Origin of the sequence: Pseudomonas sp. 31 R 17, assembly GCF_900004915.1 — a bacterium.
GTDB lineage: Bacteria > Pseudomonadota > Gammaproteobacteria > Pseudomonadales > Pseudomonadaceae > Aquipseudomonas > Aquipseudomonas orientalis_A.
Genome location: NZ_CVTN01000062.1, coordinates 88,870 through 146,262 on the forward strand (window position 1 = coordinate 88,870; position 57,393 = coordinate 146,262).

Annotated in this window: 50 protein-coding genes (1 of these 50 only partly in view); 21 read left to right on the forward strand and 29 right to left on the reverse strand. The window is 61.4% G+C overall.

Annotated elements, in window-relative coordinates; translation table 11 throughout:
* Positions 1-220: 220 nt before the first annotated feature.
* A complete protein-coding gene (locus tag BFP89_RS10395; RefSeq protein ID WP_065885396.1) occupies positions 221-1,414 on the reverse strand; it encodes a murein transglycosylase A in 1,194 nt (397 codons plus the stop codon).
* A gap of 127 nt (positions 1,415-1,541) precedes the next feature.
* Between BFP89_RS10395 and BFP89_RS10400 the strand changes: the two genes are divergently transcribed.
* Complete coding sequence (locus BFP89_RS10400) at positions 1,542-1,991, forward strand: c-type cytochrome (RefSeq protein ID WP_065885397.1); 450 nt, start codon at positions 1,542-1,544, stop codon at positions 1,989-1,991.
* 6 nt (positions 1,992-1,997) lie between these two features.
* Here BFP89_RS10400 and BFP89_RS10405 read toward each other — a convergent pair whose 3' ends face one another.
* From BFP89_RS10405 to BFP89_RS10420, 4 genes are all read right to left on the reverse strand, one after another.
* On the reverse strand, positions 1,998-2,393 hold the full coding sequence (locus tag BFP89_RS10405) for a DUF1090 domain-containing protein (RefSeq protein ID WP_065885398.1): 396 nt from the start codon (positions 2,391-2,393) through the stop codon (positions 1,998-2,000).
* A gap of 40 nt (positions 2,394-2,433) precedes the next feature.
* Entirely contained in the window at positions 2,434-4,095 is a 1,662-nt protein-coding gene (gene ligB / locus BFP89_RS10410) for an NAD-dependent DNA ligase LigB (protein WP_065885399.1), read from the reverse strand.
* A gap of 273 nt (positions 4,096-4,368) precedes the next feature.
* On the reverse strand, positions 4,369-5,559 hold the full coding sequence (gene metK, locus BFP89_RS10415) for a methionine adenosyltransferase (protein WP_065885400.1): 1,191 nt from the start codon (positions 5,557-5,559) through the stop codon (positions 4,369-4,371).
* 19 nt (positions 5,560-5,578) lie between these two features.
* Complete coding sequence (locus BFP89_RS10420) at positions 5,579-6,574, reverse strand: ArsR/SmtB family transcription factor (RefSeq protein ID WP_065885401.1); 996 nt, start codon at positions 6,572-6,574, stop codon at positions 5,579-5,581.
* Between the two features lie 259 nt (positions 6,575-6,833).
* Between BFP89_RS10420 and tkt the strand changes: the two genes are divergently transcribed.
* From tkt to fba, 6 genes are all read left to right on the forward strand, one after another.
* Positions 6,834-8,831 carry a transketolase gene (tkt, locus tag BFP89_RS10425; protein ID WP_065885402.1) on the forward strand — a complete coding sequence of 666 codons (1,998 nt, stop codon included), beginning with the start codon at positions 6,834-6,836 and terminating at the stop codon, positions 8,829-8,831.
* A gap of 138 nt (positions 8,832-8,969) precedes the next feature.
* Complete coding sequence (gene epd / locus BFP89_RS10430) at positions 8,970-10,025, forward strand: erythrose-4-phosphate dehydrogenase (protein ID WP_065885403.1); 1,056 nt, start codon at positions 8,970-8,972, stop codon at positions 10,023-10,025.
* Between the two features lie 17 nt (positions 10,026-10,042).
* The gene (locus BFP89_RS10435) at positions 10,043-11,206 is read left to right on the forward strand and encodes a phosphoglycerate kinase (RefSeq protein ID WP_015886293.1); all 1,164 of its coding nucleotides are present in this window, start codon (positions 10,043-10,045) and stop codon (positions 11,204-11,206) included.
* Positions 11,207-11,237: 31 nt separating this feature from the next.
* A complete protein-coding gene (locus BFP89_RS10440; protein WP_065885404.1) occupies positions 11,238-11,465 on the forward strand; it encodes a hypothetical protein in 228 nt (75 codons plus the stop codon).
* Positions 11,466-11,525: 60 nt separating this feature from the next.
* Positions 11,526-11,858, forward strand: a complete 333-nt coding sequence (locus BFP89_RS10445) for an MliC family protein (protein ID WP_065885405.1) — start codon at positions 11,526-11,528, stop codon at positions 11,856-11,858.
* Positions 11,859-12,127: 269 nt separating this feature from the next.
* Positions 12,128-13,192: a class II fructose-bisphosphate aldolase gene (fba, locus tag BFP89_RS10450; RefSeq protein WP_003177554.1), complete on the forward strand. Its 1,065-nt coding sequence runs from the start codon at positions 12,128-12,130 to the stop codon at positions 13,190-13,192.
* A 97-nt stretch (positions 13,193-13,289) separates the two neighbouring features.
* Here the strand turns inward: fba and BFP89_RS28455 are convergent, their stop codons facing one another.
* The gene (locus BFP89_RS28455) at positions 13,290-13,628 is read right to left on the reverse strand and encodes a hypothetical protein (protein ID WP_141689077.1); all 339 of its coding nucleotides are present in this window, start codon (positions 13,626-13,628) and stop codon (positions 13,290-13,292) included.
* Between the two features lie 284 nt (positions 13,629-13,912).
* Positions 13,913-14,206, reverse strand: coding sequence for a fructose-bisphosphate aldolase (locus BFP89_RS10455; protein WP_065885406.1), 294 nt, complete (start codon positions 14,204-14,206; stop codon positions 13,913-13,915).
* A gap of 642 nt (positions 14,207-14,848) precedes the next feature.
* Here BFP89_RS10455 and BFP89_RS10460 point away from each other — a divergent pair.
* Positions 14,849-15,055, forward strand: a complete 207-nt coding sequence (locus BFP89_RS10460; RefSeq protein ID WP_256097340.1) for a helix-turn-helix transcriptional regulator — start codon at positions 14,849-14,851, stop codon at positions 15,053-15,055.
* 580 nt (positions 15,056-15,635) lie between these two features.
* Here BFP89_RS10460 and BFP89_RS10465 read toward each other — a convergent pair.
* Positions 15,636-16,301, reverse strand: coding sequence for a polysaccharide lyase family 7 protein (locus BFP89_RS10465; RefSeq protein WP_065885408.1), 666 nt, complete (start codon positions 16,299-16,301; stop codon positions 15,636-15,638).
* A 312-nt stretch (positions 16,302-16,613) separates the two neighbouring features.
* Here BFP89_RS10465 and BFP89_RS10470 point away from each other — a divergent pair, with 312 nt between their 5' ends.
* Genes BFP89_RS10470 through BFP89_RS10480 form a run of 3 tightly spaced genes read left to right on the forward strand, consistent with a single transcriptional unit; the run spans position 16,614 to position 19,576 of the window.
* Complete coding sequence (locus tag BFP89_RS10470; protein WP_065885409.1) at positions 16,614-18,719, forward strand: putative bifunctional diguanylate cyclase/phosphodiesterase; 2,106 nt, start codon at positions 16,614-16,616, stop codon at positions 18,717-18,719.
* Between the two features lie 42 nt (positions 18,720-18,761).
* Positions 18,762-19,277 (forward strand): M48 metallopeptidase family protein, encoded by a 516-nt coding sequence (locus BFP89_RS10475; RefSeq protein WP_065885410.1) that lies wholly within the window; start codon positions 18,762-18,764, stop codon positions 19,275-19,277.
* 2 nt (positions 19,278-19,279) lie between these two features.
* Positions 19,280-19,576, forward strand: coding sequence for a winged helix-turn-helix domain-containing protein (locus BFP89_RS10480; RefSeq protein WP_065885411.1), 297 nt, complete (start codon positions 19,280-19,282; stop codon positions 19,574-19,576).
* 103 nt (positions 19,577-19,679) lie between these two features.
* On the opposite strand, the gene BFP89_RS10485 is transcribed toward BFP89_RS10480, so the two are convergent.
* Positions 19,680-20,132: a GNAT family N-acetyltransferase gene (locus tag BFP89_RS10485; RefSeq protein WP_065885412.1), complete on the reverse strand. Its 453-nt coding sequence runs from the start codon at positions 20,130-20,132 to the stop codon at positions 19,680-19,682.
* Positions 20,133-20,332: 200 nt separating this feature from the next.
* Here BFP89_RS10485 and BFP89_RS10490 point away from each other — a divergent pair, with 200 nt between their 5' ends.
* Complete coding sequence (locus BFP89_RS10490; protein ID WP_065885413.1) at positions 20,333-21,070, forward strand: substrate-binding periplasmic protein; 738 nt, start codon at positions 20,333-20,335, stop codon at positions 21,068-21,070.
* A gap of 95 nt (positions 21,071-21,165) precedes the next feature.
* Here BFP89_RS10490 and yccS read toward each other — a convergent pair whose 3' ends face one another.
* The 10 genes from yccS to betI form a co-directional block, all read right to left on the reverse strand.
* On the reverse strand, positions 21,166-23,349 hold the full coding sequence (yccS, locus tag BFP89_RS10495; protein WP_065885414.1) for a YccS family putative transporter: 2,184 nt from the start codon (positions 23,347-23,349) through the stop codon (positions 21,166-21,168).
* 220 nt (positions 23,350-23,569) lie between these two features.
* The gene (locus BFP89_RS10500) at positions 23,570-24,748 is read right to left on the reverse strand and encodes an NAD(P)/FAD-dependent oxidoreductase (RefSeq protein ID WP_065885415.1); all 1,179 of its coding nucleotides are present in this window, start codon (positions 24,746-24,748) and stop codon (positions 23,570-23,572) included.
* 157 nt (positions 24,749-24,905) lie between these two features.
* Positions 24,906-26,243, reverse strand: coding sequence for an ATP-dependent RNA helicase DbpA (dbpA, locus tag BFP89_RS10505; RefSeq protein ID WP_240995367.1), 1,338 nt, complete (start codon positions 26,241-26,243; stop codon positions 24,906-24,908).
* A 130-nt stretch (positions 26,244-26,373) separates the two neighbouring features.
* A complete protein-coding gene (gene mdtD / locus BFP89_RS10510; protein ID WP_065885417.1) occupies positions 26,374-27,801 on the reverse strand; it encodes a multidrug transporter subunit MdtD in 1,428 nt (475 codons plus the stop codon).
* 35 nt (positions 27,802-27,836) lie between these two features.
* The gene (locus tag BFP89_RS10515; RefSeq protein WP_065885418.1) at positions 27,837-28,727 is read right to left on the reverse strand and encodes an alpha/beta fold hydrolase; all 891 of its coding nucleotides are present in this window, start codon (positions 28,725-28,727) and stop codon (positions 27,837-27,839) included.
* Between the two features lie 252 nt (positions 28,728-28,979).
* Positions 28,980-30,296 (reverse strand): TldD/PmbA family protein, encoded by a 1,317-nt coding sequence (locus BFP89_RS10520; protein WP_065885419.1) that lies wholly within the window; start codon positions 30,294-30,296, stop codon positions 28,980-28,982.
* A complete protein-coding gene (locus BFP89_RS10525) occupies positions 30,296-31,738 on the reverse strand; it encodes a TldD/PmbA family protein (protein WP_065885420.1) in 1,443 nt (480 codons plus the stop codon). The genes BFP89_RS10520 and BFP89_RS10525 overlap by 1 nt, the downstream gene beginning before the upstream one ends.
* Positions 31,739-31,933: 195 nt before the next feature.
* Positions 31,934-33,628 carry a choline dehydrogenase gene (gene betA, locus BFP89_RS10530; protein ID WP_065885421.1) on the reverse strand — a complete coding sequence of 565 codons (1,695 nt, stop codon included), beginning with the start codon at positions 33,626-33,628 and terminating at the stop codon, positions 31,934-31,936.
* A 143-nt stretch (positions 33,629-33,771) separates the two neighbouring features.
* On the reverse strand, positions 33,772-35,244 hold the full coding sequence (gene betB, locus BFP89_RS10535) for a betaine-aldehyde dehydrogenase (protein ID WP_065885422.1): 1,473 nt from the start codon (positions 35,242-35,244) through the stop codon (positions 33,772-33,774).
* Positions 35,245-35,294: 50 nt separating this feature from the next.
* Positions 35,295-35,897, reverse strand: coding sequence for a transcriptional regulator BetI (gene betI, locus BFP89_RS10540; protein WP_057723583.1), 603 nt, complete (start codon positions 35,895-35,897; stop codon positions 35,295-35,297).
* Between the two features lie 390 nt (positions 35,898-36,287).
* Here betI and BFP89_RS10545 point away from each other — a divergent pair, with 390 nt between their 5' ends.
* Positions 36,288-38,222, forward strand: a complete 1,935-nt coding sequence (locus tag BFP89_RS10545) for a BCCT family transporter (RefSeq protein WP_256097341.1) — start codon at positions 36,288-36,290, stop codon at positions 38,220-38,222.
* A gap of 73 nt (positions 38,223-38,295) precedes the next feature.
* On the opposite strand, the gene choV is transcribed toward BFP89_RS10545, so the two are convergent.
* The 3 genes from choV to BFP89_RS10560 form a co-directional block, all read right to left on the reverse strand.
* Entirely contained in the window at positions 38,296-39,474 is a 1,179-nt protein-coding gene (gene choV / locus BFP89_RS10550; RefSeq protein ID WP_065885424.1) for a choline ABC transporter ATP-binding protein, read from the reverse strand.
* Positions 39,471-40,316 (reverse strand): choline ABC transporter permease subunit, encoded by an 846-nt coding sequence (choW, locus tag BFP89_RS10555; RefSeq protein WP_003194913.1) that lies wholly within the window; start codon positions 40,314-40,316, stop codon positions 39,471-39,473. Before choW ends, choV begins: the two co-directional genes overlap by 4 nt.
* 69 nt (positions 40,317-40,385) lie before the next feature.
* Positions 40,386-41,333, reverse strand: coding sequence for a choline ABC transporter substrate-binding protein (locus BFP89_RS10560; RefSeq protein WP_065885425.1), 948 nt, complete (start codon positions 41,331-41,333; stop codon positions 40,386-40,388).
* A gap of 416 nt (positions 41,334-41,749) precedes the next feature.
* Here BFP89_RS10560 and BFP89_RS10565 point away from each other — a divergent pair, with 416 nt between their 5' ends.
* A complete protein-coding gene (locus BFP89_RS10565; RefSeq protein WP_065885426.1) occupies positions 41,750-43,126 on the forward strand; it encodes an L-serine ammonia-lyase in 1,377 nt (458 codons plus the stop codon).
* Positions 43,127-43,615: 489 nt separating this feature from the next.
* Positions 43,616-44,719 carry a choline metabolism transcriptional regulator GbdR gene (locus tag BFP89_RS10570; RefSeq protein ID WP_065885427.1) on the forward strand — a complete coding sequence of 368 codons (1,104 nt, stop codon included), beginning with the start codon at positions 43,616-43,618 and terminating at the stop codon, positions 44,717-44,719.
* A gap of 88 nt (positions 44,720-44,807) precedes the next feature.
* On the opposite strand, the gene BFP89_RS10575 is transcribed toward BFP89_RS10570, so the two are convergent.
* The 5 genes from BFP89_RS10575 to BFP89_RS10595 form a co-directional block, all read right to left on the reverse strand.
* Positions 44,808-45,071, reverse strand: a complete 264-nt coding sequence (locus BFP89_RS10575; RefSeq protein WP_065885428.1) for a hypothetical protein — start codon at positions 45,069-45,071, stop codon at positions 44,808-44,810.
* Positions 45,072-45,296: 225 nt separating this feature from the next.
* Positions 45,297-45,788 (reverse strand): thioesterase family protein, encoded by a 492-nt coding sequence (locus tag BFP89_RS10580; RefSeq protein WP_065885540.1) that lies wholly within the window; start codon positions 45,786-45,788, stop codon positions 45,297-45,299.
* A gap of 52 nt (positions 45,789-45,840) precedes the next feature.
* Positions 45,841-46,806, reverse strand: a complete 966-nt coding sequence (locus tag BFP89_RS10585; protein ID WP_065885429.1) for an L-carnitine dehydrogenase — start codon at positions 46,804-46,806, stop codon at positions 45,841-45,843.
* A 124-nt stretch (positions 46,807-46,930) separates the two neighbouring features.
* Positions 46,931-47,818: a 3-keto-5-aminohexanoate cleavage protein gene (locus BFP89_RS10590; protein ID WP_065885430.1), complete on the reverse strand. Its 888-nt coding sequence runs from the start codon at positions 47,816-47,818 to the stop codon at positions 46,931-46,933.
* A 73-nt stretch (positions 47,819-47,891) separates the two neighbouring features.
* The gene (locus BFP89_RS10595) at positions 47,892-48,836 is read right to left on the reverse strand and encodes a choline ABC transporter substrate-binding protein (protein ID WP_065885431.1); all 945 of its coding nucleotides are present in this window, start codon (positions 48,834-48,836) and stop codon (positions 47,892-47,894) included.
* Positions 48,837-49,029: 193 nt separating this feature from the next.
* Here BFP89_RS10595 and BFP89_RS10600 point away from each other — a divergent pair, with 193 nt between their 5' ends.
* Entirely contained in the window at positions 49,030-49,974 is a 945-nt protein-coding gene (locus BFP89_RS10600; protein ID WP_065885432.1) for a GlxA family transcriptional regulator, read from the forward strand.
* A gap of 153 nt (positions 49,975-50,127) precedes the next feature.
* Here BFP89_RS10600 and BFP89_RS10605 read toward each other — a convergent pair whose 3' ends face one another.
* On the reverse strand, positions 50,128-50,544 hold the full coding sequence (locus BFP89_RS10605; protein ID WP_065885433.1) for a DUF3010 family protein: 417 nt from the start codon (positions 50,542-50,544) through the stop codon (positions 50,128-50,130).
* Positions 50,545-50,849: 305 nt separating this feature from the next.
* Here BFP89_RS10605 and BFP89_RS10610 point away from each other — a divergent pair, with 305 nt between their 5' ends.
* Positions 50,850-51,818, forward strand: a complete 969-nt coding sequence (locus tag BFP89_RS10610) for a tyrosinase family protein (RefSeq protein WP_065885434.1) — start codon at positions 50,850-50,852, stop codon at positions 51,816-51,818.
* A gap of 44 nt (positions 51,819-51,862) precedes the next feature.
* Here BFP89_RS10610 and BFP89_RS10615 read toward each other — a convergent pair whose 3' ends face one another.
* Positions 51,863-52,264 (reverse strand): lysozyme inhibitor LprI family protein, encoded by a 402-nt coding sequence (locus BFP89_RS10615; RefSeq protein ID WP_065885435.1) that lies wholly within the window; start codon positions 52,262-52,264, stop codon positions 51,863-51,865.
* 219 nt (positions 52,265-52,483) lie between these two features.
* On the opposite strand from BFP89_RS10615, the gene BFP89_RS10620 reads away from it, so the two are divergent.
* The 4 genes from BFP89_RS10620 to dgcB all read left to right on the forward strand — a co-directional run.
* Positions 52,484-53,461, forward strand: coding sequence for a dipeptidase (locus BFP89_RS10620; RefSeq protein ID WP_065885436.1), 978 nt, complete (start codon positions 52,484-52,486; stop codon positions 53,459-53,461).
* A gap of 52 nt (positions 53,462-53,513) precedes the next feature.
* The gene (locus BFP89_RS10625; protein ID WP_008033249.1) at positions 53,514-54,044 is read left to right on the forward strand and encodes a DUF5943 domain-containing protein; all 531 of its coding nucleotides are present in this window, start codon (positions 53,514-53,516) and stop codon (positions 54,042-54,044) included.
* Positions 54,045-54,059: 15 nt separating this feature from the next.
* Complete coding sequence (gene dgcA, locus BFP89_RS10630) at positions 54,060-56,120, forward strand: dimethylglycine demethylation protein DgcA (protein WP_065885437.1); 2,061 nt, start codon at positions 54,060-54,062, stop codon at positions 56,118-56,120.
* A 156-nt stretch (positions 56,121-56,276) separates the two neighbouring features.
* Positions 56,277-57,393, forward strand: the 5' portion of a protein-coding gene (gene dgcB / locus BFP89_RS10635) for a dimethylglycine demethylation protein DgcB (protein ID WP_065885438.1). The gene runs 827 nt beyond the window's last position; 1,117 of the gene's 1,944 nt are visible here — the first part of the coding sequence; its start codon is at positions 56,277-56,279; the stop codon falls past the right edge of the window.

Below are 57,393 nucleotides of genomic sequence, written 5' to 3' on the forward strand. Positions count from 1 at the left end.
ATCGAAGGCTTGAATCCGTGGGCCGCCGCAATGGGCCATCCCTGGCCCAGTGCGGCTAACCCGGCGTCCTGCCGGGTTGCCCACGGATTCAAGCTTGCGTTCGGCCAGCGTGGTTTAACGGGGCGCCTGAGATCAAAAGCAGATCAAGATCAAGATCAAGGGCGACTCGCTTCGCATCGTGGTTAGCGTTGGGCGCTACAGGGTTGTGTAGATACGGCTGTCAGGTGCCAGCGGGGGCATCCGGCACGTGCGGCAGCGGCGTACCCTTGGGCCATAGCATCCAGATCTGTCCCTGCTGCTTCATGTTCCCCGCCAACTCGCCTGCTGCTTCGCCTGTGCCCCAGAACAAATCTGCGCGTACTTCTCCGGTGATGGCGCCGCCGGTGTCCTGGGCGGCGACGGGTCTGGCGATCGGCGAGCCGTCGGGTTTGGTGGTGGACAGCCACAACAGACTCCCCAGCGGAATCACCTTGCGGTCCACCGCCACGCTGTATCCTGCTGTCAAGGGCACGTTCAGCGAGCCGCGCGGCCCTTCATTGCTGTCGGGGCGGGCGCTGAAGAATACGTAGCTGGGGTTGCTCGCCAGCAGTTCGGGGATGCGTTGCGGGTGCGCCTTGGCCCAGGCGCTGATGGCGCCCATGCTCATGTCTTCCTTTTTCAGCTCGCCCTGCTCGATCAGCCAGCGACCGATAGGGCGATAGGGATAGCCGTTCTGGTCGGCATAACCCACGCGCAGTTGACGCCCACCGGCCAGTTGAATACGCCCTGAGCCCTGGATCTGCAGGAACTGCAGGTCCATCGGGTCGGTCAGCCAGGCGATCGGCTTGGCGCTCGAGCCTTGGCCGTTGAGGGTGCCGGCATCGTCATACGGCTTGAGCACACGGCCCTCCAGGCGACCGCGCAGGCGTTTGCCCTTGAGTTCCGGGTAGATGGCTTCCAGGTTGACGATAATCAGGTCATCCGGAACGCCGTACACCGGCACATGGGCGGTGGCGGTTTCGGTGAGGCTGCCGGGGTAGACCGGCTCGTAGTAGCCGGTGATCAGGCCGTTCGGTGTGTTGTCGGCTGAACGCAGGCCAAATACATCCAGGCGCTCCTTGAGGAACCCGCGAACCGCCACGGCATCGCCCGGCACGCCGGCTGCGGCTGCGCAAGTCGCACCCCAGACCGGGTCGGCCTTGAGGCGCTGGCAGGCACTGCGCCAGGATTCGAAACCTGCCAGCAGATCGCTGTCGGAAACGGATGGCAGCGCCTCCCACGGCGCGCTCACGTAAGTGGCGACGGCATGGGGTTTGGCGGCTTCTTCTTTGGCGGGTTCTTTGCCCGCGTCCTTGCCCAGGTCGCAGCCGGCCAGCAGCGCGATCATCGGCAGAGCCCACGCCAGGCGGCTCCAGGGTTTCCAATTGTCATTCATGCACGTAATTCCTGAAGCGATTGCCCGGGCTTTATCGCGTTGGGCAACCCTTATTATTAATAGGGCTATTGGTCTTTGCGGACGAGGCGGGGATACTGGCCGCCGTTTCCCGTGACCCTGAGCCACCATGACTTTTAAACATATGACGGTTGTAGCGCTGGCCTGCCTGGCCTTGTCCGCCTGCGGCGGTGTTGACCCCAATTCGCCCCTGGGCCAGCGCAAGGCGATCTTCAAGCAGATGCTCAAGACCAGCGAAGACCTGGGCGGCATGTTGCGCGGGCGTATCCCGTTCGACGGCGCCCGGTTTGCCGACGGCGCGGTCAAGCTGGACGCATTGGCCCATGAACCCTGGCAGCACTTCCCGAGCGTACGTGAAGACGACCACACCAGTGCCAGGGACGAGGTGTGGCAAAAGCAGGCGCAATTCCAGCAACTGGCTCGCGACCTTGAGGCGGCCACCGGTGAATTGGTGACCGCAAGCCGCGTCCAGCCCTATAAGGCCGGCAGCCTTCAACCTGCGGTGCAGAAAGTCGAAGATGCCTGCAGCGCTTGCCATAAGCAGTTCCGGGACCATTGAGCGGTTTTACTGGTCGAGTTCTTCCACCGCATCCTGCAACTCTTTGCGCGATTCGGCGAGCTTGTCCTTGCGCTTGTTGATCTTGTCCGCATCGCCTTTTTTCATGGCCTTGTCGAGGTCGGCCTGACGGCGGCTGACTTCGTGCTTGGCATCGAGCACCTTGTTTTCGCGCTCTTTCTTCAGCGATGCGTCAGTGCAGTTGGCGGTGACCTCGCTCAGGGCTTTTTCCAGCCCGGCCTGTTGGGCGCTGTTGCCATGGGCCCTGGCCTGTTCGATCTGGGTGCTGATGGCTTGGCGCTTGGCGGCGCAGCCTGTCAGTTGGGGGGCTTCGTCGGCGGCCAGCAGCGGCGTGGTCGTGAAGCTTGCGAAGGTGAGTAACGCAAGAGGGGCAAGAAATTTCATATAAGGGCTCCAAGGTAGCAATCAGAGGGCCGGGCCGGTGTCAAAAACCGTCTATGCCGGCGCCATGTAATATTTCAGCCAATGCCTGTACCTGCGGGTCGCGGAAAAAAGCGCTCAGTTGCGCTGCGCGTCCCGGGCCGATGCCGTCAGAGGCCAGCCAGGCTTGGGTGTCTTTGGCGACCAGCGTATGCCAGTCGCCCTGCAGGTTGTTGCGCGCCGCGGGCGGCACCCCCAATGCTTTGAGCCATTGTGCAAAAGGCCGTTTGCGGGCGCTGTGAATACTGTCGAGCACCCGCGTACGGGTGCGTTCGCCGAAGCCATCAATGTTAGCAAGCTCTGCCGCATCCAGGGTTAACCAATCGAGAAAGCCTGCGATTAGACCGGCCTGGATCAATACGTTCCAGGTTTCACGGCCCATATGGGGCAAGGACAGGCCCTGGTTGCTGCTCAGCCAGGTGAGGCGCGAGAGCAGTTGCTCCTCGCAACCAGGGTCCAGTTGCCAACAACTCAAGGCATGAAAGTCGCGAGCATCGGGCACCGGCACTTCCACCCGGGTCTTGTTGCGCAGGACCACCTCATCGAGCCGGGGAATGACCTGGCCGGCCAGGCTGATGGACACCTGGTCGCCGGGACGGATGTCCAGGTTCTGCCAGTTTTTCAGCGAGCCTGCGCTGACCCGCCTGATTTGCCGATCATCCAGCCACACGGGGTCCAGTTCGAGAATCGGTGTGATACGCCCGGTACGCCCGATCCTGAACTGCACCTTGCGCACCAGCGCCAACGCCTTGCTCACCGGGTACTTCCAGGCCACGGCCCAGTAGGGTGCGCTGGCTTTCCAGCGTTTGGCCGGCGCGCGCGCCGCCTGATGCAACACCACGCCATCGCTGGCGAACGGCAGCGGATGGTTGTACCAATGCAGACGCCAGCGCGCGGCATCGCTGATGCTGGCGATGGACTGGCTATACCGCTGGCTGTCGGTAAACCCCCACCGCGCCAGCGTGGCCAGGCGCTCGGTGAAGCTGGCCGGGCCCTCGGGCCAGGCCCACACGAACAGCCCGATCCCGCCTGCCTCGGTGTCGCTCAATTGCCGTCGGTTCATCAAGCCAGCCACTTTACTGCGCGCGTTGAGCCCGCCCTGTGCGGACTGTACGTGGTCGTCGAGGCGCCAGTAGAGCTCGCCTTGCAGTACCGCATCGACCGGCTCCGACAGTTGCTGGACGATACCCGGGATTCTGCGTGCGCCAGCGGACCAATCGTGACCGAGCAGGCCGTCGCCGCGGCTGATGAGTTGGTGCAATCGGCCTTTGCGATACACCAGGGTCACGGCGACGCCGTCGACCTTGGGTTGAATCCAGACCTCCTGTCGGGTGCTGAGCCAATCACCCACTTCGGACGCGTCCAACAGCTTCTCCAGGCCGGTATGGGCGACCGGGTGGCGGACTGTGCCACGAGCGCTTGCCAGCGGGTTGTCAGTCCTGGGTGTGGGTTGCAGCGCGCATTTGCGCCAATGGGCCAGGCGACGCCGGGCCTGGTCGTACAGTTCATCGCTGATGGGGGATTGACCCTGTCGGTGGTAGGCGTCATCCCATTGGCTGACCTGCCTGGCCAACGTGTCGATTTGCGCTCGGACATCATCGGGGCAGTCTTCGGCCCAGGCCCGGCACGTTAGAAAGCTGATCAGGAAAATCATCAACAGACGCATCGTGAGCATCCTTGCTCGGAAAGGGTGCTCAGCCTAAGTGATCGGCACGGCCACAAAAAAGCCCCGACCGAGCGGGGCTTTTTACCGGGTGTTTCTGCTTGGGTGGAACAGGTCGCCCCACGCGTGCGGCGCGTCGTTGTTATCCGTCTCGGCGCCGCGCTTTTGCTGGCCCGCGTCGACTTCGGCCGCGGTTTCAACGATTTTGTTGCAACCTTTGAGAAACAAAAAAGCCCCGCCGGGCGAACCCGGCGGGGCTTTGGCGGCCGCGAGCGATTACAGGCCGGCAGCGGTCCGCAGGTCGTTGGCGCGGTCGGTTTTTTCCCAGGTGAAGGTGGTGAAGGTGTCGTCGCCGACCGTCTTCTGCGCAGGGGTACGGCCGAAGTGGCCGTAGGCTGCGGTTTCCTTGTACATCGGGTGCAGCAGGTCGAGCATGGTGGTGATCGCGTAAGGACGCAGGTCGAAAATCTCACGCACCAACTTGACGATCTTGTCATCGCTGATCTTGCCGGTACCGAAGGTATTCAGCGAGATGGACGTCGGCTTGGCTACGCCAATGGCGTAGGACACCTGGATCTCGCAACGCTCGGCCAGGCCTGCGGCGACGATGTTCTTGGCCACGTAGCGACCGGCGTAGGCGGCGGAACGGTCAACCTTGGACGGGTCTTTGCCCGAAAATGCACCACCGCCGTGGCGGGCCATGCCGCCGTAGCTGTCGACGATGATCTTGCGACCGGTCAGGCCGCAGTCGCCCACCGGGCCACCGATGATGAACTGGCCGGTCGGGTTGATATGGAACTGGGTGTCCCTGGTGAGCAGTTCGGCCGGCAGCACGTGCTTGACGATCAGCTCCATCACGCCTTCGCGCAGGTCTTTGTAGGAGACGTCCGGGTTGTGCTGGGTGGACAGTACGACGGCGTCGATACCAACCACTTTGCCGCCGTCGTAGCGGCAGGTGACCTGGGACTTGGCGTCCGGGCGCAGCCACGGCAGCAGCCCGGATTTGCGCGCTTCGGCCTGGCGCTGGACCAACTGGTGGGAGAAGGTGATAGGCGCAGGCATCAGCACATCGGTTTCATTGCTGGCGTAGCCGAACATCAGGCCCTGGTCGCCGGCGCCCTGATCTTCAGGCTTGGCGCGGTCGACGCCCTGGTTGATGTCGGGGGACTGCTTGCCGATGATGTTCATCACGCCGCAGGTTGCGCCGTCAAAGCCCACGTCGGAACTGGTGTAGCCGATGTCGGTGATCACGTCGCGCACGATCTGTTCCAGATCGACCCAGGCCGTGGTGGTGACTTCGCCGGCGATGATCGCCACGCCCGTTTTCACCAGAGTCTCGCACGCCACACGGGCGAACTTGTCTTCAGCAATGATGGCGTCCAGCACCGCGTCAGAAATCTGGTCGGCGATTTTGTCCGGATGCCCTTCAGACACGGACTCGGAGGTGAAAAGGGAGTATTCGCTCATCTCGATGTTTTCCTGATATTTACCGATGGTGAGTGTCGCCAGCCGGTCGCTGAAAATGGCGGACCTGAATCTGGAAACCATTACGTAAACCTACATAGAGGCTTTCCCCGGGAACGAGTCCCGCAGCGGTGGCCCAACGGGCCAGATCGTCCTGTTCAAAACCCAGCCAGAGATCACCGCAGGCCTCCTTGGCCCAATTCTGGTTGTGGCTGCATAAATCCGTCACCAGCAGGCTACCGCCGGGGTGCAACAGCCCGGCCATTTGCCTGAGCGCATCGGCCGGGGCGGCGAAATGGTGCAAGACCATGTTCAGCACCACGCAATCGGCCTGCAGGCTAGTGTCACTCAGGGCGTCGGCCAGTTGCAGACTGACATTGGCCAACGCTTCGCGCTCACACAACTGGCGGGCCAGTTCGAGCATTGCCGGGCTGTTGTCCAGTGCCGTCACCTGCCCGAAGCGTCGCGCCAGGTCCGGCAGAAAACCGCCGTCGCCAGGGCCCACTTCCAGGGCCGTGGCCTTATCACTGAAGCTCAGCTTGTCCAACAGCGCCAGTACGCTTTCGCGGTACTGGGGCAAGCCGGCGATCAGGTCCTGCTGGGCGCGAAACTTGTCGGCGACCCGGGAGAAAAAGTCCTGGCTGGCGGCAGCACGTTGCCCGTGCACCTGGGCGATCCGCGCTTGCACAGCGCCGGGCAGGCCCAGGTTGTCGACTTCTTCGAGCAGCGCCGCGTGCAACTTGCCGCCGAGCAACTCGGTGTGGGGCAGGGCGCGGCGGTAAAAAATCGCATTGCCTTCGCGGCGGGTGGCCACCAGGTCGGCCTGGGCCAGCACCTTCAAATGATGGCTCATGCCGGACTGGCCGATGGCGAAGATCTGCGCCAGTTCCAGTACCCCGAATGAATCATTGGCCAGTGCGCGCAATACGTTCAAGCGCAACGGATCACCCGCAGCCTTGCAAAGGGCTGCCAGTTCATCGCTGTCGGCGGGAAGCAGGGTGGGCACGGGTAGGTTCATAAGGCCAGCAGTCTAGAGACGGGTGGTACTCGCCGCAAGGTCAATATCAAAAAGTTTTGATATTGATCGATAAGTGGCGGTTATAAGCAGCCGCTATTGCCTTTAGACGAACCCGCAGCGCAATTGTGCAAGGGATCGGCGCGCAAACCGCGGGAAAAACCTGCTCAAGTGACTATCTGTCATTGCCCGCAGGCGGTGGCTGAGGGAAAATGCCGGTCCTTTTTTCCGTTTCCTTATTCAAGCCCCCAGGAGATCAGCGATGCCCAGCCGTCGTGAGCGTGCCAACGCCATTCGTGCCCTCAGCATGGATGCCGTGCAAAAAGCCAACAGCGGCCATCCCGGTGCCCCGATGGGCATGGCGGATATCGCCGAGGTACTTTGGCGTGACTACCTGAAACACAACCCGAGCAATCCATCGTTCGCCGACCGTGACCGCTTCGTGCTGTCCAACGGCCACGGCTCGATGTTGATCTATTCGCTGCTGCACCTGACCGGCTATGACGTCACCATCGACGACCTCAAAAGCTTCCGTCAACTGCACAGCCGCACCCCCGGCCACCCTGAATTCGGCTACACCCCAGGCGTCGAGACCACCACCGGTCCCCTGGGCCAGGGCCTGGCCAACGCTGTCGGCTTCGCGCTGGCGGAAAAAGTCCTGGGCGCGCAGTTCAACCGCCCCGGCCATGACATCGTCGACCACCACACCTATGTGTTCCTGGGTGATGGCTGCATGATGGAAGGCATTTCCCACGAAGTCGCCTCCCTGGCCGGCACGCTGGGCCTGGGCAAGCTGATTGCCTTCTACGATGACAACGGCATCTCCATTGACGGCGAAGTCGAAGGCTGGTTCACCGATGACACCCCCAAGCGTTTCGAAGCCTACAACTGGCAGGTAATCCGCAACGTCGACGGCCACGATCCGGAAGAAATCAAGATCGCCATCGACACCGCCCGCAAGAGCGCGCAGCCGACCCTGATCTGCTGCAAGACCACCATCGGTTTCGGTTCGCCGAACAAGCAAGGCAAGGAAGACTGCCACGGCGCCCCACTGGGTGACGCGGAAATCGCCCTGACCCGTGAAGCGCTGAAGTGGACCCACGGCCCGTTTGAAATCCCGGCCGATATCTACGCCGAATGGGATGCCAAGGAAAAAGGCCTGGCTGCCGAAGCCGAGTGGGACCAGCGTTTCGCTGCCTACTCCGCCGAATTCCCGGAGCTGGCCAATGAACTGGTACGCCGCCTGGCCGGTGACCTGCCTGCCGACTTCTCGGAAAAAGCCTCGGCCTACATCGCCGAAGTCGCGGCCAAGGGCGAGACCATCGCCAGCCGTAAAGCCAGCCAGAACACCCTGAACGCCTTCGGCCCGTTGCTGCCGGAGTTCCTCGGCGGTTCGGCCGACCTGGCCGGCTCCAACCTGACCCTCTGGAAAGGCTGCAAAGGCGTGTCGGCTGAAGACGCCAGCGGTAACTACATGTACTACGGCGTGCGTGAGTTCGGCATGAGCGCCATCATGAACGGTGTGTCCCTGCACGGTGGCCTGGTGCCTTACGGCGCGACCTTCCTGATGTTCATGGAATACGCCCGTAACGCCGTACGCATGGCCGCGCTGATGAAGAAGCGTGTGATCCATGTGTACACCCACGACTCCATCGGCCTGGGTGAAGACGGCCCGACGCACCAGCCGGTCGAGCAACTGACCAGCCTGCGCACCACGCCGAACCTGGACTGCTGGCGCCCCGCCGATGCGGTGGAATCCGCCGTGGCCTGGAAGCACGCCATCGAGCGCAGGGACGGCCCTTCGGCGCTGATCTTCTCGCGTCAGAACCTGCAGCACCAGGTGCGGACCGACGCGCAGATCGCCGACATCAGCCGTGGTGGTTATGTGCTCAAGGACTGCATCGGCGAGCCGGAGCTGATCCTGATCTCCACCGGTTCCGAAGTGGGCCTGACCGTCCAGGCCTACGACAAGCTGACCGCGCAAGGTCGCAACGTTCGCGTTGTGTCCATGCCGTGCACCAGCGTGTTCGAAGCCCAGGACGCCGGCTACAAGCAATCGGTACTGCCGTTGCAGGTCAGCGCGCGTATCGCTGTCGAAGCGGCCCACGCTGACTACTGGTACAAGTACGTGGGCCTGGAAGGCCGCGTGATCGGCATGACCACCTACGGTGAGTCGGCGCCGGCGCCAGCGTTGTTCGAAGAGTTCGGTTTCACCCTGGAAAACATTCTGGGTCAGGCTGAAGAACTGCTGGAAGACTAAGTCAGTCTGCGTTGTCTGCCCTGGCGCCATCGCGGGCAAGCCCCCTCCCACATTTGGATTGCGGTCCAATGTGGGAGGGGGCTTGCCCGCGATGGCGTCAGAACATTCAACACCGAACTAACCTTGATCGAGAACCCCATGCCCCAACCGCGTCCCTACAAAGTTGCACTCAACGGCTACGGCCGCATTGGTCGTTGCGTCTTGCGTGCGCTGTTCGAGCGAGGGGCGGCGGCCGGGTTTGAAATTGTCGCGATCAACGATCTGGCCGACATGGCCAGCATCGAATACCTGACACGCTTTGACTCCACCCACGGCCGTTTCCCCGGCGAAGTGCGGATCGAAGGTGATTGTCTGCATATTAATGGCAGCTGCGTGCAGGTCTTGCGCAGCGCCACTCCTGAAGGCATCGACTGGAAAGCACTGGGCGTCGACCTGGTGCTGGAATGTTCCGGTGTCTATAACACCCGTGCCGACGGCCAGCGTTTTCTCGACGCCGGCGCACCGCGCGTGCTGTTTTCCCAGCCGATGGCCAGCGAGGCCGATGTCGACGCCACCATCGTCTACGGCATCAACCAGGATTGCCTGACCGGCGCTGAGCTGCTGGTGTCCAATGCCTCGTGCACCACCAACTGCAGCGTGCCGTTGTTGCGCCTGCTGGATCAGGCGATCGGCATCGATTACGTGTCGATCACCACGATTCACTCGGCAATGAACGACCAGCCGGTGATCGACGCCTATCATCATGAAGACCTGCGCCGCACGCGCTCGGCATTCCAGTCGGTGATTCCGGTGTCCACCGGCCTGGCCCGCGGCATCGAGCGACTGTTGCCGGAACTTGCCGGACGAATCCAGGCCAAAGCCGTACGGGTGCCGACGGTGAATGTGTCTTGCCTGGACATCACCCTGCAAACCGTCAGCGACACCGATGCGACGGAGGTCAACCGGATCCTGCGCGACGCCGCCACCCGCGGCCCGCTCAAAGGCCTGCTGGCCTACACCGAGTTGCCGCACGCCAGTTGTGATTTCAACCATGACCCGCATTCGGCCATTGTCGATGCCAGCCAGACCCGCGTTTCCGGCCCGAGGCTGGTGAACATCCTGGCCTGGTTCGACAACGAATGGGGCTTTGCCAACCGCATGCTTGATGTGGCAGAACACTATCTGCACATCGCCGCTAAACAACCTCAACAGTAACTCAGGAACTGCGACCCATGACCGTGTTGAAGATGACCGACCTCGATCTGCAAGGTAAGCGCGTACTGATTCGCGAAGACCTCAACGTCCCAGTCAAGGACGGTGTTGTCACCAGCGATGCGCGAATCCTGGCCTCGCTGCCGACCATCAAGCTGGCCCTGGAAAAAGGCGCGGCCGTGATGGTCTGCTCCCACCTGGGCCGCCCGACCGAAGGCGAGTTTTCCGCCGAAAACAGCCTCAAGCCGGTCGCCGAGTACCTGAGCAAGGCCCTGGGCCGTGACGTGCCGTTGGTCGCAGATTACCTGGGTGGCGTGGACGTGAAAGCCGGCGACATCGTGCTGTTCGAAAACGTGCGCTTCAACAAGGGCGAGAAAAAGAACAGCGACGAACTGGCCCAGCAATACGCAGCTTTGTGCGACGTGTTCGTGATGGACGCCTTTGGCACCGCCCACCGCGCCGAAGGCTCGACCCACGGCGTGGCCAAGTTCGCCAAGGTCGCCGCGGCCGGCCCGCTGCTGGCGGCTGAGCTGGATGCGTTGGGCAAGGCCCTGGGCGCTCCGGCACAACCGATGGCCGCCATCGTCGCGGGTTCCAAGGTCTCCACCAAGCTGGACGTGCTCAACAGCCTCAGCCAGATCTGCAACCAGTTGATCGTCGGCGGCGGCATCGCCAACACCTTCCTGGCTGCAGCGGGTCACCCGGTGGGCAAGTCCCTGTACGAGCCGGACCTGCTGGACACCGCCCGCGCCATCGCCGCCAAAGTCAGCGTGCCGCTGCCGGTGGACGTGGTGGTCGCCAAGGAATTCGCTGAAAGCGCTGAAGCGACCGTCAAGCTGATCGCTGACGTGGCCGACGACGACATGATCCTGGACATCGGCCCGCAAACCGCAGCCAACTTCGCTGAACTGTTGAAAGCTTCCCAGACCATTCTGTGGAACGGCCCGGTCGGCGTCTTCGAATTCGACCAATTCGGCAATGGCACCAAAGTACTGGCCAAAGCCATTGCTGAAAGCTCCGCATTTTCCATCGCCGGCGGCGGTGACACCCTGGCGGCCATCGATAAATATGGCGTTGCTGATCAGATCTCCTACATTTCTACCGGTGGCGGTGCGTTCCTCGAATTCGTCGAGGGTAAGGTACTGCCGGCCGTGGAAGTGCTGGAAACCCGGGCCAAGGGTTAAGGCGCGCGTGATCAGGAAAAGGAGTGTTCCCATGATCAAGTCGTTGGCACTGGTGATCGCAGCGGGCCTGTTGGCCGGCTGCGGCAGCACGCCGAGTGCGGCGCCCGAGGCGGAAAAGGCCTCGGCCCCGCTTAAAAAAAGCTGCTACCAGGCTGACTGGCAAGCCGAGACCATGCCGGTGATCAACAAGCGCATCGGCAACGAACGGCTGGAGAAATACGACTCCGCGCCCAACGGTCAGGAACAGGGTTGCCCATGACGGGTCTGATCCACTAACCCACAGCAACGGCGGCCTCTGGTCGCCCTGCGAGGATTGGCAATGAAAGGCGTTTTCGCCCTGGCAACCCTGGCCTTGTTGGCCGGTTGCAGCAGCATGAGCATGTTCGACAAGGCAGAGCCTGTAGGCAAGTGGACCACCTGGACCTGCGACAGCAAGGCCGAGGTCAACTGGCGCTTTGTCAATCAGGACCGCAGCGAGGTGGATGTACGTCTCGGTGGTTCGGATCAGGTCTACCGCCTCAAGCAGGACGTGGCGGCATCGGGCGCGCTGTACAGCGACGGCCAACTGGCCTTTCACACCAAGGGTGAGGAAGGCCTGGTGTATTGGGTGGCCACGGATGATCTGATTGGGCGCGGCTGCAAGGCCAACTGAGATCTGTCATGAGATGAGATCCAAATGTGGGAGGGGGCTTGCCCCCGATTGCGGCGTGTCAGTCAGCACTTGGGTGTCAGGCTGACCGCTATCGGGAGCAAGCCCCCTCCCACATTGATTCGGTTTCAACTTGGAATTTGAGTCGGCTACACCAGCAATAACGATTCAGCAGCTCAAGCTCAACCCCTTGATCTGCAATAACTTGAATAGCAGCCGCCGCTACGGCAGGCTTGCACGATTAACGACCCTCGATCGGGAGAGACAACACAATGGCACTTATCAGCATGCGTCAAATGCTGGACCACGCAGCCGAGTTCGGCTACGGCGTCCCAGCCTTTAACGTCAACAACCTTGAGCAGATGCGCGCCATCATGGAAGCCGCTGACAAGACCGACTCCCCCGTGATCGTCCAGGCTTCGGCCGGTGCCCGCAAATACGCCGGCGCGCCGTTCCTGCGCCACCTGATCCTTGCCGCCATCGAAGAATTCCCGCACATCCCGGTGTGCATGCACCAGGACCACGGCACCAGCCCTGACGTGTGCCAGCGCTCCATCCAGCTGGGCTTCAGCTCGGTAATGATGGACGGCTCCCTCGGCGAAGACGGCAAGACCCCGACCGACTACGAGTACAACGTGCGCGTGACCCAACAAACCGTGGCCATGGCTCACGCCTGCGGCGTGTCGGTGGAAGGCGAACTGGGCTGCCTGGGCTCCCTGGAAACCGGCATGGCCGGTGAAGAAGACGGCATCGGCGCCGAAGGCGTGCTCGACCACAGCCAGATGCTGACCGACCCGGAAGAGGCTGCGGACTTCGTCAAGAAGACCCAGGTCGACGCCCTGGCCATCGCCATCGGCACCAGCCACGGCGCCTACAAGTTCACCAAGCCGCCTACCGGCGACGTGCTGGCGATTGATCGCATCAAGGAAATCCACAAACGCATCCCCAACACCCACCTGGTGATGCACGGCTCTTCCTCGGTACCGCAAGAGTGGCTGGCGATCATCAACCAGTACGGCGGCGACATCAAGGAAACCTACGGCGTGCCGGTTGAAGAAATCGTCGAAGGCATCAAGTACGGCGTGCGCAAGGTCAACATCGACACAGACCTGCGCCTGGCCTCCACCGGTGCGATGCGTCGCCTGATGGCCACCAACCCGAGCGAATTCGACCCGCGTAAATTCTTCGGTGCGACTGTGACCGCGATGCGTGATGTATGTATCGCACGTTATGAAGCCTTCGGTACTGCCGGTAATGCTTCGAAGATCAAACCGATCTCGTTGGAAGCAATGTACCAGCGGTATTTGAAAGGTGAGTTGAACGCTAAGGTGAACTAAGTCTTAGCGTGTGACTTTTTAAAAAAACCCGCTGCAAAGCGGGTTTTTTCATAGTGCCCTATAAGTGCGTTTTGGTTGTTTAAAAAAACGCTGGAGCTTAGTTGAATTTTATAAGCTCCATGGTCCCAGCAACGTTGTTAACCCAAAAGTTTCCGGTAAGTTTTTGGAACGGTGCACTTTCGTTTACCACATTTGAAACCAGTGAAAATCTATAGGCTATTTTTGCTCCGGCGGCTCCATCCAAGGTAAAGCTGGCGGGCCCTCCTTTTTCAGCATTGGCGAACTTATAAGTTCCAGTGAGCGAGTAAGCATCTTTGCCGTCATGAAAGTCTGCCGTTATAGCACCGCTGCTGCTATTAGCTGAGGTAATAGTAAGCTGTTTGGGGCCAGTGGCGCTTCCTCCGACATAGGTACCCATTGGGTTAGGCATTGTCATGACTTCGTTCCTCTCAGGGGTGGTGAATACAAAGCGGTGAGCACTTAAACTAATGCGCCTCGCGCCTGAAGAAACCTGTCATAACTGACAGTTGTTTAGAGTGTCTGGAGCTAACTTAGTGACGAAAAGGCTATAAGCAGAAGCAGAGGGCGAAATTGGTTTTTATAAGAGGCATACGCCGCAACGGGCAGGTTTCTAAGAACACACTAAGCGCGACTTAACGTTCGGCTTTTTCAATGTGATGAAAAACCCGCAAAATGCGGGTTTTTTGGCTTTAGAGTTGATCAGGCGGCGCAAGGCGTATCGAACCCGCGTTGTTCAATCACCCGAAACACATCACTGACATCCTGCACCAGAATGCGCGCGGTATTGGCCACATGGTTCAGGTCGCGCTCGGCGAAGTCCGGCAGGCTGGAGCAGGCCATGAGGTTAAGGTGTTCGAGGGCGGCGTTGAGGCGTTCGCGCAGGCAGGCGTGGAGGTCTAGCAGTGGGGCGTTGCTGTCTATCAAGAGAACGGGCGAATCGGTCGCGGACTCAGTGCAGGGATAAAAACGGCGGGGCGGAAGTTGGTTGTTCATGGCAAATCCTTAACTCGAAAGAAGAATAGCCACCGTTTGCTGCGAAACAAATTGGGTGGCAGCTGTACGCGGGTTCGCAGACCGAGGAGTTAAGACCCGGCAGACCCGAAGGTCTCCCACGCACAGCCGCCATAACAAAGACGACCTTCGGCTGGGAGCCTGGGCTGTTTTGACGGATGCGGAATTAACTCTGTAGGGCTGCGAAACCCTGTCGCCGATCAATGCCAGCGACGGTGTGAACTATAAGCGGCGATCTGTCTGGCCGCAACGGTACTGTAGGACGAACACCAGCCTCTCAGGCCAGGCAGGACACCTGTGGGAGGGGGCTTGCCCCCGATTGCGGTGTGTCAGCATACACAGTCGGCGGCTGGCCCACCGCTATCGGGGGCAAGCCCCCTCCCACAGTGGATTCAAGCGTCTGGACCTATCGAGAATGATCCTCGCGCTCATCGGACATGGCCTACTCGCATTGAGGCCAATCCGTTACTCGTGAGCAAACGCCCGTCGGCAATTGCATCAGACGTATGGGGACTGAAATGTCCGTTATAACGGACATAATCAGATTAATTTCATTAAAAGTTCTGTATAGGTGACATTTTGCTCATCACTACTCCCCCGGCTTTTGGCGAGCGGATCAGGCAATTGCGCCGGGCGAAGCACTACAGTCAGCAGCAATTCGCGGAAAAAGCACGGTGCAGCCGTAAAACCATCATCTACCTGGAAGCGGGGGAAAACGTGGCCATGTACACCGCCTTCAGGGTGATTATGGCGTTGGGAATGGCACTGGAAATGGTTGACCGGCGAATTGATCTCAAATCCCTTGCCGAACTGGTAGAGCACGATGAGTAAAATCAAGCGACTTAACATTGCCACATCTCAAGGCAATGCGGGTGAACTGTCCAAGGGGTCGTAGTTTTCCTTCGCATATGCGATTGAGTTGGTCGCAAGCACTGCGGTGTAGCAGCCCCAGGCGTGATCATCGAGCGTATTGCAGACGCAATGTCCGAGGCGCTTGGCGCCCATCAGACGCGAGTTGATGTTGAGCTTTTTTCCACAATGCGCAAGGAGTGGGACGCGGGCCGTGCGATGGCGTTACACGACTCGGTGGCGTCGGGTATGCGACGCAAGCCGGTGGTAAAGCCTTTGCATTAAGGCTCATGGAAAACCCGCAAGAATGCGGGTTTTGGCCTTCGGGTCAGGCGGCGGCAGGTATATCAACCCCACGCTGTTCAATCACTCGGAATACAAGCAGGACAACTGTGGGAGGGGGCTTGCCCCCGATTGCGGTGTGTCAGCATACATAGTCGGCGGCTGGCCCTCCGCTATCGGGGGCAAGCCCCCTCCCACAGGTGGACTGCAGTGGATTCAAGGCCTGGGAACGGTCCCTGGGTTTATCAGACCTTGCCTGCATAAGCTGGGCCGATCCGTTTTACTCGTGATCAATATCCAACTTGGCAAACGTCACCCGTGCGCCTTCCTTGCTGTCCCCACTGTTGTCCTGCACATACACCCCCGCCTTGAAGTACAGCGGCTTGTCGCCCCAGGCCGCGCCGATGCGATCATTCCACTCGCTGTCGGCCGCGTTCACGCTGAGCAATCCGGCCTTGTTGAGGTTGATCACATAGGTAAAGCTCTTCTCCAGGGGCACGTTGGAGGCGACCGTGATGACCCTGCTTTCGGATTCGTCCGGGCGCATGCGCACTTTGGCGACGATGTTGCCGGTCTGGGTTTTTTCCTTGAATTGATACTCCAGCTTGATCAGGGGTTTCTGGCTGTCATAGGCATGGATCTGGCCGATCACGACCTTGCCGCTGGACGGCACCTGGTTGACGGTGAGCGTGGCGCGCAGGAAGTTGTCGGCCTCGGGGTAGGTCCAGTTGCGCAGGCGCCCGTCGGCGTAGGTTTCGCGCAGTTCGCTGCGCGGGTAGATGGCGTTTTCGGTGCGGGTGCCGGTGACGGGCGTCCAGAACTGCACATCGCTGCCTTCGGCCTGGAAGTACTGGTCATTGAAGCCGCTGAGCAGCTTCGGGGTTTCGATGGTCGTGGGCGGGGAGCCGACCGGAATGCTCAGGTTCCAGGTGGAAAGGTCGATCATGGTGTTGGCCTTTTGACGAGGGGTGAACGCTTTAGCCCGAGGGCTGCACAGGTTCTTTATAGGTGGTGTTAACCCACTTGTTAAACGCTGGCTGGCAATTTATTGGCGTCAGAGGAATGCCAAAAAGCCATGTTGCCCATGGTACGCGGGCTGCAGCGCCTTACCGTTAGTCGGCTTCCCCGGGTTTGGCGCGATGATGGCACCGACGTTACTTCTGCTTTTATATTCCCGGGGCTAGAGTGAGGCCTCATTATTTGTCCGGTTTTGAGTACCCGAAGTGACCGGTGCAGTTCCTTAAGGAAGAGACGTAGCATGGATTGCGCTTCAAACCTCGGCGACGGTAGTTCAGTTCTCCTGGTGGTCGATGACTACCCGGAAAATCTCGTCAGCATGCGTGCCGTGTTACAGCGTGAAGACTGGCGAGTGATTACCGCGACTTCCGGTTTGCAGGCCCTGGAGTTGCTGCTGGAGCATGACGTCGACCTGGTGTTGCTGGACGTGCGGATGCCCGGTATGGATGGCTTCGAGGTGGCGCGCCTGATGCGCGGCAGCCAGCGCACGAGCATGACGCCGATCATCTTTCTCTCGGCCGCTGCCCAGTCCCCCGACGCGGTGCTCCAGGGCTACGCCAGCGGTGCGATCGACTACCTGTTCAAACCCTTCGACCCGCATATTCTCAAGCCCAAAGTGCAGGCGCTGCTGGAACATCAGCGTAATCGCCGTGCGCTGCAGCGGTTGAGCCATGACTTGGAGGCCGCCCGCGCCTTCAATGCCTCGGTACTGGACAACGCCGCCGAAGGGATTCTGGTGGTGGGCGAGGGCAGCGTGATCCAGTACGCCAACCCGGCTATCTCCAGGCTGCTCAATGCCACGATGGCCGAGTTGCAGGGCGAGAGTTTCCTGAGTTTCCTGCAAAAGCCCCATGTGCCGGCCTGGCTGGGGTTCCCGATGTACGAGGCGTATTGCAAAGGCGAAACGTGGCGCTTGCACGACGCTATTTTGCGCACCAGTCGCGGTCAACAGGTGCCGGTGGCGTTGTCCTGCGCACCCTTGCCCGCAGAGCAGAAGGCGATGGTGGTGACGGTGCTGGACATGTCCGAGGTGCGCCACCTGCACCAGCAGTTGGAGTTCCAGGCTGTGACGGACCCGTTGACCGGGCTGCTCAATCGTCGGGGCTTCCACCAGACGGTGGAGAGCATGTTGTCGCGCAGCGAGCGCAATGAGCAGTCGCTGGTGCTGCTGTACCTGGATCTGGATGGTTTCAAGCGCGTCAACGACACCCTGGGCCACGACGCCGGCGATCGCGTGCTGCGCTGGGTGTCCGAGCAGATGCAGGCGTGCCTGCGCTCCTACGACATTCTTGGGCGCATGGGCGGGGATGAGTTCACGGCATTGCTGGAGCTGGAATTCCCCGAGCAGGCCGCGAAAATTGCGGAAAAACTGATCGAGCGGGTGTCGGTGTGCCAGCAGGTCGACGGTTTGGAGGTGATGCTCGGCGTCAGCATCGGTATCGCGACCTTCCCGGACTGCGGCTCGGACCTGAGCGGCCTGTTGCGCGCGGCGGACATCGCCATGTACGAAGCCAAGCGCGCCGGCCGTCAGCAATATCGCTATTACGACCATGAAATGAACGGTCGAGCCCGCTCGCGCCTGATGCTTGAAGACAGTGTGCGCACCGCGATTCAAAACAAGGATTTCGTCCTGGTGTACCAGCCCCAGGTGTCGCTGGTGGATGGGCGCTTGCGGGGTGTCGAGGCGTTGCTGCGCTGGCAGCACCCGAGTGTCGGTGACGTGCCGCCGGGGTTGTTCCTGCCGCTGCTGGAAGAGGCGCGGCTGATCAGCCAGTTGAGCAGCTGGATTTACCAGCAGGTCGCTGCCCAGCGCCAGGTCTGGCAAGCGTCTTTCGATGACGAGCTGGTGTTGAGCGTGAGCCTGAGCAGCAGTCAGTTCAATACGCCCAACCTGGTCGGCCAACTGCGGCAGGTCCTCGAACGGCACGGTTTGCAGGGGCGGCAACTGGAGGTGGAAATCAGTGAAGACTGCCTGATGAGCAACCTTGAGGAATCGACCAAGCAGCTCACATTGTTGCGTGAGCTGGGGGTGCGTATCGCCCTGGATGACTTTGGCGCGGGTCGCTGTTCCCTGGCCCATCTGCGCGACCTGGCGTTCGACACCCTCAAGCTTGACCCGCAATTGGTGGCCCGATTGCCAGGCTCCGCGCGGGATGCCGCAATGGCGCGCAGCATCATCGAGCTGTGCGGGCATTTTGAGGTGCTGGTGATCGCCGAAGGCGTGCAAAGCCTCGAACAGGCGCAGTGGCTCAAGGCCAACGGGTGTTCATTCATCCAGGGCACCTGGGCGGCGGCACCGCTGATGGCCGAGGACGTCGTCGGTTGGTCGCACCCTCACGCGCTGTGAATTCGCTACACTGGCGGCCGTCCGAATCACATTGCAGCCCCCATGACCGCGTTGAAATACCTTCAGGCCTATCCCGCCGCCCTTCAGGAACAAGTGCGCCAATTGATCGCCAAGGACCAGTTGGGCGCCTACCTGGAGCAGCGTTACCCCGAGCGGCACGCCGTGCAGAGCGACAAGGCCCTGTACAGCTACGCCCTGGCCTTGAAGCAGGAACACCTGCGCAACGCACCGTCGATCGACAAGGTGCTGTTCGATAACCGCCTGGACCTGACCCACCGCGCCCTGGGTTTGCACACCACGATTTCCCGGGTGCAGGGCGGCAATCTCAAGTCCAAGAAAGAGATCCGCATCGCCTCGCTGTTCAAGGAGGCGGCCCCCGAGTTTCTGCGCATGATCGTGGTGCACGAACTGGCGCACTTCAAGGAATCGGACCACAACAAGGCGTTCTATAAACTCTGTGAACACATGATGCCGGGCTACCATCAGGTGGAATTCGACCTGCGGGTGTACCTCACCTGGCGCGATTTGCAGGGCAAGCCCCAATTACAAGGCGATTGACCATGGATGTGAGCAAGACCAAGAGCAGCTTTTACCGTCGCCTGTATGTGGCGTACCTGATCGACAGCGGGCTGGCCAGCAGCGTCCCGGCGCTGACTGAAGTGACCGGTATGCCCCGGCGCACGGCGCAGGACACGATTGCGGCGTTGGCCGACCTGGATATCGTGTGTGAGTTCGAGCAGGAAGAGGGGGCGCGCAATCACGCCGGGGGTTATCGGATTCGTGAGTGGGGGGCGATTGATCGGGGGTGGATCGAGGCCAATCTTGCGGCGGTCAAGCGGGTGTTGGGTTATCCCTGAGTGATGCGGTGTTTGGGCTGGCGCTATCGGGGGCAAGCCCCCTCCCACATTTGAATGTATTCACACATCAAGTGTGGGAGGGGGCTTGCCCCCGATGAGGCCCTCAAGCCCGCCGCATACCAATATGTGGAATATCGTCCTCCAGATATTCCTCACCCTCGACCACAAACCCATACCGCCCGTAATACCCCTGCAAATGCGCCTGGGCCGACAGGAAGATCGGTGTCTCGGGCCAGATCTCCTCGATCTGCCTGAGGGTCTCTTCCATCATCAAATGCCCCAGCCCGGTGCCCCGCGCCGACGGCGCAACGATTACCCGGCCAATCACCACATCGCCACCCTGTGACTCCGGGTCGAGCAGCCGCAGGTAGGCCACCAGCTCATCCGCTTTCCAGGCCATCAGGTGGTGGGTATCGCCGGACAGGTCCTGCCCGTCGATGTCCTGGTAAACACACTGTTGCTCAACCACGAACACTTCGCCGCGCAGGCGCAGGATGGCGTACAGCTGTTCCTTGCCCAGATCGTCGTGATGTCTGCAGATCCAATCGACCGTCATGAGGTGCGCTCTTGTCAAAGGCTTGGCAGGGATAGTAAGTGCGACCGGCGCGGCTGTCCAAAGCCGGTCATTTTTGTGAATGGCGTCAATTTGCCATCATTCAGTGCATGCGTGCCTGACTTCTTTGTGCAATAACCAATGCAGGCTCATTGATGAGCTACTGTTATCAGGCCATCGCCTGCCCGCCAAGGATTTTAAGCATGCCGCGATTGTCTCGTGCCGTTGCTTTGATTGCAGTGTTGTTGCTGGCTCAACCGGTATTGGCGCAGCGTTTGCGCCTGGTGGCGGACGGTTGGCCGCCGTTTACCGATATCACGCTGATCAACGGCGGGCTGGCTACGGATATTGTCAGCACCGCGCTGGCTCGGGCCGGGTACGCGAGTGATTTTGAGCAGGTGCCTTGGGCGCGCGCGCTCAAGGGGATAGGCGATGGGCGCTACGATGTGCTGATCAACGCCTGGTACAACGATGAGCGCACGCAGTTGGGTGAGTTTTCCGCGCAATATCTGGTCAACCGCGTGCGCTTTATCAAGCGCCGCGACGACCCTGTCGATTATCAGGACCTTCAACGGTTGCACGGCGAAAGCATCGCCGTGGTGCGTGGTTACGCCTATTCGGCGGCGTTCGACCAGGATGCGCTGCTACAGAAAGTGCCGGTGCATAACTTTGCCATGGCCGTGCGGATGCTGGCGGCAAAACGTGTGCGCCTGACCCTGGAGGATGAGTTCGTGGCGCGTTACTACCTGGCGCGCGAGTCGCCCAGGGTGCGCAGCGCCGTGGAGTTCGTGGGCGAGCCGCTGAGCGAGAACAGCCTGCATATCCTGGTCAGCCTGAAGAACCCCGAGCATGCGCAGATCGTTGCCGGCTTTGACCGGGAGATCGCCAGGATGAAGGCGGATGGCAGTTATGCGAAGTTGATGAAGGCCCATGGGATGTAGCGTCTGTGCAGGCCTCATCGGGGGCAAGCCCCCTCCCACATTTGACTGTGTTCACCCATCAAAAGTGTGGGAGGGGGCTTGCCCCCGATAGCGACCTAAGCCGCGCGGGTATCTTTGATCAGATGCGCCGCCAACGTACGCAACGGCCCCAACTGCCGACAAATCAAGGCCAACTGCGTCTGCACCAGCCGCTGGCCCTCATCGATCTCATCCGGCATCTGCTCAAGCTGCGCGGCCAGTGCTTCCTCATCATCGCTCTGGATCGCAATCGGCTGTTTGTTCGCCAGCCCCGTGGCGATCTCATCGATGCTCGCTGCCAGGCTGTTGCCCGCGCCTGCGATCAACTGTTCGCGCACGTCGGCCGGCAGTTGGGTATCGCGATGTGCGCCAAGGCCCGACAAATAGCTGAGCAGCGTGTGCGAGAGCACCAGGAAGCGGAAGCCGACGTCGGCCTCCTTACGAAAGTGCCCAGGCTCCATCAGCATATTCGCCAGGGTGGTGGACAGCGCCGCATCGGCGTTGTGCGCGTTGCGACGGGCCAGGCGGTAAGCCAGGTCGTCGCTCTTGCCGGCGGCGTACTGCTGCATGATCTGGCGCAGGTAAATGCTGTTGCAGGTCAGGGTGTTGGCCAGCACTTTGTTCAGGCGCCGGCCTTGCCAGTCCGGCAGGAACAGGAACACCGCCAGGCCCGCGATCAGGCTGCCGAGCAAGGTATCGAACAGGCGTGGCAGGAACAGTCCGTAGCCATCGCCCACCTGGTTGAAACAGAACAGCACCATCAGGGTGATCGCCGCCGTGGCCAGGGTGTAGCGCGTGGTGCGGTTGATAAAGAACACCAGGCCGGCGGCGATGGCGAACATCGATTGCACCACCGGGTTTGGGAACAGGTCGAACAGCGCCCAGGCCACGGTCAGGCCGATCGCGGTGCCGATGATCCGCTGACCGAGCTTGCGGCGTGTCGCCCCGTAGTTCGGTTGGCAAACAAACAGCGTGGTGAGGATGATCCAGTAACCCTGGGAGGCATGGATGGCATGCAGGGTGGCGTAGCCGACGGTCAATGCCAGGGACAGGCGCAAGGCGTGGCGAAACAGCAGGGAGGTCGGCGTGAGCTGGGTGCGCAGGCGCGTCCACATTTCCTTGAGGTTGCGTGGGGCACGGTCCAGCAGGTTGCTGTCGGTGGCGTCGGCCAGGGCGTCGGGGTTGCTTGCGTCGCCGAGCAGGCGGTCGAGGGTCGACAGGTTGGCGGCCAGGGCGCGCAACGAGCGCAGCAAACCGCGCCAGGCCGGGTTGCTCTGGATACGCAGGTGTTCCAGTGAGGCATTCAAATCGCCCAGGGCTTCGGCAAAGCTGTCGTCATAAATGAACGGCTGGCGCAGTTGGATCGACTCGGCCAGGGCCTGGCAGGCCTTGCCCTGCTGGCGCAGCAGGCGTTGGCAGCGGAACAGCACGTCGCTGTGGAAGAACGCTTCGGCCAGTGCGTTATACGGGTAGTGGGACGAACTGGCACGCTCGTGGATGTCCTGGGCCAGAAAGTACAGCTTCAGGTAGCGGCTGACCTTCGAGCCCGGCCGGCCATTACCGACGCGGTGCAGGATGATTTCCTTGGCCGCATTCAACGCCGCGACCACGCGGCCATTCTGCTGGGCCAGTTCCAGGCGGCGTGCTTCCACATCCAGTTGGCGGATCGGCTCGAACAACGCAGATTTGAGCTTCAGATAACGCCCCAGCTCGCGGAACAACCGCGCCAGGCTCTGTTGCACCGGCTGGTTGGAAAACAGCGCCTGCCACAGCACCGACAGCACGCCGTACCAGGCCGCGCCCGCCACCAGCAGCAACGGCTCGTGCCAGAAATCACTGACGGCACCGCCGCGCTGGTCCACGCCGATCATGGTGTAGACCGACAGGATCAACGTGGCCGAGGCAATCGCGCCATAGCGTTCACCGAGCGCGCCGAGCATGGTCAGGCCGAACGTGGCCAGGGCCAGGGAGGCCGCAAAGATCCAGGGGTAGGGAAACAGCAGCTCCACCGACAGCGCGGCGATGCTGAAACACACCAGCGTCACCGCCAGGGCGTTGAGACGGCCTTGCCAACTGTCGTCGGTCTCGGCCAGCGCGCTGGCGATAATCCCCAGGAACAGCGGGATCAGCAGCGTCATTTCATCCTGATACCAGCACAGCGCCATGCTGCCGGTCAGGGCGATGAATACCCGAATGCTGTAGCTGAATTTATCCAGTGCCCACAGGCGTCGCAGGGACTGCTTGAACGAGGTCGATGACATGAAGTCTGGAGTCTTCCGGGACGTTGTCGCTAAATTGAGCTATCAAGGACGCCACGGCAAGGGTGGTGATCACATCGATGTGCAAATATTGTCCCTGACACCCTGCAAAACAAAATGTGGGAGGGGGCTTGCCCCCGATAGCAGTGTGTCAGCCAGCTCATCAGGTGACTGACACACCGCCATCGGGGGCAAGCCCCCTCCCACATTTGACTGTGTTGTGTCAGACGTATTGCGCGGCTGCGTAGCCCGAAGCCCAGGCCCACTGGAAATTGAACCCGCCCAGGTGACCGGTCACATCCAGCACTTCACCGATGAAGTACAGCCCGGGGCTTTTCAGGGATTCCATGGTCTTGGACGACACTTCCCGCGTATCCACCCCGCCCAGCGTCACCTCGGCCGTGCGATAGCCCTCGGTGCCCGCCGGTACCAGTTGCCAGCTGCCGAGCTTCTCGGCGATCTCGGCGATTTCGGCATGGGTGTACTGCTTCATCGGCTTGGACGCGAACCAGGTGTCCGCCAAAAGGTTGGCCATCTTCTTGGTGAAAATCTCGCCCAGCAGTGTCTTCAACTCGCTGTTGGGACGCTCGGCCTGTTGCTGTTGCAGCCACGCGTGGGCGTCGTGGTCGGGCAGCAGATTGATCTCCACGGTGTCACCGGGTTCCCAGTAGGAGGAAATCTGCAAAATCGCTGGCCCGCTCAGGCCGCGATGGGTAAACAGCAGGTTCTCGCGAAAGCTCTGGCCGTTGCAACTGACCAGGCAATCCACCGAGGTGCCGGACAGCTCGCCGCATAGGTCCTTGAGCTGGTCGGTAATGGTGAACGGCACCAATCCCGCGCGGGTCGGCAGCAGTTCATGGCCGAACTGTCTGGCCACTTGATAGCCGAAACCGGTGGCGCCCAGGGTTGGAATCGACAGCCCTCCGGTAGCGATCACCAGGGATTCGCAACGCAGCTCACCCAGGGTGGTCTGCAACTGATAGCCGCTGTCGAGCCTGGCGATTTGCTGGATGGAGGTGTCCAGGTGCAGGCTCACGCCGGTCTGGATGCATTCATCGAGGAGCATGCCGAGGATGTCGCTGGACTTGTTGTCGCAGAACAGCTGGCCGAGTTTCTTTTCGTGGTACGGCACGCCGTGCTTGGCCACCAAGCCGATGAAATCCCACTGGGTGTAGCGCGCCAGGGCCGACTTGCAGAAGTGCGCGTTGTGCGAGAGGAAGTTGGCCGGCTCGGTGTACAGATTGGTGAAGTTGCAGCGGCCACCACCGGACATCAGGATCTTTTTGCCGGCCTTGTTCGCATGGTCGATCAGCATCACCTTGCGCCCGCGCCCGGCGGCGGTCAGTGCGCACATCAAGCCTGCGGCGCCGGCGCCAATGATCACAACTTCGGTCGAGCGCAAAACGGTGTCCTCATACAATTTTGAATTTGACTACAGGCCAATGTGGGAGGGGGCTTGCCCCCGATTGCAGGGTGTCAGTCAGTACATCTGCCACTGACACACCGCTATCGGGGGCAAGCCCCCTCCCACATTTGGATCTCTGTATAGCTTGAGATTTTTACAGGATGCGCACGCGCAACGAGCGGCCTTTGATCTTGCCGTCGTTCAAGCGCTGCAGCGCCTGCTTGGCGATGCCGCGTTCCACGGCCACGAAGGCCTGGAAGTCAAAGATCGCGATCTTGCCTACCTGGGCGCCGGGGATGCCGGCGTCACCCGTCAGGGCGCCGAGGATGTCGCCCGGGCGCACCTTGTCCTTGCGCCCGGCGGCGATGCACAGCGTGCTCATCACCGGCAGCAGCGGGCCACCGCTCTGCGGCTTGAGGTTGTCCAGTTGATCCCAGTTCAGCGGCGACTTCTGCAGTTGCTCGATGGCCTGGGCGCGATGCGCTTCGGACGGCGCCACCAGGCTGATGGCGAGGCCGGTCTCACCCGCACGACCGGTACGGCCAACACGGTGAATGTGGATTTCCGAGTCGCGCGCCAGTTCGACGTTGATCACCATGTCCAGCGAGTCGATGTCCAGGCCACGGGCGGCGACGTCGGTGGCCACCAGCACCGAGGTGCTGCGGTTGGCGAACATGGCCAGTACCTGGTCACGGTCGCGTTGCTCCAGGTCACCGTGCAGGCCGACGGCGGAAATGCCCTTGGACGTCAGGTGATCCACGGTTTCCTGCACTTGCTGCTTGGTAAAGCAGAACGCCACGCACGACGCCGGGCGGAAATGCGCCAGCACCTTGGTCACGGCGTCCATGCGTTCTTCCGGCGAGATCTCGTAGAACCGCTGTTCGATCTGATCGTCGGAGTGGAACGCTTCGGCCTTCACTTGCTGCGGCGCGCGCATGAACTTGGAGGCCAGTTGCTTGATGCTCACCGGGTAGGTGGCCGAGAACAGCAGGGTCTGGCGGCGCGCCGGGGTCTTGCTGATGATGTCTTCGATGGCGTCGTAGAAACCCATGTCGAGCATGCGGTCGGCTTCGTCGAGGATCAGCGTGTTCAAGCCGTCCAGTACCAACGAACCTTTGCGCAGGTGCTGCTGGATGCGGCCCGGGGTGCCGACGATCACGTGGGCACCGTGCTCAAGGGAGGCGATCTGCGGGCCGAGGGACACGCCGCCGCACAGGGTCAGCACCTTGATGTTGTCTTCGGCGCGGGCCAGGCGACGGATTTCCTTGGCCACCTGGTCGGCCAGCTCACGGGTCGGGCACATCACCAGGGCCTGGCACCCGAAATAGCGCGGGTTGATCGGGTTCAGCAGGCCGATACCGAAGGCGGCGGTCTTGCCGCTGCCGGTCTTGGCCTGGGCAATCAGGTCCAGCCCCTTGAGGATCACCGGCAAGCTCTGCGCCTGGATCTGCGTCATCTCGACATAACCCAGCGAGTCGAGGTTAGCCAGCATGGCGGCGGACAGGGGCAAAGTATTAAAAGCGGTGGCGATGGTGGTCACGGGACTGGCTCTGCAAAACAAAATGTCGCGCAGTGTACCAGTCTCGTGGGAATTTCCCCGCAAGTTCTAGACGAGACGCCGGTCAGTGCTCGATATCATGCTCACGGCTGACCACGCGTTTACCGTCTTTTGGCGACAATTGCAGGAAGATCGCCGCCGCCAGCATGGCCATGATGCCCACGGTGAGGAACGTCAGCTGGAACGCGCCGAGCACCGTGTTCACCCCATCGTTGCCGGTCTCCAGGGTGAACCCGCCGAGCAGGGCACCGGCGCAGGCCACGCCCAGGCTCAGGGACAGTTGTGCCACCACCGAGAGCAAACTGTTGCCGCTGCTGGCCTGGGCGTCGTCGAGGTCGATCAGGGTCACGGTGTTCATCGCCGTGAATTGCAGGGAGTTGATGGCGCCGAGCACCGCCAGCATCGCCAGCAGCAGCGGGTAAGGGGTTTGCTCGCTGACCAGGCCCATGCTCGCGAGCATGGCGCCCAGGGCCAGGGTGTTGCCGGTGAGCACCACGCGATAACCCAGGCGCTCGATCAATGGCCGGGCGATGGACTTGGCAAACATCGCCGCCGCCGCCAGCGGCAACATGCTCATGCCGGCCTGTGACGGCGAATAACCCAGCGCCACCTGCAACAGCAGCGGCACCAGGAACGGCAGCGCACCGCTGCCCAGGCGCGCGAACAGGTTACCGAGGATGCCCACGGCAAAGGTGCGGGTCTTGAACAGCACCGGCGAGAACAGGGCGTTGTCGATATGCCCGGCGCGCAGCCAATACGCCGCCAGGCACGCCAGCCCGCCGAACAGCAGCAACATCACCCGCAGGTGCGGCAGGTGCAGTTCGCCCAGGCCCTCCATGGCGATGGTGATCAGCACCATGGCCGCGCCGAACAGCAGGAAGCCGAGGCTATCGAAGCGCGTGCGCTCGCTGCCGCGCAGGTCGGGGATGAACTTCCACACCGCGTAGCAGCCGATCATGCCCACCGGCAAATTGATCAGGAAGATCCAGTGCCAGGTCAGGTATTGCACCATCCAGCCGCCCAGGGTCGGGCCGAGCAATGGGCCGAGCAGGCCGGGGATGGTAATGAAGCCCATGATCCGCACCAGCTCGGAACGGGGATAGGCGCGCAGGACCACCAGGCGCCCCACCGGCAGCATCAGCGCGCCGCCCAGGCCCTGGATCACCCGCGCCCCCACCAGCATGCTCAAGCTGCTGGACAAGGCGCACAACAGTGACCCGATGCTGAACAGCAGGATGGCGCCAAAGAAGATTTTCTTGGTGCCGAAGCGGTCGGCGATCCAGCCCGACGCGGGGATCAGCAAGGCGACGGTGAGCATGTAGGCAATGACCACGCCCTGCATGCGCAGCGGGTTTTCCGCCAGGTCCCGGGCCATGGCCGGCAGCGCCGTGTTGAGGATCGTCCCGTCCAGCGACTGCATGAAGAAGGCAATCGCGACCACCCAGGGCAGCCAGCGGGCGGTCTTGGCGTCGAGAGGGGCACGATTCGGCATGGGAACCCTTTTGTTAGCAGGCTATGTGTCGGCGATTATGCGCCATTCGTCGCTGTTTTTCCCACTAGCGGTTCGTCTATAGCCGACAACGCGGCGTGCTCGCCCAGCAGAAAATCCAGCAAGGCACGATGCACCGCCAGCGCCGCCTCGCGTGATTCCAGGTCGAGCAAATGGCCGGTGTGTTCGGCCACTGCGAAACTGCTGCGCTCTACGTAATCGCCGAACAACCGGGCTTCGGCGGCAGGGGTGTATTCGTCCAGCGTACCGTTGAGGAAGTACACCGGTGTTGCAATGTGCCGCAGCGCCGGCAAGTAGTTGCCATCGCCCAGCGCCAACACCTGGTGGATGTGAAAACGCGCCTGGCGATATTCGGTGGTGGCCATGTTCGACAGGTGGCGGTGGTTGTTGCGCTTGAGGCGCGGCGACAGGTATTTGCCGACTGTCTCGTTGAGCAGGTGGCCCACGGCGGATTTGTCATCGGCCTCGATCAGCACGCGCACGCGCTCCACGTACGCAAGCATGGCCGGGTTGAGGTGGGGGGCGAGGGCCATCACCACCGAGCTTTCGATGGACGGCGGGTTGTGCGCCAGGGTCAGCAATGTGGAGATGCCGCCCCAGGAGGCCGAGACCAGATGGTTGACTGCAAGGCGCTCCACCAGCGCGCGCAGCATCTGTACCTCGTCGTCCTTGGTCACCAGGTCCAGGTCGGTGTTGTACTCGCGCGAATAGCCGGAGAATGGCAGGTCAAACAGCAGCACATTGAAATGCTCGGCCAGGCATTTGCTGGTGCGGGCAAAGGAGCGCGTGGTGGACAGTGCACCGTTGACCATCAGCACGGTTTTTCTGTGCGGGTCGTCGCCCAGTTGCTCTACGTGGACGTTGTAGTGCTTATACAGCTTTTCTATGACAAAACTTCCCTGGGTCATCGCTGCACTCCCTGTGATGTGGCGGTATGCCATCACTCCTTATAACGGGGTTTTTTGCGGGCGACAACAGGGCTGTCCGTGCAGAACGGGAAGAAGAGAATGGACCGTAGGAAGGGTTGAAATTGATCTGTCTGAAATCAACTCAGGACAATGTGGGAGGGGGCTTGCTCCCGATAACAGTATGTCAGTCAGTACATGTGTCACTGATACACCGTCATCGGGAGCAAGCCCCCTCCCACAGGGGTTTTATATTTACAACGTCAGGGTCAGGCGTTTGACCAGGGCGCCGGGAAGCAGATTTGAGGCTGTATTGCGCTGCCCATACGTGCTGGCCGACAGCAGCAGTTCCCGTTCAATCGTCAACGCTTCCAGCTGTGAGCCCAGCAGGCTGTACACACTGTCATCAAAGCGCATGGTGCTGACCGGGGCCTTGATCTCGCCGTCTTCCACCCAGAACGTGGCGAAGCGGGTCATGCCGGTCAGGCGCGCCGCCGGCAGGTCGGAGTAGTTCAGGTACCACAGGTTGCTGATGTACAGCCCGGTGCCCAATTGCTTGAGGATATCGGCCTGGGCCAGGTTGCCGGCGGCCATCTGCAGGGCGCTGGGGGACTCGTCGCCGCCGGCGCCGTTGGCACTGAGGCCATATTCGGCGGCGCTGCGCGAGTTGACCAGTTGGCCGTCGGCGCGGCCTGCATTGATCAACCTGACATCGCTGCGCGGGTAGCCTTCCGGGGAAAAGGCCTGGCTCAGTGAACCGCTGATCTGCTCGCTGACGGTCACCAGAGGGCTCAGGTGCTGTTCGCCGGCATACAGGCGTTGCAACGAGCTGCCTTTGCTGGCGATGGCCTGGGCGGAAAAGCCGCCCCAGGTCACGATGCTGATGATCTCTTCGAGTGCCGCCGGAGCGAGGTAGGCGCGGTACTGTCCGGGCGCCAGCGGGTGCAGCGGTCGGCCCAGGAAGTGGAGCTGGTCGCGCGCCTGTTGGACGCGCCGGGCGAACTCGGCACTGTCCCAGGTGTGCCCGGCGTAGCTGGCCTTGACCGCTTCGCCATTGGCGTGGAACAGGCTGAAGTCGAAGTTGAAGCTATTGGCCTGGTGCCAGCCGAACGCGCCGTCGGAGCTGGCAAAGCCACGGCTGATGGGACCGGCGGCATAGAAGCCGACCAGGTCCACGTCTTCTGCAGCCCGGCTGATGTCTTGCAGCACCTGGGCCAGCTCCGGCAGGGGGCGCAGCTGTTCGTTGTGGCTGTGCCAGGCGTCGTGGTTCAGCAACAGGTACGGGTCCGCCGGCAGTAACGGCAAGGTTTCGCGCAGTTGTTGCAGGCCATCGGCCAGACGCTGGCGATCCAGCGCCGGCTCGCCGGACAGGGTGATGCCCAGGTCGGCGTGGCGGCCATCGTTGATCAGCTTGAGGTTCAGGCTCGATTGTTGCACTTGGCCGGCCTGGCGTACCTGTGCGTGGTTGAACCGCACGAATTCCGACGATTCATCCGCGTAGCCGAGGTGAAATTGCTCTTTATCGGTGATGGCCTGCTTGAGCCAGTCCACCAGTGCCTTGAAGTTATTCATCAGGCGTCTCCCCCGAATACATCGACGTTACTGAACACACAGGCCGGCGACGCATGGCCGACGCGGATCACCTGGTTGGGTTCGCCCTTGCCGCAGTTCGGCGTGCCCAACACCTTGAAGGTGCTGGCATCGCCGACCGCGCTGAGGTTGCGCCAGAACTGCGCGGAAATGGCGCGGTAGTTGGGGTTCTTCACCACACCCTTGAGTTCGCCGTTTTCGATCAATTTGCCCCACTCACACCCGAACTGGAACTTGTTGCGCGCATCGTCGATGGACCACGAACGATTGGTCGACATCAGGATGCCGTGTTCAATACCGCCCACCAGTTGCGCGAGGTTTTTATCGCCGGGCTCGATATTCAAGTTGGCCATGCGATCGATGGGCGGGCGATTCCAGCCGCAGGCGCGGCTGTTGGCGACGCCTGGCAGGTTGGCGCGAAATTGCGACAACGCGCCGCCCAACGGCTTGAGCAGCAGCCCTTCGCGAATCAGGAACTGCTTGCTGGCGCGGGTGCCGTCATCGTCATGGCTGTAGCTGGCAAGCTGCTCGGGGATGTCCGGGTCGAAGGTCACGTTGAGCAGCGCTGAACCGTATTGCAGGTGGCCGAAGTCGCTGGCCTTCACAAAGCTGGTGCCGGCGTAGTTGCGCTCGTCGCCGAGGATGCGGTCCAGCTCCAGCGGATGGCCGATGGACTCGTGGATCTGCAGGATCATCTGGTCGGGCATCAGCAGCAGGTCACGCGGACCCTGGGGTGTGTTCGGTGCCAGCAACAGTTGCAGGGCCTCGTCGGCCACGCGCGGCGCGGCGCCGATCAGGCCGAAGCGGCTGATCACGTCAAACCCGCCTTGCTGGCCGAAGTTGCTGCCGCCGAGGGTGCGGGTCTGGCTGTCGTTACCGTCGAAGGCCGTGACATTGACGCCGGGGAACACAAAGCGCTGGGCCTGGCGCAATTGGGCGCCGGCGGTGTTGAGGTAGATCTGTTCGACGGTGGTCTGGCCCAGACTCACGTCCCAGCTGACCAGGCGCTCATCCCTGGGCACGGCAGCGGACTCATCGCCGAGCAGTTGGTAGCAGTCGCTCAGGGTGGGGAAGGGCTGGTCGAAGTCGGGCGACAGGTAGTCGGCCACGTCACTGGACACCGCTTGCTCGCGCAGGTCGAGCAGGGCGTGGGGCAGGATCTGCCGGGCTTGCTGCTCGGCGCGCTCGAGGGCGGCTTGCAGGCCGGCCAGGGAAATATCGTTGGTCGCGGCGTAGGCTTCCACGCCGTTGAGGCGCACGGTGAGCATGGCGCCTTCGTCGTGGCTCAGGTGGGGCGGTTCGGCGACGTTCTTGCGTACCGACAGGTATCGGCCGGATTCGCGGACATAGCGCAGGGAGAAGAATTGGGCGTTGGTGCGCAGGGTACTGAAGTGTTTCTTGAGCGTGGCGTGGTGTTCGAACATGGGGCCTTCCTTGTGGGCGGCTCAGCGCGGGCAGGCCAACAGAGTAGGCCGGGGCTGGGAGCTGATCAAGGGAGGGGGTTGTGTGTTGTTTGTTCGGGCCTCATCGGGGGCAAGCCCCCTCCCACATTCGACCGTGTTCACAAATCAAAGTGTGGGAGGGGGCTTGCCCCCGATGGGAGTGCCGCAGTGTTTCAGTTACTGCGCAATTTCACGCATCGGCTTGCCACGCACCGGCGCATCGCCGGCCACGTAGTAGTCGGCGGTGCTGCGCGGCAGTGGCGTGCGGCCACGGATCTTGTCGGCGATTTTTTCGGCGATCATGATCGTCGGTGCGTTCAGGTTACCGGTGGTGATGATCGGCATGATCGACGCATCCACCACACGCAAACCCTGCATGCCGTGCACGCGGCCTTCGCCGTCGACCACCGCCATCTCGTCGGTGCCCATCTTGCACGAGCAGGACGGGTGGAACGCGGTCTCGGCGTGCTCGCGGATGAACTTGTCCAGTTGCTCGTCGGTTTGCACGTCGATACCCGGGCTGATTTCGCGGCCACGGTAAGGGTCGAGCGCCGGCTGCTGCATGATTTCGCGGGTCAGGCGGATGCCGTCACGAAATTCCTGCCAGTCCTGTTCGGTGGCCATGTAGTTGAAGAGGATGCTCGGGTAGTCCCGTGGGTTCTTCGACTTCAGGTGCACGCGGCCACGGCTTGGCGAACGCATGGAACCCATGTGCGCCTGGAAGCCGTGCTCTTTCACGCCGTTGCTGCCGTTGTAGTTAATGGCGACCGGCAGGAAGTGGTACTGGATGTTCGGCCATTCGAATTCCGGGCGCGAACGGATAAAACCGCCGGCCTCGAACTGGTTGCTGGCGCCGATACCGGTGCCGTTGAACAGCCATTCGGCACCGATGGCCGGCTGGTTGTACCAGAGCAGCGAGGGGTACAGCGACACGGGCTGGGTGCAGGCGTATTGCAGGTACAGCTCAAGGTGATCCTGCAGGTTTTCGCCGACGCCTGGCAGGTCATGGACCACCGGGATGTCGAGGCTTTCCAGCAATTTCGCCGGGCCGACGCCGGAGCGTTGCAGCAGTTGCGGCGAGGCGATTGCGCCGCTGCACACCAGCACTTCCTTGCGCGCACGGGCTTCGACGCGCTCTTCGGCAGCGCCGATCAGGTAACGCACGCCGACCGCACGCTTGCCTTCGAACAACACTTTGTCGGTGAGGGCGTGGGTGACGATGGTCAGGGTCGAACGCTTTTTAGCCGTGTCCAGGTAACCGCGTGCGGTGCTGGCGCGACGGCCATTGGGCGTGACGGTGCGGTCCATCGGGCCGAAGCCTTCCTGCTGGTAGCCGTTCAAGTCTTCGGTACGCGGGTAACCGGCCTGTACGCCGGCTTCGACCATGGCGTGGAACAGCGGATTATTGCCCGCTTTGGGCGTGGTCACGCTGACCGGGCCTTCGCCGCCGTGGTAGTCGTTGGGGCCGATGTCGCGGGTTTCGGCCTTGCGGAAATACGGCAGGCAGTCCAGGTAGGTCCAGTCTTCCAGGCCCGGCAGCTTCGACCAGTTGTCGTAGTCCATGGCGTTGCCGCGGATGTAGCACATGCCGTTGATCAGGGAAGAGCCACCCAGGCCCTTGCCGCGACCGCATTCCATGCGGCGACCGTCCATGTGTGGCTCCGGATCGGTTTCGTAGGCCCAGTTATAGCGGCGGCCTTGCAGCGGGAAGGCCAGGGCGGCCGGCATCTGGGTACGGAAGTCTAGGCGGTAGTCCGGGCCACCGGCTTCCAGCAACAGGACGGTGACGCCTTCGTCTTCGGTCAGGCGAGTCGCCAGGGTGTTACCGGCGGAGCCGGCACCCACAATGATGTAGTCGTATTCTTGGGACATTGGATGCACCCTCTTTGAAGTGTGGTCAGGTCGGGCCTCATCGGGGGCAAGCGCCCTCCCACATTTGAAGGTGTTCACAAATCAAAGTGTGGGAGGGGGCTTGCCCCCGATAGCGGCCTCAAAGGCACTACAAATCCTGGTTCTTAGAACACCGAGGCGTAATCACCCAACTCAACCTGTACCGATTTGATGCGCGTGAAGTTATTCAGCGAGCTGATCCCGTTCTCACGGCCCACACCCGATTGCTTGTAGCCGCCGACCGGCATCTTGGCGTCGGACTCGCCCCAGGCGTTGATCCAGCAGATACCCGCTTCCAGCTGATGAATCACGCGGTGAGCGCGGTTCAGGTCCTTGGTGACCAGGCCGGCTGCCAGGCCGAAGTCGGTGTCGTTGGCGCGACGGATCACTTCTTCTTCGGTTTCATAGGTGAGGATGCTCATCACCGGGCCAAAGATCTCTTCACGCACGATGGTCATGTCGTCGGTGCAGTCGGTGAACACGGTCGGGGCCACGAACGCGCCTTTGGCCAGGTCGCCGTCGGTCAGGCGATCGCCGCCGCACAGCAGGCGTGCGCCTTGCTCTTTGCCCTTGGCGATGTAGCCCAGCACGCTTTCCATGTGGGCGAAGCTGACCAGCGGGCCGAAGTTGGTGTTGTCGTCCTGCGGGTCGCCTACACGGATGCGCGCAACACGCTCAAGAATCCTGGCTTCGAACGCTGCTTGCAGATGCTTGGGCACGAACACGCGGGTGCCGTTGGTGCAGACCTGGCCGGAGCTGTAGAAGTTGGCCATCATCGCGATGTCGGCGGCGCGATCCAGGTCGGCGTCTTCGAACACGATCAGCGGCGACTTGCCGCCCAGTTCCATGGTCACTTCCTTGAGCGAGGAGCTCGACGCGCTGGCCATGACTTTCTTGCCGGTGTCGGTGCCGCCGGTGAACGAGACTTTCTCGATGCGCGGGTGCTCGGTCAGCCAGGTGCCGACTTCACGGCCGCTGCCGGTCAGGACGTTGAACACACCGGCCGGAACGCCGGCTTCGGTATAGATCTCGGCCAGTTTCAGGGTGGTCAGCGAGGTGACTTCGCTGGGCTTGAAGATCATCGCGTTACCGGCGGCCAGGGCCGGTGCGGATTTCCACAGGGCGATCTGGATCGGGTAGTTCCACGCGCCGATACCGGCGACCACGCCCAGCGGCTCGCGGCGGGTGTAGACGAAGGAGGTGTCGCGCAGCGGAATCTGCTCGCCTTCGATGGCCGGCACCAGGCCCGCGTAGTATTCGAGCACGTCGGCGCCGGTGACGACGTCGACGTATTTGGTTTCGGAGAACGCCTTGCCGGTGTCCAGGGTTTCCAGGGCGGCCAGCTCATCGTTGCGCTCGCGCAGGATGTCGACGGCGCGGCGCAGGATGCGCGAACGCTCCATGGCAGTCATCGCAGCCCAGATTTTCTGGCCTTTTTCGGCGCTGACCACGGCACGTTCAACGTCTTCCTTGGTAGCGCGTTGCACTTGGGCGAGAACTTCACCGTTAGCCGGGTTGATGGCTTCGAAGGTGGCATCGCTGCCAGCGTCGCTGTAGCCGCCGTCAATGTAGAGTTTTTGCAGTTCGAAACGGGCCATAAAGTCCTCGCAAGTGCATAAGTGGTTGGCGCGGTTCGGGAGTTGAGCGGTTATGTGCTCTGACTCACCTGCTTGGCCAATTGGAAATCCATGTATTCGTGAGCAATGCGTTGCGCCTGCTCCGTGTCGAAAGCGTCTCCCGACAGGGCACCGCGCAACCACAAACCGTCGATCAGGGCCGCCAGGCCTCGGGCTGCGCTGCGTGCTTCGGGCAACGGCAGCGCACGGCGGAACTGGCAACACAGGTTGGAATACAGACGTTGATCGTTGATCCGCTGCAACCTGTGCAAAGACGGGTGGTGCATGCTGGAGGCCCAGAAGGCCAGCCAGGTTTTCATTGCCGGGCCGTTGACCTGGCTGGCGTCGAAGTTGCCGGCGACGATCACCTGGAGGTGGGCGCGCGGGCTGTCATCCTTCAACGCTTGTCGACGTGCGTGGATGTTTTCCATCAGCACGCTCATCAAGTACTGCATCGTCGCTGCGATCAGGCCGTTCTTGTCCCGAAAGTAGTGACTGATGATGCCGTTCGAGACGCCTGCCAAACGGGCGATCAGCGCAATGCTGGCATCTCCCATTCCGACTTGATCGATGGCCGTCATCGTGGCTTCGATCAACTGCTGGCGGCGTATGGGTTGCATACCGACCTTGGGCATGTAGCACCTCTCCTTTGGCCTGCCGACAGGCGATCCACGTCCGTCGGCTTGAAGGCCAGTCTATTTTGTTTTGATTGAACGTTCAATCAACAAAGAATAAGCTCTGCGACAAATGGTCGCTGCCTACAGAAGTTTCCTACCTGGGAGCCGCGACCTCTGACACCTGCTAAAACCCCTGAAACAGGCCGTATCAGGGCTTGGGCACCGCTTCGGCGGGGTCCGGGATTTTCGGGATGTCTTTATAACACCCGTCCGTCGACTGCCGAAAAATCGATGTCCCGGGATAACCGTTGCCTTGTGTTTCTCTCTCGCACTGCCCGGAGCATCTGCGCCATGAGTTCTGCCTCTCTTATAAAGACTCCGCCCGAAAAGGTGCGGGTCAACGGTTGGGTGTTCTACACCTCCACCGCGCTGATTCTGTTGTTGACCGCCATTCTGATCATCGCCCCGCAGGAGGCCGGGCGCATGCTCGGCGTCGCCCAGGCCTGGCTGTCGAAAAGCTTCGGCTGGTACTACATGGTGGTCATCGCCGCCTACCTGGTGTTCGTGGTCGGCCTGGCGTTTTCGTCCTATGGCAAATTGAAACTGGGCAGCAAGGACGACACCCCGGACTTCAGCTACGGCGCCTGGGCCGGCATGCTGTTCTCGTCGGGCATCGGCATTTCGCTGCTGTACTTCGGCGCCTCCGAGCCGCTGGATCACTACTTCAACCCGCCCGAAGGCGCGGCTGCCAGCAATGGCGCGGCACGTCAGGCCCTGCAACTGACCTTCCTGCACTGGGGCCTGCATGGCTGGGCGATCTATGCGCTGGTTGGCCTGGCCGTGGCGTACTTCGCGTATCGCCATAACCAGCCGCTGGCCTTGCGTTCGGCGCTGTACCCGCTGGTGGGCGAGCGCTGGGTAAAAGGCGCGGCCGGCCATGCAGTGGATGGCTTCGGTATGTTCGTGACCCTGCTGGGCCTGGTGACCAACCTGGGGATCGGCTCGATGCAGGTCTCGTCCGGGCTGGAAAACCTGTTCGGCATGCAGCACAGCAACACCAACCTGCTGATCGTGATCATCGTGATGAGTACCGTGGCGACCATCGCTGCGGTGTCGGGCGTGGAGAACGGCATCCGCCGCCTGTCCAACCTCAACATCGTGCTGTTCAGCGGCTTGCTGATCTTCGTGCTGCTGTTCGGCCCGACCCTGCATTTGCTCAACGGCCTGGTGCAGAACACCGGTGACTACCTCAACGGTATCGTGCTGAAAACCTTCGACCTCTACGTGTATGAAGGCGATGGCGCCAAGACCGAACGCTGGATGGGCCTGTGGACCCTGTTCTACTGGGCCTGGTGGATTTCCTGGGCACCTTTCGTGGGCATGTTCATTGCGCGTATTTCCCGTGGGCGGACCGTGCGTGAACTGGTGGCCGGCGTGCTGCTGATCCCGCTGGGCTTCACCCTGGCGTGGTTGTCGATCTTCGGCAACTCGGCGCTGGACCTGGTGCTGAACCACGGCGCCGTGGAGCTGGGCAAGACCGCGCTGGAACAACCGTCCATGGCGATCTACCAGTTGCTTGAGCATTACCCGGCGTCGAAAGTCGTGATCGGTGTGTCGATCTTCGTCGGCTTTGTGCTGTTCCTGACGCCGGCGGATTCCGGCGCGGTGATGATGGCCAACCTGTCGTGCAAGGGCGGCAACGTGGATGAAGATGCGCCGCACTGGCTGCGCATCTTCTGGTCGGCGGTGATTACCCTGGTGACCATCGGCCTGCTGTTCGCCGGCAACTTCGAAGCCATGCAGACCATGGTGGTGCTGGCGGGGCTGCCGTTCTCGGTGGTGCTGATTCTGTTCATGTTCGGTTTGCACAAGGCCATGCGCCAGGATGTGGCCGTCGAACAGGAGCAGGCGCAGCTGGCTGAACGCGGGCGTCGCGGCTTCAGCGAGCGCTTGACCGCACTGGACCTGCAACCGAGCCAGGGCACCGTGCAACGCTTTATGGACAAGCACGTCACGCCGGCGCTTGAAGAAGCGGCGACGGCGTTGCGTGAACAGGGTTTGCACGTGCAGACGCTGCTGGGCAAATCCAAGCGCTGCATCGGTGTGCGGATCGAGATGGAAGAGGGCAATCCGTTTGTCTACGAAGTCAGCCTGGATGCCTACTCGTCGGCGCCGGCTGACTTGCCTGAAGAAGAGCGCACGCGTTATTACCGTGCCGAGGTGTACCTGCACAACGGGCCTCAGGAATACGACCTGATGGGCTTCACCCAGGAGCAGATCACCCGGGATGTGCTCGATCAGTTTGAAAGCCATCGGCAACTCCTTGGCCGGGTCTATAGCTGATAGTTGAAGCCTGATGGTGCCTTAAATGTGGGAGGGGGCAAGCCCCCTCCCACATTGTGCTTTGCAGTGTTTGCTAGCCCAGGTTCTTGCCCAGCAGGGCATGGTAGAGCTCGCTGTCACCCAGGATGCCCACCACCTTGTTGTTGTCATGCAGCACCAGCTTGTTGCCTGTCTGATAGCGAATCTGCAACGCATCGCGCATGCCGATGTTGGAGTCCACCAGGGTCGGCACCCGACCCAGACCTTCCACCGCTTGCCCCGGCGCCCAGTTCTGCAGGTTCATCACCACGCCGTTCTGCCGCGCGCCCTGGATGGTGTTGCCTTCGGCCAGGTCCAGCCAGGAGTCGCCGCCCGGGTCCAGGCAAACCGAACCGTTGACCCGCGTGCAGTTGTCCAGCGTCCGCATCAGGCTGCGGCCGCACAGCACGTTCAGCGGGTTGGTGTGGGCGACGAAGGTGCGCACATAGTCGTCCGCCGGGTTCAGCACGATCTCTTCCGGCACGCTGTACTGGATGATCTTGCCGTCTTTCATGATCGCGATGCGGCTGCCCAGCTTGAGGGCCTCGTCGAGGTCGTGGCTGACGAACACGATGGTCTTGTTAAGCTTGCGCTGCAGTTCCAGCAGTTCATCCTGCAGGCCCTGGCGAATCAGCGGGTCGAGGGCGGAGAAGGGTTCGTCCATCAGCAGGATATCGGCGTCCATCGCCAGCGCACGGGCCAGGCCGACGCGCTGTTGCATGCCGCCGGACAGCTCGTCCGGCTTCTTGTTGCGCCATTGGGTCAGGCCCACCAGTTCGAGTTTTTCATCGACCAGCGTGCGCCGTTCCTTTTCCGGGCGGCCCTGCATTTCCAGGCCGAAGCTGATGTTCTCGCGCACCGTCAGCCAGGGCATCAGGGCGAATTTCTGGAACACCATGGCGATGCGTTTGGTGCGCATCATCTTCAGCTCGGCCGGCGTGCAGGAGGCGATGTCGATCTGGCGCCCCTCGTGCTCGACAAACAGTTGGCCACGGCTGACCGTGTTGAGGCCGTTGATGCAGCGCAGCAGACTGGATTTGCCTGAGCCCGACAGGCCCATCAGCACACAGATCTCGCCTTTCTCGATATCCAGGCTGGCGTTTTCCACGCCGACAATCTGCCCGGTCTTTTTCAGGATTTCGTTACGGCTCATGCCCTGGTCCAGCAGCTTGAGCGCTTCGCGTGGGTCTTTGGAAAAGATCACGTCGACTTTGTCGAATCGGATAATGCTCATGCATCACCCCCTACTTTGGCGTCGGGTTGTTTGCAGATACGGTCGAGCATGATGGCCAGCAATACGATTGCCAGGCCCGCTTCAAAGCCCAGGGCGATATCGGCCGTGTTCAGTGCGTTGACCACCGGCTTGCCGAGGCCGTCGGCACCCACGAGCGCCGCGATCACCACCATCGACAACGACAGCATGATGCATTGGGTAATGCCGGCGGCGATGCTCGGCATGGCGTGGGGCAGTTCAATGCGCGAGAGCAACTGGCGGCGCGAGCAGCCGAAGGCCTTGCCGGCGTCCATCAGCTCCTGCGGAACGTCGCGGATACCCAGGTAGGTCAGGCGGATGGGCGCGGCAATCGCGAACACCACGGTGGAAATCAGCCCGGGCACCACACCCAGCCCGAAGAGGGTCAGGGTAGGGATGAGGTAGACGAAGGTCGGCACGGTCTGCATCAGATCGAGTACCGGCCGCATCATGGTGTAGAACATCGGCTTGTGCGCGGCAACAATGCCCAGCGGCACGCCGATGACCACGCAGACCAGGGTGGCGAACAGCACCTGGGCGAGGGTTTCCATGGTTTCCTGCCAGTACCCCAGGTTGAGGATCAGCAGGAAGGAGGCAATGACGAACACCGTCAGGCCCCATTTGCGTTGAATAAAGTGAGCCAGCAGCGCAATCAGACCGATCAATGCCAGCGGATTGAACCAGGTCAGCGCAAACGTCACGCCGTGGATCATCGTTTCCAGTGTCGATGCGATTGCGTCGAAGTAGTTGGCACCGTGTTGGGTCAACCAGTCGACGAAGGCAGCGATGTACTGGCCTAGTGGGATTTTCTGTTCAGTCAGCATGGTAGTGAATGTCCACATGCGAAGGGGAATACATCCCGGGGCAGCGCACCGCCCCGGGGTCAGCGGGGCTTACTTGGCGAGGTAAGCCTTGACGGCATCGAGTCCTGGTTTGCCATCGACGGTGGTGACACCGGCGAGCCAGGTGTCGAGCACTTGCGGGTTCTTCTGCAGCCAGGCCTTGGCGGCGGCGTCGGCCTTCATCTTGTCGTCCAGGACGTTACCCATCAGGGTGCTTTCCATGTCCAGCGTGAACACCAGGTTTTTCAGCAACTGGCCAACGTTGCTGCATTCCTGGGTGTAGCCCTTGCGGGTGTTGGTGTAGATGGTGGCCTGGCCGTAGTTGGGGCCGAACGAATCGTCACCCCCGGTCAGGTACTTCATCTTGAAGCGGGTGTTCATCGGGTGCGGTTCCCAGCCCAGGAACACGATGGCCTGGTTGCGCTTTGAGGCGCGTTCAACCTGGGAGAGCATCCCGGCTTCACTGGATTCGACCACCTTGAAACCGGCGGTCTTGAGGCCGAAGGCGTCTTTGTCGATCAATGTCTGGATGGTGCGGTTGCCGTCGTTGCCCGGCTCGATGCCGTAAATCTTGCCGCCCAGCTCATCCTTGAATTTGGCGATGTCGGCGAAGTCTTTCAGGCCCTTGTCATACAGCGCCTCGGGCACCGCCAGGGTGTATTTGGCGTTCTCCAGGTTGGCGCGTACGGTTTCCACGGTGCCGGCTTCGCGGTACTGCTTGATGTCGTTTTCCATGGTCGGCATCCAGTTGCCGAGGAAAATGTCCATGTTCTTGCCGTCGGCCAGGGACTTGTAGGTCACTGGGACCGAAATCATCGTGGTGCGCGGCTTGTAGCCCAGGCCCTTGAGGATTTCGCTGGTGGTCGCGGTGGTGACGGTGATGTCGGTCCAGCCGACATCGGAGAAGTTGACGGTCTTGCACTGTTCCGGTTCTGCGGCGTGCGCCATGACCGGCAGACTCAGCATGGCGGCCAACAACAACGAGGGTGAACCTTTCATCGGGGTAGACTCCTGTGTTTTTTCTGGCGGCATTCGCCGCGCTTTATAGGTGCTGCTATTGGAGTGTGCGTTGGACAGCTCTGGCACGGTGCCTTGCAAACGAGTCGTGACTGATCATGTACCAGTGAAAATCTGACGCCTACAGGGGGCGTCGTATCCAGTACAGGGAGGGTCGCATCCAGTACCGATGACGTCGCTTACAGATTTTTCCAAAGGTAAAACCGCTGTTTTTACCCTTCTGCACCGCAAAAAACGCCCAAAACAGGCCATTACACGCGAGCGACGCTGGTGAGCATGGATGCGTCGGTGTGAGACGCCGTGAGCGGCCGCAAAAGCCTGATGATGCGGCCATCTGGGCGATCTGAGCGTAGCACCTCGTTCAAGCCTGGCCGTGCTTATCGAGGAGTTCTACCGCAATGGCTATCAGTGTTTTCGACCTGTTCAAGATCGGCATCGGGCCTTCGAGTTCTCACACCGTCGGCCCCATGCGCGCCGCCGCGCTGTTCGTTCAAGGCTTGCGCGAGCGTGATCTGTTGGACCAGGTTCGGCGCGTCGAGGTGCAACTCTACGGCTCCTTGTCGGCCACCGGCATCGGCCATGGCAGTGACACCGCCACCATCATGGGCTTGATGGGCGAATGGCCGGACGCAATCGACCCGTCGCAGATCGGCGTGCGTATTCACACGCTGCGCGAAACCGGCACCTTGTTGCTCGACGGCCGTCTGCCGGTGCCGTTCGTATGGTCACGGGACATGCGCCTGCTCGACGAAAACCTGCCGTTCCATCCCAATGCCATGACCCTGGTGGTGTGGGGGGATGACGGCGAGTTGCACCGCGACACCTACTACTCGGTGGGCGGCGGCTTTGTGGTGGATGAAGCCCAGGCGCAAAGTGGCGTGGCCGATATGGACGGCACCGTACTGCCTTACGATTTCTCCAGCGCGGCCGAGTTGCTGCAGCTGTGCAAGACCCACAACCTGCGGGTCGCCGAACTGATGCTGGCCAACGAGAAAACCTGGCGCTCCGAAGAAGAAATCCGCAGCGGCCTGATGAAACTCTGGCGTGCCATGCAGGATTGCGTGGAGCAGGGCCTCAAGCACGAAGGCATCCTGCCCGGCGGTCTCAACGTGCGCCGTCGCGCTGCCAGGCTGCACCGCAGCCTGCAGGAACTGGGCAAGCCGAATGTGATCGGTTCGACCTTGAGCGCCATGGAGTGGGTCAACCTGTTCGCCCTGGCGGTCAACGAAGAAAACGCCGCCGGTGGGCGCATGGTCACCGCACCCACCAATGGCGCGGCGGGGATTATTCCGGCCGTGCTGCACTATTTCATGAAGTTCAGTGAAGAAGTGACTGAGGCCAACGTGGTCGACTACCTGCTCGGCGCGGCGGCGGTGGGCATTCTGTGCAAGAAGAACGCCTCGATCTCCGGTGCCGAAGTCGGTTGCCAGGGCGAAGTGGGTTCCGCCTGCGCCATGGCCGCAGCGGGCCTGGCCGAAATTCTCGGCGCCACGCCGGAGCAACTGTGCAACGCTGCGGAAATCGGCCTGGAACATAACCTGGGCCTGACCTGCGACCCGGTCGGCGGGCTGGTGCAAGTGCCGTGTATCGAGCGCAATGCGATTGCAGCGGTCAAGGCGATCAATGCGGCGCAGATGGCCTTGCGCGGCGACGGCCAGCACTTTATTTCCCTGGACCGGGTGATCCGCACCATGCGCGATACCGGGGCGGATATGCACGACAAGTACAAAGAAACGTCGCGCGGCGGGTTGGCGGTCAGCGCTGTTGAGTGCTGAGACCGCGTCGCCTGCATCGGGGGCAAGCCCCCTCTCACAGGGGAACGCATTTCAACTGTGGGAGGGGGCTTGCCCCCGATAGCGCTAGTGCGCTCAATATTGCTCACAAAGTGAACACCCCAACCAAAACCGCCACCTTTTAGCGCGTCGCAAATAGATAAGTAGCCTGCGAACGATTTACCCCTCCGTTACCCGTCCCCCGTGCTTTGGGTGACAGACTTTTCCTACGCCCGCAAAGCGCCTTCCCACAAGTGCTACCGTTCTGCTCACGGCCCTTGAACACCCATCCTGTGCGTTATATCCCACGTTTAATGCGCGGGCTTATATAGACGCGTCAACAGGTCGTTTTCAGGATTTGTTGAATGGCCATTCAAATTTAGGCATGGCATTTGCTCTATCAATTCAAAGCCTCTGTCCTTGCAAGGGATGAGCGCAATAACAAGAGCCTCGCCTGAGGCCATCACCCGCTTTGTGTGAGGAGATACTGTGATGACGTCGTCCAACTCCGGGGGCCAACCCCAGAACCGTGCGCCTCAATCCATCGGCTTTTTGCTGCTGGACAATTTCACGCTGATTTCCCTGGCGTCGGCCGTGGAACCGCTGCGCATGGCCAACCAGCTGTCCGGCCGCGAGCTGTATCGCTGGACAACCCTGAGTGTCGACGGCAACCAGGTGTGGGCCAGCGACGGCCTGCAGATCACGCCCGATGCCGCGATGCACAAGGCCCCGGTGCTGGACACGGTGATTGTCTGCGGCGGCGTCGGCATCCAGCGCACCGTCACCCGCGAACACGTGTCGTGGCTGCAAAGCCAGGCGCGCCAGTCCCGGCGTCTCGGGGCGGTGTGCACCGGCAGTTGGGCCCTGGCCTGCGCAGGTCTGCTCGATGGTTTTGATTGCAGCGTGCACTGGGAATGCCTGGCGTCGATGCAGGAAGCGTTCCCCCGCGTAGCCATGAGCACCCGCCTGTTTACCCTCGACCGCAACCGCTTCACCAGCTCCGGCGGCACCGCGCCGTTGGACATGATGCTGCACCTGATCAGCCGCGACCACGGCCGTGAACTGTCGGCAGCGATCTCCGAGATGTTTGTGTACGAACGCATCCGTAACGAACAGGATCACCAGCGCGTGCCGCTCAAGCACATGCTCGGCACCAACCAGCCCAAGCTGCAGGAAATCGTTGCGCTGATGGAAGCCAACCTGGAAGAGCCCATCGACCTGGACGAACTGGCGGTGTACGTCGCCGTGTCGCGTCGCCAGCTGGAGCGGCTGTTCCAGAAATACCTGCACTGTTCGCCGTCGCGCTACTACCTCAAGTTGCGCTTGATCCGTGCGCGGCAGTTGCTCAAGCAGACACCGATGTCGATCATCGAAGTGGCGTCGGTGTGCGGGTTTGTGTCCACGCCGCATTTCTCCAAGTGCTACCGCGAATACTTCGGCATTCCGCCACGGGATGAGCGCGTAGGTTCCAACACCACCCAGCAAGTGGCGATGATGCCGATTCCCCAGGCACTGGTGTTGTCACCGCTGTCGGGGCCGATGTCGGCGTTGAGCCAGGCGCGCAATGAGTCGACGTTCGCCAGCGTACGGCTTTAAACCGAGTTGTCTGTATCGGGGGCAAGCCCCCTCCCACAGGGAAACGCATTTCAAATGTGGGAGGGGGCTTGCCCCCGATAGCGATCCATCAGGCGCCAGAGTTCTGCTTGAACTGCATCAAAGCCGGCAACAACTGCTTATCGATCGCCTGCCGCACCGCCGGCAGAATCGTCGCCTTGCCGGTGTACATCTGTTCCACCATGCCCTTGAGCGCCCTGGCCCGCGCTTCGCTCAAACCGCGTACCGCACACTCGCATGCCTGCTCGGCCGTGGCACCGCTGGACACTTCAAAACCCAGCGAGCGCAGTTGGCTCAGCAGGTCATCCTGGTCAATCAAATCCGCGTGCATCATGACGTTTATCCTGGTGTAGGGAACGGTGATTGAGCTCGATTCTGGTAGGCCCCCGGCCGGTGGGCAAGCGCAGAATCGAGCAATGCCTCGGATGGCTATGAACAGGTCGTTTTCGGGTTACTCAGGCCTGCAAGTAATGGGCACACTGGCGCCAGGCACGCAGCTTGATGGTTTGGTCACCCTCGGGATGCACGGCTCACACAAGGCACCTCTGCCCCGATCCAGTCACGGCTGGTTCGGGGCTTTTTTTGCCGGCAAACCGATGACCCGGCCGAGCAGGGCGGGCCGTGGCAGCTCGGCCTGTGCAGCGCTGATTGCGGTGAGCTTGTGCAGCGTGGCCTCAGTGAACGGCGTTGCGTGCGGACCGGCCAGGTTGACATGCAGCAGCATCTGTTCGTTGCCGGCCAGCTCCTTTTCATCACCCAGCAAATGCAGGCTGTGATAGAGGTGCAGGCGCTTGGCATCAAAGGCGATCAGTTGGGTGCGCACCTCGACCTCGGCCCCCAGCTTCACTTCGTGCAGGTAGTTCAAATGCAGTTCCAGGGTGAACAGCGAGTGGCCACTGGCTTCGCGGTTGTCGCTGTCCAGGCCCAGGGTGTCCATCAACGCGTCGGTGGCGTAGCTGAAGATCAGCAGATAGAACGCATCGCGCAGGTGGCCGTTGTAGTCCACCCAGGCGGAGAGGATTTTGGTGGTGTAGGTGGTCATTGCAGGCATGAATTCATACTCGGTCAAAGGTGGGAGGGGGCTTGCCCCCTTCCACATTCTGCTATTCGGCGAAGGTCATGCCGTGTTTGGCTTTAGTAACCTTGACGGCCTCCAGCACCGCCAGCAGGCAATCATCACGATAGCGCTCCAGCGCCGAAATGCTGTGGCTGCCCAGTTGGTCGCTGGTGCCGGCGACCACATCATCAATCAACGTGTCGGTCAATTCGGGCGCGGGCAGATACGTCCACGGCAACTGCAATGCCGGGCCGAACTGCGCCATGAAGTGGCGCATGCCCGCGTCGCCGCCCGCCAGCGTGTAGGTGAGGAAGGTGCCCATGAACGACCAGCGCAGGCCTGCGCCAAAACGAATCGCATCGTCGATTTCACCGGTGGTCGCCACGCCATCGTTGACCAGATGCAGCGCCTCGCGCCACAGCGCTTCCAGGAGTCGGTCGGCAATAAACCCAGGCACTTCCTTGCGCACGTGCAGGGGGCGCATGCCGAGGGATTCATACACCTTGATGGCGGCCTGGATCGCCTCCGGCGCGGTGCGTTTGCCGCCCACCACTTCCACCAGGGGTAACAGGTACACCGGGTTGAAGGGGTGGCCGACCACGCAGCGTTCGGGGTGGGTCGAATCCTCATAGAATTCGCTCGGCAACAGCCCTGACGTGCTCGAGCCGATCAACGCATTCGGCTTGGCTGCCGCACTGATCTGGCGGTGTAATTGCAACTTCAGCTCCAGGCGTTCCGGGGCGCTTTCCTGGATGAAGTCGGCGTCCTTGACGCACGCTTCGATGGTGCTGACAAAGCGCAGGCGATCCTGGGAAGCGCCCGGGGCCAAGCCTTGTTTCTCCAGCGCGCCCCAGGCATTGGCGACACGCTTGCGCAGCGCCGCCTCGGCACCGGGCGCCGGGTCCCAGGCAACGACATCCAGGCCGTGGGCGAGGGCGCGGGATACCCAGCCGCTGCCGATAACACCGCTGCCGAGGGCGGCGAAGGTTTTGATTTCTGTGATAAAGCGCATGGGTGCATTCCTAAAGAGTTTGGTGATCCCCTGTGGGAGGGGGCTTGCCCCCGATGGCGGTGCGTCAGTCGATGCATTCGTTACTGATCCACCGCCATCGGGGGCAAGCCCCCTCCCACATTTTTTATCCGCGCTTGGTCAGGCCCATCTTCACGCGGCCTTCAGCCGGGGTCATGACCCGTGCGCCCAGGCGGCTGAGGATTTCACCGGCGCGTTCGACCAGTTGGCTATTGGTGGCGAGCACGCCCTTGTCCAGCCACAGGTTGTCTTCCAGGCCGACCCGCACGTTGCCGCCCAGCAGCACCGCTTGCGCTGCCATCGGCATTTGCATGCGGCCAATGCCGAAGCCGGCCCACACCGCGTCGGCGGGCAGGTTGTCGACCATGGCTTTCATGGTGGTGGTGTCGGCCGGAGCGCCCCACGGGATGCCCAGGCACAGTTGAAACAGTGGGTTGTCGAGCAGGCCTTCCTTGATCATCTGCTTGGCGAACCACAGGTTGCCGGTGTCGAAGATTTCCAGCTCGGCCTTTACGCCCAATTCCTGGATGCGCTTGGCGCCCGCCCGCAGTTGCGCCGGGGTGGACACGTAAATGGTGTCGCCATCGCCGAAGTTCAGGGTGCCGCAGTCCAGGGTGCAGATTTCCGGCAGCAGTTCTTCCACATGCGCCAGGCGTGTCAGCGGGCCGACCAGGTCGGTGTTGGGACCGAACGCCATAGGGTGCTCGCCGCCGCCGATCTCCAGGTCGCCGCCCATGCCGGCGGTGAGGTTGACGATGATGTCGATGTCAGCCTCGCGGATGCGCTCCATCACTTCGCGGTACAGCGCCACGTCGCGGCTGAACTTGCCGGTGTGCGGGTCACGCACATGGCAGTGCACCACGGTCGCGCCGGCCTTGGCCGCTTCCACGGCGGCGGCCGCGATCTGTTTGGGGGTGACCGGTACGTGCGGGCTTCTGGCGCTGGTGTCGCCAGCACCGGTGAGTGCGCAGGTGATGATGACGTCGTGGTTCATGGGACGGTTCCTTACAGGCGTGGTGGTGCCGTTCGCGGCCTCAAATGGCCGCGAAACGGTGATTCGGAGAAGGTTATTTGCTGGTCAGTTTCAGGTTGGCGGCAGCGGGTTTGCCATCGAACGTGGTCACGCCTTGCAGCCAGCGCGCCTGATCTTGCGGGTGATCCTTGAGCCACTGCCGGGCCGACTCGATAGGGTCCTTGTGATCCAGCAACGGCTGCATCATCCGGCTCTCGTCGGCGGCGGTGAAGGTCAGGTTGGTCAGCAGTGTGTGCACGTTGGGGCATTGCTCGGCGTAGGCCGGCGCCGTGACTGTCCACACGGTGGCCATGCCTTCGTTCGGGCCCAGGGCGTCGTCGCTGCCGGTGAGGTAGGTCATGGCGACGTTGACGTTCATCGGGTGCGGCGCCCAGCCGAAGAACACCACGGCTTCCTTGCGGCGTACCGCACGGTCGACGGCAGAGAGCATGGCCGCTTCACTGGATTCAACCAGTTGGAACTTGCCCAGGCCGAACTGGTTCTTGGCGATCATCGCCTTGATCTGGGTATTGGCGCCCGAACCCGGCTCGATGCCGTAGATCTTGCCGCCCAGCTCTTTCTCGAACTTGGCGATATCGGCAAAGGTCTTCAAGCCCTTGTCCGCCAGGTAAGTGGGGACGGCGAGGGTGGCGCGGGCGTCTTCCAGGCTCGGTTTGTCGAGCACCTTGACTTGCCCGGCGTCGACGAACGGCGTGATGGTCTGGGTCATCAGCGGGTTCCAGTAGCCTAGGAACAGGTCCAGGCGCTGGTCGCGGATGCCGGCAAAGATGATTTGCTGGGAGGCGCTGGTCTGTTTGGTTTTATAGCCGAGGCCGTCGAGCAACACCTGGGCCATGGCACTGGTGGCGATCACGTCGGTCCAGTTCACCACGCCCAGGCGTACGTTCTGGCATGAAGCGGCATCCGCTGCCATGACGTGGGTGCTCAAAATAGCGCTGACGCTGAGTGCAAGCACGCTGCGGCTGATCAGTCGGTTCATGGTGGAGCCCTCGGCAGGTCGTTATTGTGGGGTCCGGCGTCTTTGTGCGCCGTGCAGCCAAGTTACGTATCTTCGCCAGCGCCGAAACGCACAGCGGCGACCGGCTCTTGCACTGCAGCGACCTGCGCGCTTGAATCCGTCCTTGAACGGGAGTATCACAGTGCCACGCTGGTCGTCCCACGAGAGCGCCATCATGTCCCAGGATTTTTATTTTTTGCTGATGCCGGGGTTCTCGGCCATCGGCTTTATCTCCGCCCTTGAGCCGCTGCGCGTGGCCAATCGCTTTCGTGGCGAGTTGTACCGCTGGCACATATTGAGCGCCGACGGCGGTGCGGTGCTGGCGAGCAACGGCATGTCGGTCAACGCCGATGCCGCGCTGGAGCCGCTGAAAAAAGGCGCGACCTTATTGGTGGTGGCCGGCTTTGAACCCTTGCAGTTCGCTACGCCTGCCCTGGCGCACTGGTTGCGTCGCCTCGACTACGACGGTGCAACCCTCGGCGCCATCGACACAGGTGCCTGCGTACTGGCCGAGGCGGGCCTGCTCGACGGCCACCGGCTGACCCTGCACTGGGAAGCTATCGACGCCTTCAAGGAGGCCTATCCGCACCTCAGCGTGACCCAGGAACTGTTCGAGATCGACCGCCGCCGCATCACCTGCGCTGGCGGCACCGCGTCCATCGACCTGATGCTCGACCTGATCGCCCAGGCCCACGGCCCGGACCTGGCCATCCAGGTCTCCGAACAATTCGTGCTCGGCCGTATCCGCCCGCGCAAAGATCACCAGCGCATGCAAATCGCCACCCGCTACGGCATCAACAACAAGAAGCTGGTGCAGGTAATCGGCGAGATGGAACAGCACACCGAACCGCCCCTGAGCACCCTGGCCCTGGCCGACGCGATCAAAGTGACGCGCCGCCAACTGGAGCGCCTGTTCCGCCTGCACCTGAACGACACACCCAGCAACTTCTACCTGGGCCTGCGCCTGGAAAAAGCCCGGAAACTGCTGCGCCAGAGCGGCATGAGTGTGCTGGAGGTGAGCATTGCGTGCGGGTTTGAGTCGCCGTCGTATTTCACTCGTAGCTATCGGGCAAGGTTTGCGAAATGTCCGAGGGAGGATCGGCGACGGGAGGTGGTTTGATCGTTTTTTAGTCAATTAGGTATAAAAGCGGCCGGCACCGCGGATCAATGTGGGAGGGGGCTTGCCCCCGATAGTGGTGGGTCAGCAGCACATAAGTGACTGACACACCGCCATCGGGGGCAAGCCCCCTCCCACAGTAGATTGTGGTGTGGCTTATTTTCTCAGCAGGGCCGAACACGCCGCCTTGTAAGCCTCGTGCTGATACTTGTTCAGCGTCGCGGGCAGGTCAAAGTTGTGCTTCTTGTTCTGCGCATTGATGGTTTGCGGTGACAAAAGCGTCACCTCCACCCCGTCCAGTAACTGAAACACTCCTTCAATCTTGAACGTCGTCGGGCCGCCGGCGAATTCGCCTTTCTTGCTGCGCTTTTTGATCGCAATGCGGGTGATGGCGTTTGCCTGCACGAACGCTTTCACCTGGGCGGCGAAGGCTTTGACGTTGGCGGCCTCATCGTCGTCTTCAAGGGCGATTTTCTTGGTGGCCAGGGCGACGTGGGTCAGCGCCTGATTGTCCAGTGAAGCGAGGGCGATGATGGCTTCGCTGCCTTTGATTTCTATGCCGCAGAGGGACATGAAGAGCCTTGGTCAGAAAGAATGGGATGGAAAAACCATTGTGCTCTATACACATCCGGTGCACTACCGCTTCTAGAGTGTGAGGTCGTCCCGCCCCGTAATTTTGAAGTTGCCGCCTTCGATGATCGACTACGGATCACCGGATTAACTTAGGCGCTGAGTGGCACACCGTAAACTGTCAGAGTTGACAGGTATCTGGCTGTCTGAACTGTCAGATATGACAGTAGATATTGGCAAGTCCCTTACCTAGATTCAGAACAGTAACATTCTGCGATTTCAAGCCATTGTGAACAGAGGACTGAGCGATGAACATACGCAAGGAAATTCGAACACTGAGCGGGACAGAGTGGCTGGATTTTCTCAATACGTTGCTGGCCCTCAAGGCGCGCGGCGACGGAAAAGATGGCTACAACAAGTATATTCATTGGCACCACGAAGTGATGGTGCCTACGGTTCATCCCGATGAGCCCCAAGACCCCGACTATCGTAACGGCGCCCACTTGGGCCCCGCCTTTTTACCATGGCACCGTGAGATGCTTCTGCAACTGGAAGCCGACCTGCAAGCCATCAAGCCCGGCATGACACTGCCTTATTGGGATTGGACATTGGATGCCGCAGATCCTAGGAACTCACTGGTATGGAAGCTAATGGGCGGCGACGGTGACGCTACCGATGAGTTCAGGGTACAAGATGGGCCCTTTGCACACCGTTACGGCAATTGGCCCGTGCCTGCGTACCCTGAAGACGACCTGCCGGGGCCGGGTCTGAAGCGACAATTCTCGCAATGGGTCACCTCGCTGCCTACGGCTGCCGACGTGAAGATGGCAATGAATGAAGGTTTGTATGACGAGCCCAATTACAACGCCAGCCCGTTCAACCGAGGCTTCAGGAACCGACTTGAAGGATGGATCACTCAGAAGGGCGACCCGCAAGTCAGCACGCCCGGCTCGCAGTTGCACAACCGAGTCCATCTGTGGATCGGCGGCAACATGTTGGCAATGACGTCCCCCGAGGATCCGGTGTTTTTTCTGCATCATTGTTTTATCGACAAGATCTGGGCCGACTGGCAGGCGCAAATGAAGCTGGATAAGCCTGATCTGGCGCCTCATTACTGCCCAATGCAAGATGGGCCGGCCGGGCACAATTACGATGATGTGATCAAACCCTGGCAGCGTCGTATCCGCGACGTGATGGACATCACCACCCTGGGTTATGCCTACGAACCAGGCGTGCCGCTGACCAAGAGGCCTTTCAAGTCACCTTTCATGGCTTGAATGGGGCAAGGCCCTTCCCGCGTCTCAGCCGTGTAGAAGGGCGTTTACTCCTGCCCAATCGACTCCAAAAACTCCGACCGCTCGTCACTCATCCGAGCCAGGCAGTCGTTGTGCGCAATGGCATAGGCCTTGGTCCCGGTGACCGCCGGGAAAGTGTCCACCGCACAATCGGCGTCGCGCAGTTTTTCCCATTTTTGCTGGGCGTCCTTCAGACGGGCGGTAATGTCCGCCAGTTTGGTCTTGTCGCTGCCATAGGTCGAACCCATGCGTTCCAGCAGCCCCTGATAGTTGTCCTTGAGCAATTGTTCGGCGGTGGTTTTGTTGTAGGTGGCGCATTCCAGGGTTTGCTGGTCGTTTTCGATGCCGTCGCACGGCGTGCTATCGGTGTCTTCGGCCGCGTGGACGCCGGTTGCGATGAGTGCCAAAGCCAGGAAAATCGATTTCATTGCGCCGTCTCATATCAGGTGATGCGGGAATTCTGGCTCAAGCGTAAGACAAAGAACAGCCGCCAGTCAGACCTCTCTTAACAGCCTTTGTCGTGGATTGACGCTTTCGGCAATTCCCCTGTCGTTTTTGCACCCGGCTCCGTCGGTCCCTGGGCATATGCTGGCCCCAAAGCGCCGGCAGACGATTCGGCGCATGAATCGCCAATAAGGGGACGCCTGATGAGCCCAGCCGAGTTGCACGCCGACAGCATCGTTATCGACGGTCTGATTATTGCCAAGTGGAACCGCGACCTGTTCGAAGACATGCGCAAAGGTGGCCTGACCGCCGCCAACTGCACGGTGTCGGTGTGGGAAGGCTTCCAGGCCACGATCAATAACATTGTTGCCAGCCAGACCCTGATCCGCGAGAACAGCGACCTGGTGATCCCGGTGAAAACCACCGCCGATATTCGCAAGGCCAAGGAGCAGGGCAAGACCGGCATCATCTTCGGCTTCCAGAATGCCCACGCGTTTGAAGACCAGCTCGGCTACGTCGAGATCTTCAAGCAGCTCGGCGTCGGGGTGGTGCAGATGTGCTACAACACCCAGAACCTGGTGGGCACCGGCTGCTACGAGCGTGATGGCGGCCTGTCGGGTTTCGGGCGTGAGATTGTCGGCGAGATGAACCGTGTCGGCATCATGTGCGACCTGTCCCACGTCGGTTCCAAGACCAGCGAAGAGGTCATCCTCGAATCGAAAAAGCCGGTGTGCTACTCCCACTGCCTGCCGTCCGGGCTTAAAGAACACCCGCGCAACAAGTCCGATGAAGAACTCAAGTTCATCGCCGACCACGGTGGTTTTGTCGGCGTGACCATGTTCGCGCCGTTCCTGGCCAAGGGCATCGATTCGACCATCGACGACTACGCCGAAGCCATCGAATACACCATGAATATCGTTGGCGAAGACGCCATCGGTATCGGCACCGACTTCACCCAGGGCCATGGCCAGGATTTCTTTGAAATGCTGACCCATGACAAGGGCTATGCCCGTCGCCTGACCAGCTTCGGCAAGATCATCAACCCGCTGGGCATCCGCACCGTGGGCGAGTTCCCCAACCTGACCGAGACCCTGCTCAAGCGCGGCCACCCCGAGCGCGTGGTACGCAAGATCATGGGCGAGAACTGGGTCAACGTCTTGAAGGACGTCTGGGGCGAATAAGCCAGACACCTATCGGCAACACCACCACGAATTTTTCTGGAGTTAAGTTTCCATGGCCAAGATCGCCCCGCAATTGCCAATCGAAGTCGACAGCGAAACCGGTGTCTGGACCTCCGACGCCCTGCCGATGCTGTACGTGCCGCGCCATTTCTTCGTCAACAACCACATGGGTATCGAAGAAGTACTGGGCGCCGACGCCTACGCCGAAATCCTTTACAAGGCCGGCTACAAATCCGCCTGGCACTGGTGTGAAAAAGAAGCCGAATGCCACGGCCTGGAAGGCGTCGCGGTGTTCGAGCATTACATGAAGCGCCTGTCGCAACGCGGCTGGGGCCTGTTCAAGATCCAGGACATCGACCTGGATAAAGGCACCGCCAGCGTCAAGCTTGAGCACTCGGCGTTCGTCTACGTGTACGGCAAGGTCGGGCGCAAAGTGGACTACATGTTCACCGGCTGGTTTGCCGGCGCCATGGACCAGATCCTGCAAGCGCGCGGCAGCAAAATCCGCACTGTGGCCGAACAAGTCTACGGAGGCTCCGAAGAGGGCCACGATGATGGCCTGTTCACCGTAAAACCGTTGTAAGCCGAGGACCGTGCCATGGCTTTCGAAGCAATGTTTGCGCCGATCCAGATCGGCAAACTGACCATCCGCAACCGCGTGCTCAGTACCGCCCACGCCGAGGTGTATGCCACCGACGGCGGCATGACCACCGACCGCTATGTGAAGTATTACGAAGAGAAAGCCAAGGGCGGTATCGGCCTGGCGATCTGCGGCGGCTCGTCGGTGGTGGCCATCGACAGCCCTCAGGAATGGTGGAGTTCGGTGAACCTGTCCTCCGACCGCATCATCCCGCACTTCCAGAACCTGGCCGACGCCATGCACAAGCATGGCGCCAAGATCATGATCCAGATTACCCACATGGGCCGTCGTTCGCGTTGGGACGGCTTCAACTGGCCGACCCTGATGTCGCCGTCCGGCGTACGTGAGCCGGTGCACCGCGCTACCTGCAAGACCATCGAACCGGAAGAAATCTGGCGCGTGATCGGCAACTACGCCCAGGCTGCACGCCGGGCCAAGGCCGGTGGCCTGGACGGGGTGGAACTGTCCGCCGTGCACCAGCACATGATCGACCAGTTCTGGAGTCCGCGGGTCAACAAGCGCACCGACGAATGGGGCGGCAGCTTCGAAGGCCGCATGAAGTTCGGCCTGGAAGTGCTCAAGGCCGTACGTGCCGAAGTGGGTGACGACTTCTGTGTGGGCATACGCCTGTGCGGTGACGAGTTCCACCCGGACGGCTTGTCCCACGAAGACATGAAGCAGATCGCCAAGTATTACGACGACACCGGCATGCTCGACTTCATCGGCGTGGTGGGCTCGGGGTGCGATACCCACAACACCCTGGCCAACGTGATCCCGAACATGAGTTACCCGCCGGAGCCGTTCCTGCACCTGGCGGCCGGTATCAAGGAAGTGGTCAAGGTTCCGGTGCTGCATGCGCAGAACATCAAGGACCCGAACCAGGCCACGCGCATCCTCGAAGGCGGCTATGTGGACATGGTCGGCATGACCCGTGCGCACATCGCCGACCCGCACCTGATCGCCAAGATCAAGATGGGCCAGATCGACCAGATCAAACAGTGCGTCGGCGCCAACTATTGCATCGACCGCCAGTACCAGGGCCTGGACGTGCTGTGCATCCAGAACGCCGCGACCTCCCGTGAATACATGGGCGTGCCGCATATCATCGAGAAGTCCACCGGGCCCAAGCGCAAGGTGGTCGTGGTGGGCGCAGGTCCTGCCGGTATGGAGGCTGCACGTGTCGCCGCCGAACGTGGCCACGACGTAACCCTGCTGGAGAAGAAAGAGTTTATCGGCGGGCAGATCACCACGGCATCGAAAGCGCCGCAGCGTGACCAGATTGCCGGCATCACGCGCTGGTATCAGTTGGAGCTGGCACGCTTGAAAGTCGACCTTCGCCTGGGCGTGGCGGCGGATGCCGACACCATCCTCGACCTGCGCCCGGACGTGGTGGTGCTGGCCGTCGGTGGGCATCCGTTCATCGAGCAGAACGAACACTGGGGCGCTGCCGAAGGGTTGGTGGTGAGCAGTTGGGACGTGCTCGACGGCAAAGTCGCACCCGGCAAGAACGTACTGGTGTACGACACCATCTGCGAATTCACCGGCATGTCGGTGGCGGACTTCCTTGCGGACAAAGGCTGCCAGGTCGAGATCGTCACCGACGATATCAAGCCGGGCGTGGCCATCGGCGGTACGTCGTTCCCGACTTACTACCGCAGCATGTACCCCAAGGAAGTGATCATGACCGGCGACATGATGCTGGAAAAGGTCTACCGCGAAGGCGACAAACTGGTGGCGGTGCTGGAGAACGAATACACCGGGGCCCAGGAGGAGCGGGTGGTGGACCAGGTGGTGATCGAAAACGGCGTGCGCCCGGACGAGGAAATTTACTACGCCCTCAAGCCAGGCTCGCGCAACAAGGGCCAGATGGACGTCGAAGCCCTGTTCGCGATCAAGCCGCAGCCGTGCCTGAGCGAGACGGGTGAGGGGTACTTGCTGTTCCGCATCGGTGACTGTGTGGCCCAGCGTAATACCCACGCTGCGATCTACGACGCCCTGCGCCTGTGCAAAGACTTTTGATGAGGTGAACGCGGTCAAATGCGGGAGGGGGCTTGCCCCCGATAGCGGTGGTTCAGCGACAGCTGTATCAACTGACACTCCGCCATCGGGGGCAAGCCCCTCCCACATTCAAGGCCAGTTTCACAGTAGGCCTGTGTGGTCTTTGGGAGCTTCACCATGTTGAACACCTTGCTGCCTATTCTCCTGTTTGCCGCCCTGGGCCTCGCGGTCCTCGGTGCCTTGCGCCGGGCAAACATGTGGCGCCGTGGCCGCGCCTCCAAGGTCGACCTGCTCGGCGGCCTGCTGGCCATGCCCAAGCGCTACATGGTCGACCTGCACCACGTGGTCGCCCGCGACAAATACATCGCCAATACCCACGTCGCCACGGCGCTGGGTTTTGTGCTGTCGGCGTTGCTGGCGATCCTGGTGCATGGGTTCGGCCTGCAAAACCGTATCCTCGGTTACGCCTTGCTGCTGGCCTCGACCTTGATGTTTGTCGGCGCCATCTTCATGTACCTGCGCCGCCGCAATCCGCCTGCCCGCCTGTCCAAAGGCCCGTGGATGCGCCTGCCGAAAAGCCTGATGGCGTTCTCGGTGAGCTTTTTCCTGGTGACCTTGCCGGTGGCCGGCATTCTGCCCGCTGACTTTGGCGGCTGGCTGCTCGCTGCGCTGCTCGGCGTGGGCGTGCTGTGGGGCGTGTCCGAAATGTTCTTCGGCATGACCTGGGGCGGGCCGATGAAACATGCTTTCGCCGGCGCCCTGCACCTGGCCTGGCACCGCCGCGCCGAACGCTTTGGTGGCGGCCGTTCCACCGGTTTGAAACCGCTGGATCTGAGCGACAAGACCGCGCCACTGGGCGTGGAAAAACCCAGGGATTTTACCTGGAACCAATTGCTCGGCTTCGACGCCTGTGTGCAGTGCGGCAAGTGCGAAGCGGCGTGCCCGGCGTTCGCGGCCGGCCAGCCGTTGAATCCGAAAAAACTCATCCAGGACATGGTGGTCGGCCTGGCCGGTGGCACCGATGCCAAGTTCGCCGGCAGCCCGTACCCGGGCAAACCGATTGGTGAACACGCCGGAAATCCGCATCAGCCGATCGTCAACGGCCTGGTGGACGCCGAGACCCTGTGGTCGTGCACCACCTGCCGCGCCTGTGTGGAAGAGTGCCCGATGATGATCGAGCACGTCGACGCCATCGTCGACATGCGTCGCTACCTCACCCTGGAAAAGGGCGCCACGCCGAACAAGGGCGCCGAAGTCCTGGAAAACCTGATCGCCACCGACAACCCCGGCGGCT

Excerpts from the sequence above, each read along its gene's own strand:
- BFP89_RS10395 (WP_065885396.1), bottom strand. The coding sequence starts at position 1,414 with ATGAATGACAATTGGAAACCCTGGAGCCGCCTGGCGTGGGCTCTGCCG.
- BFP89_RS10400 (WP_065885397.1), top strand. The coding sequence starts at position 1,542 with ATGACTTTTAAACATATGACGGTTGTAGCGCTGGCCTGCCTGGCCTTG.
- BFP89_RS10405 (WP_065885398.1), bottom strand. The coding sequence starts at position 2,393 with ATGAAATTTCTTGCCCCTCTTGCGTTACTCACCTTCGCAAGCTTCACG.
- ligB (WP_065885399.1), bottom strand. The coding sequence starts at position 4,095 with ATGCGTCTGTTGATGATTTTCCTGATCAGCTTTCTAACGTGCCGGGCC.
- metK (WP_065885400.1), bottom strand. The coding sequence starts at position 5,559 with ATGAGCGAATACTCCCTTTTCACCTCCGAGTCCGTGTCTGAAGGGCAT.
- BFP89_RS10420 (WP_065885401.1), bottom strand. The coding sequence starts at position 6,574 with ATGAACCTACCCGTGCCCACCCTGCTTCCCGCCGACAGCGATGAACTG.
- tkt (WP_065885402.1), top strand. The coding sequence starts at position 6,834 with ATGCCCAGCCGTCGTGAGCGTGCCAACGCCATTCGTGCCCTCAGCATG.
- epd (WP_065885403.1), top strand. The coding sequence starts at position 8,970 with ATGCCCCAACCGCGTCCCTACAAAGTTGCACTCAACGGCTACGGCCGC.
- BFP89_RS10435 (WP_015886293.1), top strand. The coding sequence starts at position 10,043 with ATGACCGTGTTGAAGATGACCGACCTCGATCTGCAAGGTAAGCGCGTA.
- BFP89_RS10440 (WP_065885404.1), top strand. The coding sequence starts at position 11,238 with ATGATCAAGTCGTTGGCACTGGTGATCGCAGCGGGCCTGTTGGCCGGC.
- BFP89_RS10445 (WP_065885405.1), top strand. The coding sequence starts at position 11,526 with ATGAAAGGCGTTTTCGCCCTGGCAACCCTGGCCTTGTTGGCCGGTTGC.
- fba (WP_003177554.1), top strand. The coding sequence starts at position 12,128 with ATGGCACTTATCAGCATGCGTCAAATGCTGGACCACGCAGCCGAGTTC.
- BFP89_RS28455 (WP_141689077.1), bottom strand. The coding sequence starts at position 13,628 with ATGACAATGCCTAACCCAATGGGTACCTATGTCGGAGGAAGCGCCACT.
- BFP89_RS10455 (WP_065885406.1), bottom strand. The coding sequence starts at position 14,206 with ATGAACAACCAACTTCCGCCCCGCCGTTTTTATCCCTGCACTGAGTCC.
- BFP89_RS10465 (WP_065885408.1), bottom strand. The coding sequence starts at position 16,301 with ATGATCGACCTTTCCACCTGGAACCTGAGCATTCCGGTCGGCTCCCCG.
- BFP89_RS10470 (WP_065885409.1), top strand. The coding sequence starts at position 16,614 with ATGGATTGCGCTTCAAACCTCGGCGACGGTAGTTCAGTTCTCCTGGTG.
- BFP89_RS10475 (WP_065885410.1), top strand. The coding sequence starts at position 18,762 with ATGACCGCGTTGAAATACCTTCAGGCCTATCCCGCCGCCCTTCAGGAA.
- BFP89_RS10480 (WP_065885411.1), top strand. The coding sequence starts at position 19,280 with ATGGATGTGAGCAAGACCAAGAGCAGCTTTTACCGTCGCCTGTATGTG.
- BFP89_RS10485 (WP_065885412.1), bottom strand. The coding sequence starts at position 20,132 with ATGACGGTCGATTGGATCTGCAGACATCACGACGATCTGGGCAAGGAA.
- BFP89_RS10490 (WP_065885413.1), top strand. The coding sequence starts at position 20,333 with ATGCCGCGATTGTCTCGTGCCGTTGCTTTGATTGCAGTGTTGTTGCTG.
- yccS (WP_065885414.1), bottom strand. The coding sequence starts at position 23,349 with ATGTCATCGACCTCGTTCAAGCAGTCCCTGCGACGCCTGTGGGCACTG.
- dbpA (WP_240995367.1), bottom strand. The coding sequence starts at position 26,243 with ATGCTGGCTAACCTCGACTCGCTGGGTTATGTCGAGATGACGCAGATC.
- mdtD (WP_065885417.1), bottom strand. The coding sequence starts at position 27,801 with ATGCCGAATCGTGCCCCTCTCGACGCCAAGACCGCCCGCTGGCTGCCC.
- BFP89_RS10515 (WP_065885418.1), bottom strand. The coding sequence starts at position 28,727 with ATGACCCAGGGAAGTTTTGTCATAGAAAAGCTGTATAAGCACTACAAC.
- BFP89_RS10520 (WP_065885419.1), bottom strand. The coding sequence starts at position 30,296 with ATGAATAACTTCAAGGCACTGGTGGACTGGCTCAAGCAGGCCATCACC.
- BFP89_RS10525 (WP_065885420.1), bottom strand. The coding sequence starts at position 31,738 with ATGTTCGAACACCACGCCACGCTCAAGAAACACTTCAGTACCCTGCGC.
- betA (WP_065885421.1), bottom strand. The coding sequence starts at position 33,628 with ATGTCCCAAGAATACGACTACATCATTGTGGGTGCCGGCTCCGCCGGT.
- betB (WP_065885422.1), bottom strand. The coding sequence starts at position 35,244 with ATGGCCCGTTTCGAACTGCAAAAACTCTACATTGACGGCGGCTACAGC.
- betI (WP_057723583.1), bottom strand. The coding sequence starts at position 35,897 with ATGCCCAAGGTCGGTATGCAACCCATACGCCGCCAGCAGTTGATCGAA.
- choV (WP_065885424.1), bottom strand. The coding sequence starts at position 39,474 with ATGAGCATTATCCGATTCGACAAAGTCGACGTGATCTTTTCCAAAGAC.
- choW (WP_003194913.1), bottom strand. The coding sequence starts at position 40,316 with ATGCTGACTGAACAGAAAATCCCACTAGGCCAGTACATCGCTGCCTTC.
- BFP89_RS10560 (WP_065885425.1), bottom strand. The coding sequence starts at position 41,333 with ATGAAAGGTTCACCCTCGTTGTTGTTGGCCGCCATGCTGAGTCTGCCG.
- BFP89_RS10565 (WP_065885426.1), top strand. The coding sequence starts at position 41,750 with ATGGCTATCAGTGTTTTCGACCTGTTCAAGATCGGCATCGGGCCTTCG.
- BFP89_RS10570 (WP_065885427.1), top strand. The coding sequence starts at position 43,616 with ATGACGTCGTCCAACTCCGGGGGCCAACCCCAGAACCGTGCGCCTCAA.
- BFP89_RS10575 (WP_065885428.1), bottom strand. The coding sequence starts at position 45,071 with ATGATGCACGCGGATTTGATTGACCAGGATGACCTGCTGAGCCAACTG.
- BFP89_RS10580 (WP_065885540.1), bottom strand. The coding sequence starts at position 45,788 with ATGCCTGCAATGACCACCTACACCACCAAAATCCTCTCCGCCTGGGTG.
- BFP89_RS10585 (WP_065885429.1), bottom strand. The coding sequence starts at position 46,806 with ATGCGCTTTATCACAGAAATCAAAACCTTCGCCGCCCTCGGCAGCGGT.
- BFP89_RS10590 (WP_065885430.1), bottom strand. The coding sequence starts at position 47,818 with ATGAACCACGACGTCATCATCACCTGCGCACTCACCGGTGCTGGCGAC.
- BFP89_RS10595 (WP_065885431.1), bottom strand. The coding sequence starts at position 48,836 with ATGAACCGACTGATCAGCCGCAGCGTGCTTGCACTCAGCGTCAGCGCT.
- BFP89_RS10600 (WP_065885432.1), top strand. The coding sequence starts at position 49,030 with ATGTCCCAGGATTTTTATTTTTTGCTGATGCCGGGGTTCTCGGCCATC.
- BFP89_RS10605 (WP_065885433.1), bottom strand. The coding sequence starts at position 50,544 with ATGTCCCTCTGCGGCATAGAAATCAAAGGCAGCGAAGCCATCATCGCC.
- BFP89_RS10610 (WP_065885434.1), top strand. The coding sequence starts at position 50,850 with ATGAACATACGCAAGGAAATTCGAACACTGAGCGGGACAGAGTGGCTG.
- BFP89_RS10615 (WP_065885435.1), bottom strand. The coding sequence starts at position 52,264 with ATGAAATCGATTTTCCTGGCTTTGGCACTCATCGCAACCGGCGTCCAC.
- BFP89_RS10620 (WP_065885436.1), top strand. The coding sequence starts at position 52,484 with ATGAGCCCAGCCGAGTTGCACGCCGACAGCATCGTTATCGACGGTCTG.
- BFP89_RS10625 (WP_008033249.1), top strand. The coding sequence starts at position 53,514 with ATGGCCAAGATCGCCCCGCAATTGCCAATCGAAGTCGACAGCGAAACC.
- dgcA (WP_065885437.1), top strand. The coding sequence starts at position 54,060 with ATGGCTTTCGAAGCAATGTTTGCGCCGATCCAGATCGGCAAACTGACC.